Here is a 56,379-nt window from a genome sequence, read left to right on the forward strand (position 1 = left end):
AAGCAGTTCCAGGACGCGAAAGATGCGATCCCGAACGAGCTCAAGCCTAAAGACGAGAACGGCGACGTGATCGAAGAGCCAGAACCGGAATCCAGCGACACCGACCGCTCGTGGTTCAGCTACATGACCTTCGGCGTGTTCGACTGATCACACCGGCTGTACGAAAAAAGGGAGATCTGCGGATCTCCCTTTTTTATTGCCGCGCTTTAATAGGCTGTGCGCTGATCGGGTCCTTGGCTAAACTGCCGGATCATCAGTCGAAAAGCCGCTCATCATGCTTCGTTTATTGTTCTGGATTGCCCTGATCTTCGCCGCCATCTGGCTCTGGCGCAAATTCAAGGCCCCCGCCTCGTCCGCCCGATCGCCGCGCGAACAGGACGCGCCGCCGATGGTGCGTTGCGCCCACTGCGGCGTGCACCTGCCGCGCGACCGCGCGCTGGGCAACCAGCAACTGTGGTATTGCAGCCAGGCTCATCTCGAGCAAGGCCCGGGCGCCAGTGGTCGCTGAGGCCGTCAACGCCGACCAGAAACAGGCGCAGCGTCTGCTGCGCCTTTATCACCTGTACCGTTTAAGTGTCGGCATCACTCTGGTGTTGCTGATCTCCAGCAACATGGACAACCGCCTGCTGACGTCGGCCAACGACGATCTGCTGCGCGGTGGCAGCTGGCTGTACCTGATCATCAATATGCTGCTGGTGGTGTTTCTCGAAAACACCCGGCGCCCGGCGCAGTTGTTCACCCTGGCCCTCGTCGACGTGCTGCTGTTGTGCGGCCTGTTCTACGCGGCCGGCGGCGTGGCCAGTGCGCTGGGCAATCTGCTGGTGGTCTCGGTGGCAATCAGCAACACCCTGCTGCGCCGACGCATCGGCCTGCTGATTGCCGCCATCGCGGCGATCGGCATTGTCGGCCTGAGCTTTCTGCTGGGGCTCAGCCGCCCCTTGAGCGCCAACGCGTACCTGCAAGCCGGCACCCTCGGCGCGCTGTGCTTCGCCGCCTCATTGCTGGTGCAAGGGCTGATTCGTCGCCTCGAAGTCAGCGAGACCCTGGCCGAACAGCGCGCCAGCGAAGTGGTCAGCCTAGAGGCGCTGAACGCGTTGATCCTACAACGCATGCGCACGGGGATTCTGGTGCTCGACGAGCAACGTCGGGTGCAACTGGCCAATCACAGTGCGCAGAGTCTGCTCGGCCATAGTCACCTGCAAGGTCATTTGATCGACGAATATTCGCCAGCACTCGTCGAGCGCCTGCAACTGTGGCGCAACAACCCGACCTTGCGCCCGCAGAGCCTGAAAATCCCCGGCAATGGCCTTGAGCTGCAACCCAGCTTTATCGCTCTCGAGCAGAGTCCGAACCAGCAGACACTGGTGTTTCTCGAAGACCTGGCGCAAATCACCCAACAAGCCCAGCAACTCAAGCTCGCTGCGCTCGGGCGTTTGACCGCCGGCATCTCCCATGAAATTCGCAATCCACTGGGCGCGATCAGTCATGCCGCGCAGCTGTTGGCCGAGTCCGAGGAACTCGATAGCGCAGATCGACGTCTGACGCAGATTATTCAAGACCACTCCCAGCGCATGAACCGAGTCATCGAAAACGTCCTGCAACTGTCCCGCCGCCAGCAAAGCGCGCCGCAACGGCTGGACCTCAAGCCGTGGCTGGAAGACTTCGTCGGCGAAACCCGCGAGCAGGCCAACGAACGCCAGCACATTCATCTGCGAATCAATTCCGGCGATTTCACCACGCTGATGGACCCCAACCAGCTGCGGCAGATTCTCGACAATCTGATCCGCAACGCCTGGCGTCACAGTGCCCAACTGCACGAGCAGGCCGAAGTATGGCTGGCACTGTTCGTCGACCCCGACAGCCAATTGGCAGTGCTCGAAGTGCAGGACAACGGCCCCGGCGTGTCGGCCGATGAACAGGCGCATCTGTTTGAGCCGTTCTTCACTACGAGCAGCCAGGGCACCGGTCTTGGCCTTTATCTGTCCCGTGAGCTGTGCGAAAGCAACCAGGCACGCCTAGACTTCAAATCACGCCAAGGCGGCGGCTGCTTTTGCATCACTTTTGCTCACGGACGGAAACAAAGTTGAATACAAGCCCACGGCAAAAAATTCTAATCGTCGACGACGAACCGGATATCCGCGAGCTCCTGGAAATCACCCTGGGACGGATGAAACTCGAGACCTTCAGCGCACGCAATCTGGGCGAGGCTCAGGCGCTCTTGCAGCGCGAGCACTTTGACCTGTGCCTGACCGACATGCGCCTGCCCGACGGCACCGGTCTGGAGCTGGTGCAACACATTCAGCAACGCGATCCACACCTGCCGGTGGCGATGATCACTGCGTACGGAAGCCTGGAAACGGCCATCAATGCGTTGAAGGCCGGGGCGTTCGATTTCCTCACCAAACCGGTGGAGCTGCCGCGATTGCGCGAACTGGTCAGCTCGGCGCTGCGCCTGCCGACAGCGGGCGGCTTGAGCACGGCAATCGAGCGACGCTTGCTGGGCGATTCGCCGCCGATGGCCAATCTGCGCAAGCAGATCGACAAGCTCGCACGCAGTCAGGCGCCGGTGTACATCAGTGGTGAATCCGGCAGCGGCAAAGAACTGGTCGCGCGTCTGATTCACGAACAAGGCCCGCGCGCCAGCCAGCCGTTTGTGCCGGTGAACTGCGGGGCAATTCCGTCGGAACTGATGGAAAGCGAATTTTTCGGCCACCGCAAAGGCAGCTTCACCGGTGCCGTCGAAGACAAGCCGGGGCTATTCCAGGCGGCCCATGGCGGCACTCTGTTTCTCGATGAAGTCGCCGATCTGCCACTGTCGATGCAAGTGAAACTGCTGCGGGCAATTCAGGAAAAAGCCGTGCGCAGCGTCGGCGGCCAGCAGGAAACGGTGGTCGACGTGCGTATCCTTTGCGCCACGCACAAAGACCTTGAAGCCGAAGTTTCAGCCGAGCGTTTCCGCCAGGATCTGTATTACCGGCTCAACGTCATCGAACTGCGCGTGCCGTCCCTGCGCGAACGCCGCGACGACATCGAGGCGCTTGCCATGCACGTGCTCAAGCGCCTGGCCAAAGACACCGGACAACCCGAAGCGCGCCTGCACCCCCAAGCGCTGGAGGCGCTGAAGAACTATCGCTTTCCCGGCAACGTGCGCGAACTGGAGAATGTTCTGGAACGCGCGCACACCTTGTGTGAAAACCGCACGATCGAAGCGCAGGATCTGCGTTTGAGCGAAGGCAATTGCTCGGCGGACGGGGCGACGGCTGATCTGACGCAGATCGACAATCTTGAGGATTATCTGGAGAGCGTCGAACGCAAACTGATTTTGCAGGCGCTGGAGGAAACCCGCTGGAACCGCACGGCGGCGGCGCAGCGGTTGAGTCTGTCGTTCAGGTCGATGCGTTATCGGCTGAAGAAATTGGGACTGGATTGAAGGCCCCTTCGCGAGCAGGCTCGCTCCCACATTTGGAATGAGTATTCCTGTGGGAGCGAGCCTGCTCGCGAAGGCGGTCTACCAGCCTCTGACTAAATCCGGCCCTCAGGCGCATACGGCGCCGGATCAATAATCGGCGCTCGCCCCAACATCACATCGGCAAACAACTGACACGATGCCGGCGCCAGCACCAGCCCGTTGCGGTAATGCCCGCAGTTCAGCCACAACCCCTCGAACCCCGGCACCCGGCCAATAAAGGGAACCCCTTCCGGCGACCCCGGCCGCAGCCCGGCCCAGTGCCCGACCACCTCGGCATCCGCCAACGCCGGCAGCAATTCGATCGCCGAGGCCTTGAGGCTTTGCAGCGCTACATCGGTCGGGGTCTTGTCGTAACCTTCGTGCTCCAGCGTGCTGCCGATCAGAATGTGACCGTCGCGACGCGGGATCGCATAACGTCCCTTGGCCAGCACCATGCTCGGCAGGAAATCAGCCGCGCACTTGTAGAGAATCATCTGGCCTTTGACCGGTTCGACCGGCAGCGTCAGGTTCAGCGTCTTGAGCAGATCGCCGCTCCACGCCCCCGCCGTCAGCACAAACTCGTCGCCGCTCATCACCCCAGTGGAGGTTTGCACGCCAACCACGCGCTCGTCCTCGCGGACGAAACCACTGACTTCGCATTGCTCGTGAATCGTCACGTTCGGCAGCGCCAGCAGCGCGGCTTTCAGCGATTTGACCAGCCGTGGATTGCGCACGTTGGCGACATCGGCCATGTAGATCGCTCGGCTGAAACCGCTGCCAAGCACCGGCACCGCGTCATGTGCCGCCGAGATATCCACAGCCCGCAGCGGCCGATTTTCCCGCGCGGCCCAGGCCATGGCTGCGGCTTCATCGTCCAGATCCAACCAATACAGACCAGTGGTGTGCACTTCAGGATCAACGCCAGTGTCAGCAAACAAGCGCTCGCCGAGCTGTGGATAAAAATCCTGCGACCAATGCGCCAGCGCGGTGACTGCCGGACTGTAGCGCCACGGGTATAACGGCGAGACGATGCCGCCGCCAGCCCAGGACGATTCCTGGCCGACATTCGAGCGATCCAGCAGCACCACGCTGCGCACTTCGGAGGCGAGATTGTAGGCAGTGAGCAGGCCAATCACCCCGCCGCCGACAATCACTACTTGCTGTTGCCTGGTCATGTTTGATCCAACCGTAAAAAAGACAGTGGGCGCAAAAGGCGCCCGAAAAAGAATGCGTCAGCGGCCCCAGCAATCCTTGGCGGTCACACCGGTAGTCGCGTTGTTCATGCTTCGCACGCCGGTGTTGGTCAGAGTGAAATCCCCGCATTTGTCGGTGGCCATGGCCGAGCCGGTTTTACGAATCGCGGTGAGCACAAAGGTCTGGTCGGTCAGCGTCGGGGTGATGGTATAGAAATCATTGCCCGTGCTCAGTCCGGTGACGCCGGTGTAGACATTGTTGCGGGTGTAGAAGCGTTCGAGGGTCTGCGCCTGCTCCGAGAGCAGCGAGACCACTTCGGCGCGACGGCCCTTCTTCACGTATTCGTTGTAGCTGGGAATGCTGATGGTGAGGATGATCCCGATAATCGCGATGACGATCATGATCTCGATCAGGGTAAAACCTCGGCTGGATCTGCGCATGCCTCAAATTCTCGCTTACTGGATTTGTCGCCACATGATACGACGGCTGCCGCCGCCACCTTTTTCCACAATGACCGTGACCGCGCCGCTGGTGTCAGTCGTGCCCTTGCGCTCGCCGTTAGCCGAGATGAAGTTCAGGGTCGGAATGCCGCCGGTAAAAATCACGCCACTGGATATCGTATCGTTGCTGTCGACCAAACGGTCACCGGTGGTGTCGATCACGGCGTAGTTGAGCATCTTACCGTTGAACGCATCGAGTTCGACCAGTCGGCCCGTACCAAAACTCGAACAAGGGTCGGTGGTATCGACGCTGGCAGTGGTGAAAACAACTCGTCCCAACACAATACTGGCCTGATTGATCACGCGCTCGCCGGTCAGCACGTTGTTGTACACCAGCGGCAGATACCAGCCTTTCTCTGCCGGATACGTCGTTTCATTCTGGCTGGTGGTCAGAAACTGCCCGGAACTGCCGGAGAACGAGCCGGTAATCGCCTGTGCCTGCAAGCTGCTAACGGTGATTTGCCCTGAGCCTCCTTCCGCATCCCAGATCGAATAGAACGCCTGCAGATCCTTGTTGGTCTTGTCGGCAGTCTCGTTGAACTTGCCGGTGCCAAAGAACACTTGCTTGCCGCCCTGCGGATTATCCGCCAGCAGCGGTTGCGCGGTGATCGGCTGCGTTGCCCCGCCCGGGGCGGTGAACAATGGCTTGCCGGCAAACGCCACGCCCCAGCTTTCTGCCCCGGGTGCGCTCAAGTCGAATTTCCACATACGCCCCTTCAGGTCACCAGCGTAGGCAGCCTGCACTACGTTCGAGGAATTGACCCTGAGTTTTACCGAAGACAGACCGTTAGTGGTTTCCGTGCTGTCGATGACGATTTTCCTGATCAGCGAACCATCCAGCGCATCCAGCACATACAACGCTGCAACCCCCGAATTGCTGCCGTAACCATTGGCGATGAATGTCGCCCAGCGACCATTGGCCAAGCGTGCGACTTCCGGACGGGCGTAGGCGTAACCCAGATCATTGAAAGCATTCGCCGTGTTGGCCGTAGCCGGCGCACTGACTTCCCACAGTGCCTTGATCACGTTGCCTGCCGAGGCATCGAACAGTTGCAGTCCGTAGAAGGTTTTACCACCGGCCCCCGTTCCGCCAATGGCCAGCGTTCTCCAGGTGGTGCCGGCCTGCGCATCGAACACGCCGACCTGACCGTCCACGAGAAACTTGTGGCTGACGCCGTTGACGTAATTGGTATCCGCAATCAGCCGCAACGAAGGCAGCACGCTGGAGGGCATGTAGGCATAACGGCGGGTGCCGTTCGCCGAATTGATCACGTTGACGAAACCGTCGTTGGCGTTCACCACCAGACTGGTGTTCATGTTCGCAGCCTTGGTCGTCAGGTAGTTGGTGTAACTGCTGTCACCCGTCAGATCGGATGCGGTCTTGTCTGAAGGCGACGCGAGCACCAGCGGCGAATTGATGATGTCGCCCAGCAGCGCAGTGCGCACTTTGAGACCGGCCTTGTTGGTCCCTTTGCTCCACTCCACCAGATCATTACCGTTGATTCCGGCGGGCAACCCCTGATTCAGCGTAGTCTGCTGCGCCGGGGAAAAGTTGAGGAGTGCCAGGGCAATGGGCGTGTTGCTCAAGGTGTTCCATGACTGGAAATTTGGCGCTGTGGCAGAGGGCACGATGGTGGTGTCGGTCGACCATTGCGCCGCCGAGGTATTTACCGTGCCGGTCGAGGTAAAGCCGAACGACCTGATCGTGCCGCGCCAATCCTTGGGATCGTAGGTTGTCTGGTAAAAACTGCTGCCACTGGTCAACGTACTGCTGCTGGCAACACCGGCACCACCGGAGCCGGCCTTGGAAGTGATATCGCTCAATGCCGACGATAACGCCGCATTGAGCCCGGAGCTGTCGGTCGCCTGGTAGTACCTGCCCTGCCCGTAACTGGCGGCGTCGGACAACATGTCGTTATCCGCCGCGAAACCCACGGTGTAGGTGTTCATGTTCTGCCGGGGAAAATCCACCGCGTTCCAGCTCTTGCCTGCTGCGTCAGTACCGGTCGAACGCATGTCGATGTCGAAGGCGAATTTGGCGATGTCATCCAGATAAAGCGTGTCGCCTTCACCGTCACCGTTGAGGTTGTCGCCATCGTTATTCACGCCATCCCAGTTCGGTAGCCGGCTGCCTCCCAGCGGATCGTTGGTCGGGAAGGTACGGTCATAGGTTGGCAAGCCATCGGTAATCACCACGCCGTAGTTTTTCTGGCAGCGGTATTGAATCGGACTGGTATAGCTCGCCGGCGTGCCGTTGTAGTAAGGCGCCAACCCACGCATGTAGCGCGTGACTTCGTAATAGCTCTCGGCCAATGGCGTGTTGGCCACGGCGTTCAAGCCGTTGATCGATGAGATCAGCGCGTTGTAGTTGGTGTCTGCCTGGGCCTGGGTGACGCTGCCCGCGACGGGTGACAAATCGGTGATTGAGCGAGCGATGAAACCGCCGTTGCCCGGGTTGCTGCTGGTCGCCGGATTGAATGTCGACAGGCCCATGCGCAAGGTGCGGTTGCTGCTCACCAGTGCGGTGGAAACGTTGCGCGCCACGTTCATCCGGTAATCGTTGGGAATCGCCCCCGTAGTGAAGTCGCGGGTGCCGGTGCTGTTGGCGAGGCTGACTATGTAGGAAATGTAATCGGCGGAATACCGAGTGTTCTCGTTGCCTACGGGGTCGGGGAGCTTGAGGCACAACGGCGCCACGCTGTTGTTGTAGAACGCATAGGCGCCTCCCGAGCAACCGGAAGTCGGCAGGCTCGATAGAAACACTGTGTCGCCGGTAATCTGCGGCGCATTGAGTGCAGAGCACAATCCGAGGAAGGCATTGCACTGCCGGGCGGGAGTGCGGTTGACGTTCGGGTCGAATCCGGCGGCGTAGATGATGCTGTTCATACTGCCGGAGTCGTCGATCAGCAGCATCACGTTTGGCGCCACCGCAGCCGCGCTCAGCAATGGCGAATCGGAAGGCGTGAAAGCCCAGGCCGGTGCCGCCAGGTAGCAACTCAGCAGCATGCCGATCAGCAGCGACAGGCCGCGCTCAATACTTCGCATAGACACTCTCCACCACGCTACGCGAATTGCCGGCGATGCCGACCGCAGTGACTCGATACAACGTCGCCGAAGTGTTACTTGGTACGTTCACCGCCGTCAGGGTCGTGCCGATGTTCTGCACGCCATAAAAGCCATTACCGGCGGCGATCCAGGTCACCCCGGAGGTCGAATTGAAGCCGGCCGAGCTGACCACTGACGACTCCGCCGGCGGCAGACATTGGGTCGTGCCGCTGCACACCGCCAACGAGTAACTGTCCAGCTGCACCGCACTTTCGCCGATACGCAACGCCGCTTCCGCAGCCTGAAACGATTGATTGCGCAGGCTTACGCTGCCGGCCATTTTCTCTTGCAGGTTGGCGCTCTGCATCGAGGACAAACCGATCAATGTGAGCAACAGCAGAAACACCAGGCTCACCAACAGGACCATGCCGCGCTGGGCCTGACGTTGTTGCAAGGAAATCCTCATCGCCGCCCCCTCATGGCAAGCGGTTGCGCAATGCCGCAACCACGTTGAAGGTTTGATTGCGCACCCGATTGTTCGGGTCGGTGAGGGTCAGGCTCAGGCGCACGCTGCGGATGCGCGCCGGATCGCCGGGGTTGCTGCTGTACGTTGAAGCTGCGACGTCGGTCGCGGAGCTGGCCAGACCAAATGTGACGTTGAAGGCGCTGACGTTGTTCACCAGCACTTGCTGCGCCGGATTGCCGCTGCCAGTGCCCATGAGGATCTGGTTATTGCTGAAGCTGTAGATCAGGCGCCGGATCGGGAACGCGATCTGCCCCGTGGTCGGGCTGCGCAATCCGCTGTAGGCGACCGCGCTGTTGCGACAATCGGAAATCACCGTCCAGGTCGGCGTTCCCCCGCCGCTGCCAACATCGGCGGTGACCATGGTCAGCTTGAGACTGGCGTTATCCCAGTTGATCGGGATGAGTTGCGCGGTGTTGAAATCCCCTGCAGAACTGGAGTCGACGATGGTGCCGAGGCAGCCGAACATGCCGACCATACGAATTTCCTGAATCATTTTGCTGAGAACGAAGCGCGCATCTTCCTGCATCGCTGCGGCGCTGTTCTGACTGACGTAAGTGTTTTTTGCGGCGATGAAAATCTGTACCACGCCGAGCACGACGATCAGCCCCAAAGCCAGGGCAATCAGCAGCTCAATCAGGCCGAAACCACGGCTGGCGTACTTCATGGTGTGGCCACCGGATCGACCGCCGCCCGGCTGCTCAGCACGAAACTGCGCTGTGCACTGGCAGCGTTCGCCGCGCGCGCATCGCTCCAGGTAATGGTGATGGTGTAGACCCGCTGATTGAGGGTGATGCTGCCCGTCGCGGTCGGGCCGCCGAAGTTGGCGATGTTGGTGGTGAAATCGTAGAGATCCTGATCCCGCGCATTACTGAGATTGCCCGAGGTCGGTGGCGTGACGGTGTAGTTGGCGCCGGAATTGGCGCGGATGCGATCCATCATGTCATAGGCGATGAAACTGGCCTGACTGGTCATCCGCGAACTGTCGGTGTACTTCAGCGCATTGAGCTGCACCGCCGCTGCGCCCAACAGCCCGACGGTAAGAATCAGCAACGCGACCAGCACTTCGATCAGCGTCATGCCCTCCTGTGCGTTTTTGCTCCCTGCCCTCATCCGCAATTTCCACCCAATTGAATGCGTCCGTTCAAACACACGTTCAGCGTCCTGCTTTGCGTGCCCAGCGTGTAACCGATGACCACCGCCGTCGACGGTGCCGCCAGACCGCCGAGGTTGTTGAAATCCAGTGCGGTCACTCCTGAGGGTAGCGTCAGAGTCGCGCCACTGCTCATTGCTGGAACAACCCGCAACACATTGGCCGGATTGCCAGTACTGTCGTAGACCGCCAGCTCACCGGTCCACACACTGCCGCCGGCGGTCGGACGCAGACGCGTGGTCACGCCGCGATTGATTGCCTCGAGGCGAGCGAAATTGATTGCCCGCTGCAAGTCGCCGACTTCGGTATCTGCCTTGCTGCTCTGGATCGTACGGGTAAAGGCCGGCACCGCCAGCGTGATCAGTATCAGGAACACCGCAATGGCGACCAGCAACTCGACCAGCGTGAAACCTTTTGTACGAAGATCCATCGGTGCCCTCCGTTGCCGTCGGCTATACCTGCTTTTACACGCTAGAACATTCGCTCGGCACGCGCCGACTGATTTGCCCTGCGCGGCGCACGGATTGCGCTGCTCATACCATTCCACGGAGGGATTTTTCATGCCGCAACACGGTTTCAGCCTGATTGAACTGCTTATGGGACTGGCGATTGGCGCAATTGTTCTGCTGCTGGTCAGCCCGGCGTTCGCCGCGCTCAAGCAAGCGACTCAGCGCGACCACGCAGCGCAGTCGCTGCTCGAGGGCATCCGCCACGCTCGCACCCTGGCTATGACCCACAATCAAAGTGTGGTGATCCATGGCATTGACGGCGACTGGAGTCAGGGTTGGCGAATCATTCTGGATCTTAGCGGCAAGGGGCCGGAGGACAGCAGCAATCCGCTGCTGGTTGAACGCGCCAGTGAGGCGAAGGTGGCGATTGTCGGCAACTGGTGGGTGAGCCGCTACGTGCGGTTCAGTCATCTGGGACAGCCGCTGATGCCGGGACGGCGATTTCAGGCGGGGACAATACACGTCTGCTCGCCGCGCGAGCCGGTCAGCCAGCGGCAGATCGTGCTGGCGGCGACCGGTCGCGTGCGCCTGGGCAGTCAGGAGACCGAACAGGCGCTGTGCGACAAAGGCAGAAGCGTCAGATCGAACGGACGCGCAGCTCTTTCGGCATCGAGAACGTGATGTTCTCCTCACGGCCAGCCAGCTCGTCGGCACCGGTCGCGCCCCAGGCCTGCAATTGCTGGATCACGCCCCGGACCAGCACTTCCGGTGCGGACGCGCCAGCGGTAATGCCAATACGCTCGACGCCGTCGAACCAGCTCTGTTGCAGGTCCTCGGCACCGTCGATCAGGTACGCCGGAGTCGCCATGCGCTCAGCCAATTCGCGCAGGCGATTGGAGTTGGAGCTGTTCGGGCTGCCGACCACCAGTACCACGTCGCACTCGTCGGCCAGTTGCTTGACGGCGTCCTGGCGGTTTTGTGTGGCGTAGCAGATGTCGTCCTTGCGCGGACCACCGATGGCCGGGAAGCGCGTGCGCAGGGCATCGATCACACGGCTGGTATCGTCCATCGACAAGGTTGTCTGGGTGACGAAGGCGAGTCTTTCCGGATCGCGTACCTGCAATGCGGCCACGTCCTTTTCGTCTTCGACGAGGTAGATCGCGCCGCCGTTGCTGGCATCGTACTGGCCCATGGTGCCTTCAACTTCCGGGTGACCGGCGTGGCCGATCAGGATGCACTCGCGACCGTCGCGGCTGTATTTGGCGACTTCGATGTGCACCTTGGTCACCAGCGGGCAGGTTGCATCGAAGACTTTCAGGCCACGACCTGCAGCTTCGTTGCGCACGGCTTGGGAAACACCGTGGGCGCTGAAGATGACGATCACGTCATCGGGTACCTGATCGAGCTCTTCGACGAAAATCGCGCCACGGCTGCGCAGGTCTTCGACGACGAACTTGTTGTGCACCACTTCATGACGCACATAGATCGGCGGCCCGAAGACTTCCAGGGCGCGGTTGACGATTTCGATCGCCCGGTCCACACCGGCGCAGAAGCCACGGGGGTTGGCGAGTTTGATTTGCATGCTGTGCCTCGTGTCTTGCGCGCGAAAACAATGGAAAACAGACTGTGGAGACCTGCTTGTTGTGGCGAGGGGAATCATCCCCGCTCGGCTGCGTAGCAGTCGCAGACCTTCAACGGACTTATCTCAGAATCCGTTGACTGGTCTGGGGGCGCTTCGCACCCCAGCGGGGATGAATCCCCTCGCCACAGAAGCTCACTCCTGCATTTTTAGATCGCTTTGACGGAAATGATTTCCACGTCAAAGGTCAGCGTCTTGCCCGCCAGCGGGTGGTTGAAGTCGACGGTCACTTGCGTGTCATCGAATTCCTTCACCACTCCTGGCAATTCAGTATTGGCCGCATCGTTGAAGATCACCAGCAGACCCGGCGACAACTCCATGTCGTTGAACTGCGAACGCGGGATGGTCTGCACGTTCTGCGGGTTTGGCTGTCCGAAAGCGTTTTCCGGCTCAACGGTCACTGTGCGCCTGTCGCCGGCCTTGAAGCCAAACAGTGCGGCTTCGAAACCCGGCAGCAGGTTGCCATCGCCGACCTTGAAGGTCGCCGGGGCCTTGTCGAAGGTACTGTCGACGGTGTCACCGTTTTCCAGGCGCAAGGCAAAGTGCAGGGTGACTTCGGTGTTCTGGCCGATGCGTTGCTCAGTCGATTGCGGTTCAGTCATGAGCAGCCTCTTCGGTTTTCTTCGATTTGAACATGTCCAGTGCCAGCATGATCGCGCCAACGGTGATCGCGCTGTCGGCAATGTTGAACGCCGGGAAATACCAGCGGTTCTGCCAGTGCACCAGAATGAAGTCGATCACATGGCCCAGGGCAATGCGGTCATACAGGTTGCCCAGCGCGCCACCCAGCACCAGTGCCAGGGCGACGGCCAGCCAGGTGTCGTTGCGACCCAAACGCTTGAGCCAGACCACCAGCACCGCACTGACGACAATGGCGATCAGCGCAAACAGCCAGCGCTGCCAGCCGGAGCTGTCGGCGAGGAAGCTGAAGGCAGCGCCAGTGTTGTAGGCCAGGGTCCAGCTGAACAGATCGGGAATGATCACGATCTGCTGGAACATTTCGAGCTTGCTTTCGAAGTAGAACTTGCTGGCCTGGTCAATGACCAGGACCAGCAGGCTCAACCACAGCCAGCTCAGCCGTCCGAAACGGCCAATGGCATCAGGCATAGTGACGAACCTCGCCAGCACCGCTGATGTTGTCGACGCAACGCCCGCAGATTTCCGGATGTTCCGGGTTCACGCCGACGTCTTCGCGGCAATGCCAGCACCGCGCGCATTTCGGGAACGCCGATTTGACGATCTTCAGTTTCAGACCGCTGACTTCGGTGGCCACTGCATCGGCCGGAGCCTGAACGAATGGCGCGACGCTGGCAGTCGAGGTGATCAGGACAAAGCGCAGCTCGTTGCTCAGCTTGGCCAGATCGGCGCTCAGCGCCTCTTCGGCAAACAGCGTCACTTCGGCCTGCAGGTTGCCACCGACGGCTTTCGCCGCACGCTGGATTTCCATCTCTTTGTTGACCGCGACTTTCACTTCCATGATGCGATCCCAGTAGGCGCGACCCAGCTCGAAGCCTTCCGGCAGCTCGGTCAGGCCTTCGTACCAGGTGTTGAGCATGACCGACTCGTTACGCTCGCCCGGCAGGTATTGCCACAGCTCGTCGGCAGTGAAGGCGAGGATCGGCGCGATCCAGCGCACCAGCGCTTCAGAGATGTGGAACAGCGCGGTCTGGCACGAGCGACGGGCCTTGCTGTCGGCGCCGGTGGTGTACTGGCGGTCCTTGATGATGTCGAGGTAGAAACCGCCCAGCTCCTGCACGCAGAAGTTGTGGATCTTCGAGTACACGTTCCAGAAACGATATTCGCCGTAATGCTCTTGCAACTCGCGTTGCAGCAACAGCGTGCGATCCACCGCCCAGCGATCCAGCGCCAGCATGTCTTCTGCCGGCAGCAGATCGGTGGCCGGATTGAAACCGGTCAGGTTGGAAAGCAGGAAGCGCGCGGTGTTACGGATACGACGATAGGCATCGGCGCTGCGGGTCAGGATCTGATCCGACACAGCGATTTCGCCAGAGTAGTCGGTCGACGCGACCCAAAGACGCATGATGTCGGCGCCCAGCGTATCGTTGATCTTCTTCGGCTCAATCACGTTTTTCAGCGACTTGGACATCTTGCGGCCGGACTCGTCGACGGTGAAGCCGTGCGTCAGCAGTTCGCGGTACGGCGCGTGGTTGTCGATGGCGCAACCGGTCAGCAACGAGGAGTGGAACCAGCCACGGTGCTGGTCGGAACCTTCCAGGTAGAGGTCGGCACGCGGGCCGCTCTCGTGGCCCATCGGGTGCGAACCGCGCAGAACGTGCCAGTGCGTGGTGCCGGAGTCGAACCAGACGTCGAGGGTGTCGCTGATCTTGTCGTATTGCGGCGCTTCATCGCCCAGCAGTTCGGCGGCGTCGAGTTTGAACCAGGCTTCGATGCCTTCGACTTCAACGCGTTTGGCGACTTCTTCCATCAGCTCGACGGTACGCGGGTGCAGCTCGCCGCTTTCCTTGTTGAGGAAGAACGGGATCGGCACGCCCCAGTTGCGCTGACGCGAGATGCACCAGTCCGGACGGTTGGCGATCATCGAATGCAGACGCGCCTGGCCCCAGGCCGGAACGAACTTGGTGTCTTCGATGGCTTTGAGCGAGCGCACGCGCAGGGTGTCGCCGCTGGTTGGCTCCTTGTCCATGCCGATGAACCACTGCGCAGTAGCGCGGTAGATCAGCGGGGTCTTGTGGCGCCAGCAGTGCATGTAGCTGTGTTCGATGACGGTGGTGTGCATCAGCGCACCGACTTCGGTCAGTTTTTCGACGATAGCCGGGTTGGCCTTCCAGATGAACTGGCCGCCGAAGAATTCCAGCGACGGCACGTATACGCCGTTGCTCTGCACCGGGTTGAGGATGTCATCGTTGACCATGCCGTATTTCTTGCAGGTCACGAAGTCGTCCACGCCGTAAGCGGGGGCGGAGTGAACCACGCCGGTGCCTGCGCCCAGTTCGACGTAGTCAGCCAGGTACACCGGCGACAGACGATCGTAGAACGGGTGACGGAAGTTGATCAGCTCCAGCTCTTTACCGGTGGTGGTGGCGATGACCGAACCTTCCACGCCATAGCGCGCCAGGCAGGCTTCGACCAGCTCTTCAGCCAGCACCAGCAGCTTGTCGCCGATATCGACCAGGGCGTAGTTGAATTCAGGGTGCACGTTCAGCGCCTGGTTGGCCGGGATGGTCCACGGGGTGGTGGTCCAGATCACGATCGCAGCAGGTTTGCTCAGCGAGGCCAGACCGAACGCGGCAGCCAGTTTGGCTTCATCAGCGATCGGGAACGCAACGTCGATGGTCGAGGACTTCTTGTTCTCGTACTCGACTTCCGCTTCAGCCAGAGCCGAACCGCAATCGAAGCACCAGTTCACCGGCTTGAGGCCCTTGAAGACGAAACCGCCCTTGACGATTTCGGCGAGGGCGCGGATTTCACCGGCCTCGTTCTTGAAATCCATGGTCTTGTACGGGTTGGCGAAGTCGCCCAGCACGCCGAGACGGATGAACTCGGACTTCTGCCCTTCGATCTGCTCGGTGGCGTAGGCACGGCACAGCTCGCGGGTCTTATCCGCGCCGAGGTTCTTGCCGTGGGTCACTTCCACCTTGTGCTCGATCGGCAGGCCGTGGCAGTCCCAGCCCGGGACATACGGCGCGTCGAAACCCGACAGGGTTTTCGAGCGGATGATCATGTCCTTGAGAATCTTGTTCAGTGCGTGACCGATGTGGATCGTGCCGTTGGCGTACGGAGGGCCGTCGTGCAGGACGAACTTCGGACGATCCTTGCCAATCTCGCGCAACTTTCCGTACAGGCCAATACTGTCCCAGCGCTGCAGGATCTGCGGTTCGCGCTGTGGCAGGCCGGCCTTCATTGGGAAGGCGGTGTCCGGAAGGTTTAGCGTGGCTTTATAGTCGGTCATTTAAGGCTCTTCATTAGCGATGGGCGCTAGGTGCGGCTAGTGCACGGGCGGTGGCGACATCCGCATTGATCGCCGTTTTCAATGCCTCCAGAGAGGCGAAGCGCTGCTCTTCACGCAGCTTTTGGTGGAAAACCACCGTCAAACGCCGGTCATACAGATCGCCGGCAAAATCTAACAGATGGACCTCGAGGTGGGCTTTGCCATCCCCTTGCACCGTGGGGCGCACGCCGATATTGGCGACGCCGGGCCAGGTCTTGCCGTCGATATCGACATTCACCAGATACACCCCGGTGAACGGCACGCGACGACGCTTGAGTTGAATGTTGGCAGTGGGCGTGCCCAGTTGCCGGGCCAGTTTCTGCCCATGCAGCACGCGACCGGCGATGCGGTACGGACGGCCGAGCAAGCGTTCGGCCAAGGCAAAATCGGCCGCAGCCAAGGCGTTGCGCACCTGCGTGCTGCTGACGCGAATGCCGTCCAGCTCGACGGTTTGCGCCGCTTCGACGGTGAAACCGTGAACCTGCCCGGCCTGCATCAGAAAATCGAAATCGCCGAGGCGGTCGCAACCGAAACGGAAATCGTCACCGACCTCCAGATGCTGCACGCCAAGGCCATCGACCAGAATGGTATCGACGAATTCACTGGCGCTGAGCTTGCTCAGCCGCTGGTTGAAAGCCAGGCACAACACCCGGTCGACGCCTTCAGCGGCCAGCAATTGCAGCTTGTCGCGCAACCGCGCCAGACGTGCCGGTGCGGTGTCGGGGGCAAAGAACTCCCGTGGCTGCGGCTCGAAAATCACCACGCAGCTGGGTACGCCCAACTCAAGCGCACGCTCACGCAGCCGGGCCAGGATAGCCTGGTGACCACGGTGAACACCGTCAAAGTTGCCAATAGTGGCGACGCAGCCCCGATGCTGGGGGCGCAAGTTGTGGAGGCCTCGAACCAGCTGCATAACGCGCTTCTTGCTCATAAAGTGGTCGATTATAACCACACCCGACGGCCGACGACAGGCAACACCGTAACGCAAAGTGAACGAGCCGACAAAACCGCCGGCCCATGCCTGCTCATAAAGGCTGAAACCTCAGCTCAAGGCCTTGCGATTGAAGTCGCGCAGACGGAAACCCAGCAGCAGCAACATACCGAAATACGCCACCACACCGGCCACCACCAGCGCACCCAGGCGCAAGAAGCGCTCAAGCATATGGCCCTCATCCCAGGCGGGCATGAAATGCATGCCGGCCAGCAACACCGCCGACATCACGGTCACCGCAACGACCAGCTTGAAGCCGAATTTGCCCCAGCCCGGTTGCGGTTGATACATCTTTTGCTTGCGCAGTTGATAGAACAGCAGCCCGGCGTTCAGGCAAGCACCGGCACTGATCGCCAAGGCAAGGCCGGCGTGGGCTAGTGGGCCGATCAACGCCAGGTTGAACAACTGCGTGCAGACCAGCGTGAAAATTGCGATTTTCACCGGGGTGCGAATGTTCTGTTGCGCATAAAAGCCCGGCGCCAGCACTTTGATCACGATAATCCCGAGCAGGCCGACCGAATAGGCAATCAGCGCGCGCTGGGTCATCTCGGCATCAAAGCCACTGAACTGACCGTACTGGAACAACGAAACAGTCAGCGGCTCGGCAAGAATCCCCAGTGCCAGCGCGCACGGCAACACCAGCACAAAGCACAGGCGCAGCCCCCAATCGAGGATCCGCGAGTATTCGTGGCGATCCTTGCTGGCGTAGGTCTTGGCCAGCGTTGGCAGAAGAATCGTGCCGAGCGCCACGCCCAATACGCCCGACGGCAATTCCATCAAGCGGTCGGCGTAATACATCCACGACACCGAACCTGCGACCAGAAACGAGGCGAAGATGGTGTTGATGATCAGCGAAATCTGACTGACCGACACGCCGAGAATCGCCGGCAGCATCTGCTTCATCACCCGCCACACGCCGCTGTCGCGCAGGTTCAGGCGTGGTAGCACGAGCATGCCGATCTTTTTCAGGTGCGGCAGCTGATACAGCAACTGCGCCAGACCACCTACCAGCACCGCCCAGCCAAGAGCCATGACCGGCGGATCGAAATACGGCGTGAGGAACAGCGAAAACACGATCATGCTGACGTTGAGCAGAGTCGGTACGAAGGCCGGCACCGAGAAGCGGTTCCAGGTATTCAGAATCGCGCCGGCCAGCGACGACAGCGAGATCAGCAATATATAAGGAAAGGTCACCCGCAACAGATCGGAGGTGAGCTGGAATTTTTCCGGGGTATCGGTAAAACCGGGCGCCGTGGCCCAGATCACCCAGGGGGCGGCGATCATGCCCAGTGCAGTCACAACCGCCAACACCAGCGTCAACAGGCCCGATACATAGGCAATGAAGGTGCGCGTCGCCTCTTCGCCCTGCTGGCTTTTATATTCGGCCAGGATCGGCACGAACGCCTGGGAGAAAGCCCCTTCGGCAAAGATGCGCCGCAGCAGGTTGGGCAGTTTGAAAGCAATAAAGAAGGCATCCGTGGCCATCCCGGCGCCGAATGTCCGCGCGATCAGCGTGTCACGAACAAAACCCAGAATCCGGGAAAGCATCGTGATAGAGCTGACGGCGGCCAACGATTTGAGCAGATTCATTGAGAGAGTTTGTGCCTGTCGATAAACAGCAGGCGAACAATGCGCCTACTTGTGCGATACTCCGCGCCGCAACAGCACAGAGCCAAAGCTCGCGAGTTTACAGGTCAAGCGCCGGAAATAAATATCCCGCCTCTTTATACCTACCACTTAGCGGAACGATTCAAGTGCCCTTGACAAGACAAGTCTTCATCGGCATGATTCGCGGCCTATTTTGTTTGCTATTTCCTAAAAAGTCTTTCGAGGAGCTCGACGGTGGCCAACTCACCTTCCGCCAAAAAACGTGCAAAACAGGCTGAGAAGCGTCGCAGCCACAACGCCAGCCTGCGTTCCATGGTTCGTACCTACATCAAGAATGTAGTTAAGGCCATCGACGCAAAAGACGCTGAAAAAGCTCAAGCTGCATACGTTCTGGCTGTGCCAGTTATCGACCGTATGGCCGATAAAGGCATCATCCACAAGAACAAGGCTGCTCGTCATAAGAGCCGTCTGAATGGCCACGTCAAAGCGCTGAAAGAAGCCGCTTAATCGACGTAGTCATTAAAAAACCGACCTCAGGGTCGGTTTTTTATTGCCTGTGATTCAACAAGCTACAGGCAAAAAAACTGTGGGAGCGAGCCCGCTTGCGAATGCGATCTGCCAGTTGATATTTCTATCGACCGACATGACCTCTTCGCGAGCAGGCTCGCCCCCACAGTTCGGATTGGTGGCGCTTATTGCTGGACCGGCACCCACGGCAGGATCGGGATGGCCGTGACCGCATTCTGCGGACTACCCTCGATCAAGCGATCGCTGTAGACCAGATACACCAGCGTGTTGCGCTTCTTGTCGAGGAAACGCACCACCTGCATGGTCTTGAACACCAGCGAGGTGCGCTCCTTGAACACCTCGTCGCCGTCCTTCAACTCACCCTTGAACTTGATCGGCCCGACCTGACGACAGGCAATCGAGGCTTCGGCACGATCCTCGGCCAGACCCAGACCACCCTTCACTCCGCCGGTCTTGGCGCGAGACAGGTAGCAGGTCACGCCCTCGACTTTCGGATCGTCGAAGGCCTCGACCACGATCCGGTCATTCGGCCCGACAAACTTGAACACCGTCGACACCTGACCGATTTCCTCGGCCGAGACCAGCAATGGCATGGCCATCAGCAGGCCCAACAATCCTTTCGCTACACGCATCGAATTTTCCTTAGACCAGAATCAGGTTGTCACGGTGAACCAGTTCCGGCTCCGCCATGTAACCGAGCAAACCGACAATCGCATCCGACGACTGACCGATGATTTTTTGCGCTTCCAGAGCGCTGTAATTGGCCAGACCCCGAGCGATCTCCCGACCGTCCGGCGCCACACAGACGACCATCTCACCGCGACGGAAACTGCCCTGAACCAGTTTCACCCCCACCGGCAGCAGACTTTTGTTGCCCTTGGACAACGCCGACACCGCCCCCTCATCCAGCACCAGAGTGCCACGGGTTTGCAGATGACCGGCCAGCCACTGCTTGCGCGCCGCGAGCATGCCACGCTCCGGCGATAGCAGCGTGCCGATGCGCTCGCCCGCCTTGAGACGATCAAGCACGCGCTCAAGCCGCCCGCCAACGATGATGGTGTGCGCACCGGAACGCGCTGCCAGGCGTGCCGCACGCAACTTGGTCTGCATGCCGCCACGCCCCAGCGCACCGCCGGTACCACCTGCAACCGCATCGAGCGTCGGATCATCGGCGCGCGCTTCATAAATCAGCTGCGCATCGGGATTGTTGCGCGGATCGGCGTCGAACATGCCGTCGCGATCAGTGAGGATCACCAGCAGATCGGCCTCGACCAGATTGGCCACCAGCGCCGCCAGCGTGTCGTTGTCGCCGAAACGGATTTCATCGGTGACCACAGTGTCGTTTTCGTTGATCACCGGAATGACTTTCAGCTCGACCAGTGCACGCAAGGTGCTTCGGGCATTGAGGTAGCGCTTGCGGTCGGACAGGTCGTCGTGGGTCAGGAGAATCTGTGCAGTGTGCCGGCCATGCTCGGCGAAGCTCGACTCCCACGCCTGCACCAACCCCATCTGACCGATTGCAGCGGCCGCCTGGAGCTCGTGCATGGCACTGGGTCGTGCGGTCCAGCCCAAGCGACTCATGCCGGCCGCTACCGCCCCGGAGGACACCAGCACCAGCTCGACGCCCGCCTCATGCAGCGCCACCATCTGCTCGACCCAGACACTCATTGCCGCGCGATCCAGCCCTTTGCCGTCAGCTGTCAGCAAAGCGCTGCCGATCTTCACGACCCAACGCTGCGCACCTGTCACCTTGCTCCGCATCATCTTCAACCTTAGCTTGAGGGCAGCGCGACCTGGCACTGCCCGTGACGTTAATCGTGGCGATTGCTGACCAACGATCGATTTCCGGATACTAAAACGCCGCTCGATTGAGCGGCGTTCAAGTTTATCGCAACGGATCAGTCACGCACGTAAATGATTTCCGGACCGTCTTCGTCATCCACATCTTCTTCGTCCCAGTCATCGTCGCCGATGTCATGGACCGACTTCACGCCACTGCGACGCAGGGCACGCTTGTCATCCAGCGCCTGCAACTGCGCACGGGCTTCATCTTCGATGCGCTGATCGAGATCGGCCAGCTCTTCCTTGTACGCAGGGTCTGCGGCGAGGCGATCGGCACGGTCTTCCATGTAGCGCATGATGTCATGGCACAGACGCTCGGTACCGATCTTGGCGATGGCCGAGATCACGTACACCGGACCGGTCCACTCCAGACGATCGACGATTTCCTTGACCCGGGCATCGTGCTCTTCTTCAAGGATCTGGTCGCACTTGTTCAACACCAGCCAGCGATCACGCTCGGCCAGCGACGGGCTGAATTTGATCAGCTCGTTGACGATCACTTCAGCTGCGTCCGGAGCACTGGAATCATCCAGCGGCGCCATGTCGACGAGGTGCAGCAGCAAACGCGTACGCGCCAGGTGCTTGAGGAAGCGAATGCCCAGGCCGGCACCGTCGGAAGCGCCTTCGATCAGACCCGGAATGTCGGCAATGACGAAGCTTTTCCAGCGATCGACGCTGACCACACCCAGGTTCGGCACCAGTGTGGTGAACGGGTAGTCGGCGACTTTCGGCTTGGCGGCCGAGACCGAACGGATAAAGGTACTTTTACCGGCGTTCGGCAAGCCCAGCAGACCGACGTCGGCCAGCACTTTCATTTCCAGTTTCAGGTCGCGCTGCTCGCCCGGCTTGCCTGGCGTGGTCTGACGCGGTGCACGGTTAGTACTGGATTTGAAACGGGTGTTGCCCAGACCGTGCCAGCCGCCCTGCACTACCATCAGTTTCTGACCGGCCTTGGTCAGGTCGCCGATGACTTCCTGGGTGGCAGAGTCGATCACGGTGGTGCCGACCGGCACGCGCAGGATCAGGTCTTCGCCCTTCTTGCCGGTGCAGTCGGTGCTGCCGCCGTTGGAGCCACGCTCGGCATCGAAGTGACGGGTGTAACGGTAGTCGACCAGGGTGTTGAGGTTTTCGTCGGCCATCATGTAGATGGAACCGCCGTCACCGCCATCACCGCCGTTCGGGCCGCCGTTTTCAATGAATTTTTCTCGGCGGAAACTCATGGCACCGTTGCCACCGTCACCGGCCTTTACGCGAATCGATACTTCATCAACAAACTTCATAACCAACGCCTCTCGCCGTACGGACGAGCCGAAAAACAATCAAGACATAAGACTCTTGCAAAAATGAGCGCAGCGACCCCAAGACACGACCTGCATCGCACGCCGACAGCCCATACAAACAGCTTTGCAAGAGACTCACCCCACAAACGAAAAAGCCCCGTCGCAAGACAGGGCTTCTCCAGCGATCTCGCGATTAAGCCGCGATTACGCTCACGTAACGACGACCGAAGGCGCCCTTTACTTCGAACTTGATCACGCCTTCGATTTTAGCGAAGAGAGTGTGATCCTTGCCCATGCCAACGCCGTAGCCAGCGTGGAATTGGGTGCCGCGCTGACGCACGATGATGTTGCCGGCCTTGATGACCTGGCCGCCATACATCTTCACGCCAAGGCGTTTGGCTTCTGAGTCGCGACCGTTACGGGTACTACCACCAGCTTTTTTGTGTGCCATGAGTTCAATTCTCCTAGTGAGGAATTAGGCTGTAATTAAGCCTGAATACCGGTGATTTTGATCTCGGTGAACCACTGGCGGTGGCCCATACGCTTCATGTGGTGCTTACGGCGACGGAACTTGATGATGCGGACTTTATCGTGACGACCTTGGGAGATCACTTCAGCCTTGACGGTTGCGCCAGCAACAACTGGTGCGCCGATGTTCACGTCGTCGCCGTTGGCGACCAGCAGAACGCGATCAAAAGTCACGGATTCGCCAGTAGCGATTTCCAGTTTTTCGATCTTCAGGTATTCACCTTCAGCGACCTTGTATTGCTTACCGCCGGTAACGATTACTGCGTACATGGTATTTCTCCGATAATCCTGCTCACCCAGCTCTTTATAAGAAGAGGTATTGGCTGGCATGGCTGCATGGGGCTGGAACGGCCCAAGTGCAATTGCGTAAGGCAGGTGCTGCCCAGGAAGTTCAGGGTGCGCGATTGTACGCAAGCAATCCGCCTCGCGCAAGTGGCCGGTTATCGCGCCTTGACAGGTCTGGACGGGGGTCCTAGCATGCCGCGCAACCCTTCTGGAGCGACTCTCGCTGATGCAACCCCAAGCTTTCTACCGCGCGGTGGCGGACGATTTTAGCGCCGTCGACGGCATCATCAAGAAGCAGCTGACGTCTCGAGTGCCGCTGGTATCGAAAATCGGCGATTACATCACGTCGGCCGGCGGCAAACGCCTGCGTCCTTTATTAGTGTTGCTGTGTGGCAAGGCTCTGGGTCGCGAAGGCGACGACATGCGCCTGCTGGCCGCCACCATCGAATTCCTGCACACCGCGACCCTGCTGCATGACGACGTCGTCGACATGTCCGGCATGCGCCGTGGCCGCTCGACCGCCAACGCCATGTGGGGCAATGCCCCGAGCGTGCTGGTCGGCGACTTCCTGTATTCGCGCTCGTTCGAAATGATGGTCGAACTGGGCTCGATGCCGGTGATGAAGATTTTGTCTCAAGCCACACGCATCATCGCTGAAGGTGAAGTGTTGCAGCTGTCCAAGGTGCGTGACGCCAGCACCAGCGAAGAAACCTACATGGAAGTCATCCGCGGCAAGACCGCGATGCTCTTCGAAGCCTCGACCCACAGCGCCGCCGCCCTGGCTGGTGCGACCGCCGAGCAGAGTGAAGCCCTGCGCACGTTCGGCGATCACCTGGGTGTGGCGTTCCAGCTGGTTGATGACTTGCTCGACTATAAAGGCGACGCGGAAACCCTGGGCAAGAACGTCGGCGACGATCTGGCCGAAGGCAAACCGACCCTGCCGCTGATCTACACCATGCGCGAAGGCACGGCCGAACAGGCGGCACTGGTGCGTCAGGCGATCCAGAAAGGCGGGATCGAAGACCTGGAAAGCATCCGCATCGCCGTCGAAGCGTCCGGCTCGCTGGAGTACACCGCGCAACTGGCCCGCGATTACGTGGCCCGCGCGATCAAGTGCCTCGAGGCGCTGCCGGCCAGCGAATACCGCGATGCACTGGTGGAACTGAGCGAGTTCGCGGTCGCCCGCACGCACTGATTCATCCTCTGTGGGAGCGAGCCTGCTCGCGAAAGCAATCTGCCAATCGACTCAATGTTGACTGACACAGCGCTTTCGCGAGCAGGCTCGCTCCCACAGTTGTTTCTGCGCTATGCCCTCCTCCGCGTAAAACCCTATACAATGTGCGCCCTTTAGCCCTCCTGATACCCAAGGATCCTTAGTGAGCACGTTGCCACCCTGCCCGAAATGCAATTCCGAATACACCTACGAAGACGGCACCCAACTGGTCTGCCCCGAGTGCGCCCACGAGTGGTCTGCCAGCGGCGAAGCCGAAGTGGCGGTCGATGATGCCGTGAAGAAAGATTCGGTCGGCAACGTCCTGCAGGACGGCGACACCATCACCGTGATCAAGGACCTCAAGGTCAAGGGCACGTCGTTGGTGGTCAAGGTCGGCACCAAGGTCAAGAACATCCGCCTGTGCGATGGCGATCACGACATCGACTGCAAGATCGACGGCATCGGCCCGATGAAGCTCAAATCCGAGTTCGTCAGAAAAGTCTGAGCCGCGCGTCATCCATCCTGCGCCAGCCGTGGGATGGAGCTTTGCCCTCCCCGCTCCAGCTCAATGAATTCGCGCATGGCCATCAGCCAGCCATTTTGACCTGACACAACCTTTACCCGGAAAAATCCACGATCCGCCAATAGGCACTTGCTATTTAATGAATAAGAATTATTCTCATTGAAACCTTTCAAGGAGATGAGACCCATGACTTATTTGATCGACGCCTGGCTGGATCGCCCACACCCGTACCTCAGAATCCTCCATCGGGAAACCGGCGAAGTCTGTGCGGTGCTTGAAGAAGAAGCCTTGCATGAGCTGCAGGATCAAGGTGATCTGGACGTCAGCAGCCTCAATTCCAGCGAGCCGCTGGTACTCAAGGAGCTGGTGCGCAATCTGTTCCTGTTCTGCTATGCCCGGGCGTTGCGCCCGACCAATGAGCTGCACAACAAGATCGAAATATGAGCAGCATTAAAAAAACCTGTGGGAGCGAGCTTGCTCGCGAAAGCGATAAATCAGTCAACGAATGAGTCGACTGAAAAATCGCCTTCGCGAGCGAGCTCGCTCCCACATTTTTTAGCCCGCCATCTAGGCAGGCTCGGTATTACAGAACGTCCAGCAGCTCGACGTCGAATACTAGAACGCTGTGCGGCGGGATGCTGCCCACGCCTTGTGCGCCGTAAGCCAGTTCGCTCGGCACGTACAGGCGCCATTTGCTGCCGGCATTCATCAGTTGCAGGGCTTCGGTCCAACCAGCGATCACGCCGCCAACCGGGAATTCTGCAGGCTGGCCGCGCTCGTAGGAGCTGTCGAACACAGTGCCGTCGATCAGGGTGCCGTGGTAATGCGTACGTACCTGGTCTTCACGGGTCGGCTTGGCGCCTTCGCCCTGAGTCAGCACTTCGAATTGCAGGCCGGAAGCCAGGGTGGTGATGCCGTCACGCTTGGCGTTTTCGGCGAGGAAGGCCAGGCCTTCGCCAGCCGCGGCTTCAGCCTTGGCCGCTGCTTCGGCTTGCATGATCTCGCGGATCACCTTGAAGCTGGCGGACATTTCTTCCTGGCCAACACGGCTTGGCTTGCCGGCGAAAGCGTCGGTCAGACCGGCCAGGATCGCGTCCAGGCTGACACCCGGTGGCGGGTTGTCGCGCAGCTGGTCGCCGAGTTGACGGCCGATACCGTAGCTGACGCGGGTTTCGTCGGTGGACAGATTTACTTCGGACATGACACTGCTCCGCTGTGCGGACGGCCACAGGACTTGCCGTGCGTGCACAGCGCGTCCCGGCGCGCCCGGAACCAAAAGGGCGAGCAGACTAGCACAGATACCCCGGACTTGGGGCCGGGGCTACAGGGCCGAGCGCCAGGCGAGCGGCACTTTCAGGCTTTCATCGAGGTCACCGACCAGGCCACACATTTCGTCGTGGACCGAGGTGTGCACAAGATTGAAGGGCAGTACCGGAAAGGCATGCAGCAGATCCCGCGCGTGCTCCACTGAGCGCAGCGTCAGCATATTGCCCTTGAGATCGCTCAACGGATACGCCGCCCCATGCATCCTCGCTTCCAACAGGTAAATGCCACCCTCCATCGAGATCAGGTTCAACTCATCGACCTTCCTGGCAACAGCAAACGCGTTCAACTCTTGCAGGTTCATGGAAGCACCTCACACATGGCGAATCACACCGTTACAGGGATAGGCCGGTGCGCTTGAAAGCACAAGCCACAAACTAAACCGCCCGTCTGTTTCGCAACAGACGGGCGGCTCTTTTGCCTTGATCGGCTGATCAGTGCTTGGTGACCTTGTCCAGGTAACCCATGGCAAACGCGGACACCACAAAAGTCATGTGAATGATCACGTACCACATCAGATGCTCAGGATCGACGTTCTTGGCATCCATGAAGATGCGCAGCAGGTGGATCGAAGAAATCGCCACGATCGACGCCGCAACTTTCATCTTCAGCGACGACGAGTCCATGGTGCCCAGCCAGCTGAGCTTCTCTTTGCCTTCGTCGATGTCCAGTTGCGAGACGAAGTTCTCGTAACCGGAAATCATCACCATCACCAGCAGACCGCCCACCAGCGCCATGTCGATCAGCGACAGCAGCACCAGAATCAGATCCGATTCAGCCATGGCGAAGACGTTGGGCAGGATATGGATGATTTCCTGGAAGAACTTCAATGCCAGCGCCAGCAGACCGAGGGACAGGCCGATGTAGATCGGCGCCAGCAGCCAGCGGGTGGCGTACATTGCATTTTCGATAAAGCGTTCCATTGACTCTCACACAAGGGGCTGGAAATGGCGGCGAGTATAACAGCCCGCTGTGACAGCCAGAAACCGCCGGAAAATCCGCCACCTGCGTGTGTGTGACAAAGTTTTTCTGCTAGTGTCCAAAGCATTGACAGCCCAATGACAGTGGACAGGACGCGTGGAAATGGATGTGCGATCAGCCTTGACGACTGCCGGAATCTGCCTCGCCTTGCTCATCGGCGGTTGCTCGCCCGGCGATGAAAAACCAAGTCGCCAACCTTGACGAAAAGACCGCCACCTTCGAACAGTCCCTGGACACGATCAGCGATCCGAAGCTCAAGGACGCCATCACCGAACTCGGCGGTTCGCTGCTGTTGCTCGAACGCGCCCGACTCAAGCTCGACGACATCACCCCGCATACCGAATACGGCGCAGACGCCCTCGCCGTGCTCAAGCACTACCTTACCCCGCAGGCGCTGGTCGATACCTTCATCAATGGCCTGTTCGTGCTGCACAAGGACGCCAGCTCGGATTACCTGACCGATCTGCAACCGGTATTCCCGTTCAACCTGAACATTCCCGGCGGTTTTCTGTTCCCGCACGGCATCGAATGGCATTCGGTCACGTTGAGCAACAAACGGGTGATCGCCTGGCAGCCGGAGTGGTCGGAGACCGACCCCGGCATTCAGCTCAGCCCGTCCAGCTCCAACGTGACCAACCCCGATGACCTGACGGTGACCTACCCGTTCATCGATGGCCTCAACGTCGACAAAAAAAGCCTGCCGCAACCGGTCAGCCTGCAAGGCCAGGTCGAGGTCATTGCGCCCCGTCGCTTGTACAGTTTCGACCTGACGCAGAAAGACGTCGGCCAGACCCGCAGCAACGACAATCTCAGCGTCAAACTGCTCAAGCTGGAAAAAAACTACGCCGAGGTCGAAGTCAGCAACAGCCTGCCGCTCGCGGCAGAAGTCGCCGAAACCCGGATCAATCCGCTGATCGTCCAGGCCCGCGACGCCAGTGGCCAATACCTGGTGCGCGCCGGTTCGATCAACGAAAGCCCGGAGCAGGTCGAGTTTTACCAGAAGCAACTGACGCAGTTACAGAAGCAGAAGAGCTGGAGCGACACCCTGGAAAAACAGCTCAGCGACGAACAGCAAGCCTTCGAGAAAGAACACCCGCGCCGCTACAACAAGGTGTATTTCCACGGCCCGATCGACACACTGGAAGTCAGCGTGCTCGACTTCTCCTCGGCAACGGTGACGCGCAAATCCCTGGATCTGCCGGTGCGCACCTTCAATCCGCACACCACGGCCAAAGCCGTGCAGCCGCTGGATCTGCCAGTTGTGGTGTATGACGATCTGGCCGCCAACTGGCTCAAAGGCGCGGACCTGACCGAGGAACAATTGAAGGCCGGCGTGCGCATTCATCAATCGGTGGAAGAGCCGAGCGCGGCGCGTATCGAGTTTTCCCACCGCCGCACCTTCAATGACGAATTGCTTGGCGACCAACTCAATCCCGGCGTCAGCCCGGTGACTTTCTTCACGGAAAAGCGCGGCGGCAAACTCGACGAGCCGATCGAACTGCCGCCCGAGGCATATCAGATCGATCCGCTGCAAGCGACGATTACATATGATCTGAACCTGTTTCCGGAAACCCCGGCGATTGCCGTGGGCTCGATGCCGTTGTTCCTGGCCACGGTGGCCAAGCAATCCTACGACGCGCAGTCATTGCCCAAAGGCCTGGCGATTAAGGACAACACGCTGGTGGTCGACCTGAAAACCTTCCCGGCCAACGAGTGGCGTTTCTTCGTCAAGGACGACAGTGGCCACTACCTCAAGCAGATTCTTTCGGTCAGCCACGACGCCAGCACCGAAGGCCCGGCGCTGCTTGGCGTGCACTACTTTTATGGTCGCCCGACTCGCGTGGAGACCTATCAGCGCACCGACCTCGCCACCGTGCAATACGGTTTTGAGGTCAAGCTCGACAAGGCGCAGGTCGACCAGTCAGCACCTTAACCGTTGAGGCTGCGCCCACGGCCGCCGTTGATCTGCCGCAACTGGGCTTGCAGATGCAGGCTCCAGATCTGCGGATCATCGGCCAGTTCGTAACCATGCAAGGTCAGGCTTTCAACGATGGTGTCGAGAATCGACTCGGCCGCGACCGGGCCGTGAAAAGGGCCTTGGGCTTTGATCGCGGAAGGTTGTTCGCCGGCCATGCCGGCCGCGAAGAGCAGCGTCCACATGCCGTTGTCGCCGGCCAGCGGCTTGACGGCGCATTCGATCCGGGTCACCAGACCCAGGCATTGACGGGTGAGACAGAGGTTGCGCGACATGGCGGCGACCCTCGGTAAAGCCGGTATTCAGCCCCCATGGGAGGACTGGCTCGATCCAGTGATACTGTCGATATCCTTGACCTGAGAATAGAAGAAAAGTGTCCCGCGCAAGCCAAATGGAACCAGAAGGCGCCGAATGGTCATTGTGTGAATATTGGCGCCAGACTCGTGACACATTCCCCGAAGATCCCCGCAGAGATCAATCTGGAAAAGCACTGTGGGAGCGAGCCTGCTCGCGAAGACGATGGATCAGCCAACTCATTCGTCAACTGAAACACCGCTTTCGCGAGCAGGCTCGCTCCCACAGGGTTTATTGCAAGCCTGTCAGGCGGGTTTGGCTTCGGCGAGAGCCTCCTGCGCCAGCTCCTTCTCGGCCTCTTTCAAGTCCTCTTCGCTGATCATCTCGGCGATATCGCGCAGGCGCTCGACCACTCGGGCATTGATGCTGCCTTCGGGGAATTCGCCATCGGCGTTCGGCTCTCCGGCCGGCTCGCCCACCAGCAGGCTCAGCGCCTCATCGGCCTGACGCACCGCATACACGTGGAACTGGCCGGCGCGCACGGCGGCGAGGACTTTCTCATCGAGCATCAGCGTGGCGACGTTGGCCTGGGGAATGATCGCGCCCTGCTCGCCGGTCAGACCGCGTGCTTCGCAGAGGCGGAAGAAGCCTTCGATCTTCTCGTTGACCCCGCCGACCGCCTGCACTTCGCCAAACTGGTTGATCGAACCGGTGATGGCAAAACATTGCTTGAGCGGGGTTTTCGACAGTGCCGAAATCAGCGTGCACGCCTCGCCCAGCGATGCACTGTCGCCGTCGACGTAACCGTACGACTGCTCGAGCGCAATGCTTGCCGAAATCGCCAGCGGGAATTCCTGGGCGTAACGGCTGCCCAGATAACCGGTGAGGATCATCACGCCTTTGGAGTGAATCGGCTGGCCGAGGTTGACCTCACGTTCGATGTCGACGATACCGCTGCCGCCCGGATAGACCGTGGCGGAAATCCGCGCCGGCACGCCGAACGCCGAATCACCGACCTCCAGCACCGTCAGCCCGTTGCACTTGCCGACTGCTGCACCGTCAGTGTCGATGAGGATGATTCCGGCGAGCATGTCGTCGAGAATCCGCGCCGAGACCCGCCCGGTGCGGGTGGCCTTGGCTTTCAGGGCGCGTTCGATATGGCCGGCGTCGGTCATTTCATCGCCGGCCAGATGGCGAATGAAATCCGCCTCGCTGACCAGTTGGAACAGATCACCAATGCGCGCCGACAAGCGCCCCTGATGCTCGGCTAGCCGCGCGCTGTAGGTCGCCAGCCGCGCCACCGCATCGGCGGTCAGCGGCGCCATGCCTTCTTCCGAAGTGCGGGTTTTCAGGAGCTGGGCGAACTGCTCGAGGCTTTCGTCGACCATCGGGATGTCTTCGTCGAAGTCGACCAGAACGCGAAACATCTCCTGGAAGTCCGGATCGAGATCCTGCAGCGTGTAATACAGCTGCCGCGCACCAATGATGATGACTTTGACCTGCAGCGGGATGTGCTGCGGATTCAGGGTCATGGTGGCGAAGCGGCCCATCTCGCCCAGCGGCGATTCCATTTTCAGTTTGCGCGATTGCAGGGCGCGTTTGAGCGCATCCCACACGAACGGCTCGCTGAGCATTTTTTCCGCTTCAAGAATCAGGAAACCGCCGTTGGCGCGGTGCAGCGCACCCGGACGCAACTGCCGGTAAGTGGTGTAGAGCGCGCCTTGATCAGTGGTGTACTCGATGCGGCCGAACAGGTTTTCGTAGGTCGGATGTGGCTCGAATACCACCGGTGCACCGCCGCTGGCCGGATGCCCGACCACCAGGCTTGGTGCGTATTGTTCTTCCAGCAACTTGCGCGCGACGGCGTCGGTCTTGCTGTCGTCGACCAGTTGTTCGACCACGGTTTTCAGCAGGTAGACCTGCATCGCTTGCAGGTAACCGCAGACCCCGGCGTTCTCCGCGTACTTCTCCGACAGCGGCGCCAGCAACGGCTGCAAGGCCAGGGTGATGGTTTCTTCATTGAGGTGGCGCAGTTGATTGTTCGACTCGCGCTTCCACTGCGGCAGGCTGGCGAGTTCTTCGTTCAGGCGCTCTTCGAGGCCGGAAATGTCATCGTGAAAACGCTCGCGCTCGGCTTCCGGCAACTGCGCGAATTCGGCTTCGTCCAGGGCCTTGCCGTCGAGCATCGGCGTGAAGGCGATATTGCTGCTGTCGCGGTACAGGGCGACGTCTTTTTCCAGGGCCAGGCGCTCGATGATGTCCAGCGCCTTGTCGTAGCGCTGGTTGAAGGCGCGGTCGATGGCGCTTTTTTTCTGCTGGTAGGACGGGTGTTCGAAAACCGCCGGAAAAGTCGCCAGCAGGTTGTCGATCAGGCCGTTGATGTCAGCGATGAACGAGGCCGCCGTGCCCGATGGCAGCTCCAGTGCACGCGGTTCGCGCGGCTCATCGAAGTTGTTGACGTAGACCCAGTCCGCCGGGGTCTGCAGGCGCTTGCCTTCGGCTTTCAGGTAGCGTTTGACGAACGAAAAACGGCCAGTGCCGGGCTCGCCCATGACGAATACGTTGTAACCGGGGCGTGGCATCGCCACACCGAACTGCAAGGCTTCGACCGCGCGTTCCTGGCCGAGCACACCGCGAAAGGGCTCCAGATCATTGGTGCTAGTGAAGCTGAACTGTTCAGCGGAAAACGGACGAGTCAGCGCTTCGGGCGCAAGACGCAGGCTGGCAGCAACAGGATCAGGCATCGGGCTTCCTTAACAATCAGGCGGGGCAGGTAGCGGCATTCTGGCGCTGCCCGTGCCCCACTGGCAAGGCGCGCCACATGACAAAGCATAGACAAGCGCGCGGCCGGCCGACGCATCCCGATAAATCAGAGGTTTATTCCAAATATTTTGCAAAAAGTCACGGAACCGCTGGAACGTGCCTAAACTCCAAACTGCGCGGCTGGAACTAATACCGGCCCACTGACACTTTCGGTTCTGTCCTCGGGCAGAGCGCGAAGGGCCAGAACCCTGTCCATTGGTATGCACATAAAGAGAACAAAGCTATGAAACGGATTCTTCTCGGTACTCTCTTCACCGCTGTATCCATCAACGCAATGGCGCAAGCCCCGGGCGGCCCGGATTGCGGTTGGGGCAACATGCTGTTCGAAGGTCAGCGTGGCACCCCGGCGCACTTCCTTGCTTCCACCACCAACGGCACTTCCGGTAACGCCACGTTCGGTATGACTTCCGGCACCAACGGTTGCTCGACCAACGCATCGCTGACCTACGGCGGCAAATCCTGGTTCGCCATGAATGGCATGATGAACGAGCTGTCCGAAGACATGGCCAAAGGCAATGGCGAAGCGCTGACCACTTATGCCGTGGTCCTGGGCGTAGCACCGGAAGATCGCGCGCACTTCGCGCAAGTGACCCACGAGCACTTCCAGCAGATCTTCAGCAAGGCTGACGTGACCGCTGAAGACGTGCATACCAACACCCTGGCGGTACTGAAATCGGACCCACGTCTGGCCAAGTACGCAACTCAGGCTTAAGCTCGACCCCGCCCGCTTCCTTCGGGAAGCGGGTTTTGTTTTTTTGGCCCGCCCCTCTTTGGGTCTTTTATTTCTTTTCCTGTTCAAGTTGCCGACTATGCTCAAACGCCTTGCCTGGCTGGCGCTCTGTGTCTGCTCCCCGCTGTCCGCCGCGCCTCACATCGATCCTCAACGTTTGCAGCAACTGGCCAACGACCGCTTCTGGATTTCCCTCGGTCATTACGAAACCGCCAAACTCGGCGGCTGGCGCAGCTATGTCAGCGACAAGAAGTTCTTTCTCGCGCCCGACGGCAACGAGCATCCGGACCGCGAACTGGCCGCCACCGTGCAGGCGCTGTACGCCCCGGCCAGCCTCGGCGAGCAACACGCACAATGCGTCTACCCGGCGCGTACACGCTGGCTGAAAGCGCAGCTCAATCTCGCCGACCTGCCAGCGCCCGAATGCGCCGAATACAAGCAATGGTTCAAGGACGTCTCGCCGCACAGCGCGGTGATGATCTTCCCGGCGGCGTATCTCAACAGCCCTTCGTCGATGTTCGGCCACACCCTGCTGCGCATCGATCAGGCGGATGTGCAGGCCGACAAGACTTCGCTGCTCAGCTACGCGATCAACTTCGGTGCCTACATCGAAGGCTCGGACAACAGCATTCTGTATGCCTGGAAAGGCTTGATGGGCGGCTACCCGGGGCTGTTTGCGCTGGTGCCGTATCAGGAAAAACTCTCGGAATACCGCAGCCTGGAAAACCGCGACCTGTGGGAATACCGCCTCAACCTGACTCAGGAAGAAACCGCACGCATGGTCGAACATGTGTGGGAGCTCAAGCAGATCCAGTTCGACTACTTCTTCTTCGACGAAAACTGCTCGTATCGTTTGCTGGAACTGCTGCAAGTGGCGCGACCGAGCCTGCGCCTGACCGAACAATTCCCGCTGACCGCGATCCCGACCGACACTGTCAAAGCGGTGAAAGAGGCCGGGCTGGTCGAACACATCGAATATCGCCCGTCCCGCGAACGTGAACTGCTCAGCCGCGCCGAACCGTTGAGCGATGAAGAACAGCAATGGGTGCTGAAAGTCAGCGCCGATCAAAAAGTCCTGCAAGAGCCAAAGTTCAAAGCCCTGCCGCGCGCACGTCAGGCGTTGATCGTCGACGCCGCCTATCGTCTGGAGCGCTACCGCGCCAACGGTCAGGAGCGCGACCCGCAACGAGCGCAGCGCAGTTTTGAACTGCTGCGGGCGATCAACAAGAACCTGGCGCCGGAGTTGGAAATTCCGCAACCCGGTCTGCCCGAAGATGGCCACGAGTCCCGCACCTGGCAGGCCGGCCTAGGTACGCGAGGCGATCGCGCCTTTGGCGAATATGGCCTACGCATGGCTTATCACGACCTCAATGACAACGCCGAAAGCTTTCCTCTCGGCGCGCAGATCGAGATCCTGCAACTGAAGCTGCGCCAATACGAAAGCAATGACTGGCAGTTGCAGCAACTGGACCTGGCGACCATTCGTTCGCTGACACCGCGCAACGAGCTGCTGCAACCGCTGTCGTGGCAAGTCACCGGTGGCCTTGAGCGCGTGCCGGGCAAGCATGATGACGAGACGCTGGTCAGCCATGTCAACGGTGGCGGCGGCGGCACGTGGCAGTTGGGCGAAGACGTGCTCGGCTTCGCGCTGGGCACGGTACGCGTGGAACACAACAATGACTTCGCCGAGTTTGTTTCCCCGGCTGGTGGCTTCAATACCGGCGTGCTATGGAAAAACCCGCTGGGCAATCTGAGCCTGGAGGCCAAGGGCGACTACTTCTTCAACGGCGAAGTGCGCCGTAGCCTGAGCCTGAATCAGCAGTGGGAGCTGTCGCGCAACCTCGGTTTGCGCCTGAGCGCTCAGCGTGAATTCAGCCAGCTCGCCAGCCCGGAAACGGAAGTCATGCTTGAAGTGAAGTGGTATCACTACTGATCCCGAGCCTGTGTAAATCTCCCTGTGGGAGCGAGCCTGCTCGCGAAAGCGGTGGGTCAGTCAATAGCAGTGTTGCCTGACAAGACGCCTTCGCGAGCAGGCTCGCTCCCACAGGGGCCTTGTGGTGTGCAATGGATTTTTCACAGGCCTTCGACAGCCGCCTCATGAATCCCCTTCTAGACTTTCCTTATGAGCCGAGTATCGGCGCGGGAGAGTGCAATGTGGCGGTGCGTGGGGTTGTTGGGCGTTGTATTGGCGCTGGGCGGTTGCCAGACCACCCATGAAGACTTGATCGCCAAAGGCTATCCACCGGCCTTCGCCGACGGTTTCGATGACGGTTGCGTCAGCGGCCGGCAAGCGGCGGGCTCGATCAGCGGTGAATTTCGCAAGAATGTGCCGCGCTATCTCAAGGACCAGCAATACGCCGACGGCTGGGTCGACGGCTTCCGCCAATGTCAGGCGATGCTGGAAAACAGGGATCGCGAGCAATATCGCAACGAACATTGGGATGAACGCGAACGCGCCTGGCAGCAGCAGAAGGACCAGGACGTCGGGCGGGCTTATCGCTCGCAATAGGTCGTTTGCAGACATCCGTTGAAACCAAATGCCGGCAACCATGGCCCAAATCCTTTAACAGGAGGACTTCATGAGTCGCGCATTCGTCAACGAAGACAACGCCGCCGCGCAGGCCGATCAGCCGGTCGAACGTCAGGTCAGCACGCAGCCCAATTACGTCACACCGCAAGGTCTGGCGCAGTTGCAGGGGAAAGTCGCCGAGCTGCAAAGCCTGCACGCCGAGCAAACGGCCAAGGGCGAGCAGGCCGACAAGCAACGTCTGGCCGATCTGCAACGGGATCTGCGCTATTTCACTCAACGCCTGAGCAGCGCCCAAGTCGCAGTCGCTGCGACCTCCACCGACAAGGTCCAAATCGGTAGCTGGGTGACCTTCGCCGACGAACACGACACTGAACACCGCGTGCAACTGGTCGGCGAGGATCAGGCCGACGCCAGTCAGGGCCTGATCAACTGGGCCTCACCGCTGGGCCGGGCCTTGCTCGGCGCCCGGATCAACGATGAGGTGCTGTGGCAGCGGCCTGCCGGCGATCAACTGATCGAAGTGATCAGCATCGAACCGGCTTAAACCACGCCTTGCGCCAACATCGCATCGGCGACTTTGACGAAGCCGGCGATGTTCGCGCCCTTGACGTAATTGACCTGACCGTTGTCTTCGCCGTAATGCACGCAGGCGTGGTGGATCGATTGCATGATCGCGTGCAGCTTGCTGTCCACCTCGCCCGCCGTCCACAGCAGGCGCATGGCGTTCTGCGACATTTCCAGACCGCTGACGGCAACACCGCCCGCATTCGACGCCTTGCCCGGTGCGAACAGAATACCGGCCTCGATAAAGATATCCACAGCCTCCAGCGTGGTCGGCATGTTCGCGCCTTCAGCCACACAGACGCAGCCATTGCGCAGCAGCGTGCGCGCGGCCTCGGCATCAAGTTCGTTCTGTGTCGCGCAGGGCAGCGCGATATCGCACGGCAGCGACCACGGATGTTGGCCGGCGCGGAATTCCAGACCATGGGCGTTCGCCAGTTCGCTGATGCGCCCGCGTTTGATGTTCTTCAGCTCCAGCAGCGCCAGCCACTGTGCTTCGCTCAAGCCTGCCTCGCAGTACAGCGTGCCTTCGGAGTCGGACAGGGAAATCACTTTGCCGCCCAGGTCCATCACTTTGCGCGCCGCGTACTGAGCAACGTTGCCGGAACCGGAAATCGCCACGCGCTTGCCTTCCACGCCCTGCCCGCGGCGCTTGAGCATCTCCTCGGCGAAGTACACGCAGCCGAAACCGGTGGCTTCCGGGCGAATCAGGCTGCCGCCGTAGGTCATGCCCTTGCCGGTGAGGACGCTGGTGAACTGGTTGCTCAGGCGCTTGTACTGGCCAAAGAGGAAACCGATCTCCCGCGCACCGACACCGATATCACCGGCCGGCACGTCAACGTCGGCGCCGATGTGGCGATACAACTCGCTCATGAACGCTTGGCAGAAACGCATGACCTCGGCGTCGCTCTTGCCCTTCGGATCGAAGTCGGAACCGCCCTTGCCGCCGCCCATGGGCAGGGAGGTCAGCGAGTTCTTGAAGGTCTGCTCGAAGGCGAGGAATTTCAGCACGCCGAGGTTCACCGATGGATGGAAGCGCAGGCCGCCCTTGTAAGGGCCGATGGCGCTGTTCATCTGGATACGGAAGCCGCGATTGACCTGGACCTTGCCCTGATCGTCGACCCACGACACGCGAAACACCACCGCGCGCTCGGGCTCGCAGATGCGCTCGAGAATGCCTGAAGTCAGGTAATGCGGATTGGCTTCAAGGAACGGCCACAGACTGCGCAGGACTTCTTCGACAGCCTGGTGGAATTCAGGTTGATCCGGGTCGCGTTTTTTCAGGCGCGCAAGGAAGGATTCGACGGATTCGATCATGGGCAAAGTCTCGGCAAATTTATTGTCGTTGGAGGAGATTGGGCCGGACTGTAACAAACGAATTGCGCACAGGAACAGAGCAAAATGTCGCAGTTATGAAATTAAATGGTGCACAGGATATAAATCCGAGGGGTATTTGATCCGTTTTTGCACCTGAGTGGGGAGCACAGATCCAAGACTTGCACCAACAGTTACACCGTATTCGCGAGCAGGCTCGCTCCCACATTTGGAATGCGTTACCCCTGTGGGAGCGAGCCTGCTCGCGAAAGCCGCAACTCGGTTTATCAGGAAAAACCCAGGGCAAAAAAAACGGAGCCCGAAGGCTCCGCTCTTGTGCAACCAACCCGAATCAGGCCAGTTTCTTGTGACGTACCCGGTGAGGCTGGGCCGCTGCTTCGCCGAGGCGTTTTTTGCGGTCGGCTTCGTACTCGGTGTAGTTGCCTTCGAAGAACACCGCTTGCGAGTCGTCTTCATACGCCAGGATGTGCGTGGCGACACGGTCAAGGAACCACCGATCGTGGGAGATCACAATGGCGGCGCCCGGGAAGTCCAGCAGGGCTTCTTCCAGCGAACGCAGGGTTTCCACGTCGAGGTCGTTGGACGGTTCGTCGAGCAGCAGGACGTTGCCGCCCTCCTTCAGGGTCAGCGCCAGGTGCAGACGACCGCGCTCACCGCCGGACAGATCCTTGACGAACTTCTGCTGATCGCCGCCCTTGAAGTTGAAGCGGCCGACGTAAGTGCGCGACGGGATCTCGTAGTTGCCGATGCGGATCTGGTCGGAACCGTCGGAAATCTGCTGGAACACGGTCTTGCTGCCGTCGAGGTCTTCGCGGCTCTGGTCGACGCAGGCCAATTGCACGGTTTCGCCGATTTCGATGCTGCCCGAATCCGGGGTTTCCTTGCCCATCAGCATGCGGAACAGCGTCGACTTACCGGCACCGTTACCACCGATCACGCCGACAATGGCGCCTTTCGGCATGGAGAACGACAGGTTGTCGATCAGCACGCGATCGCCGTAGCCCTTGGTGACGTTCTTGAACTCGATGACCTTGTCGCCCAGGCGTGGACCGGCCGGGATGTAGATCTCGTTGGTCTCGCTGCGCTTCTGGAATTCCTGCGATTGCATTTCTTCGAAGCGTTGCAGACGTGCCTTGGATTTCGACTGGCGGGCCTTGGCGCCTTTGCGCACCCACTCCAGTTCTTCTTTCATGGCTTTTTCGTGAGCCGACTGCTGCTTGGATTCCTGAGCCAGACGATCGGACTTGGCTTCGAGCCAGCCCGAATAGTTGCCCTCGTAAGGAATGCCCGCGCCGCGGTCGAGTTCCAGAATCCAGCCGGCGACGTTGTCGAGGAAGTAACGGTCGTGCGTGATCGCGACCACGGTGCCCGGGAAGTCGTGGAGGAAATGCTCCAGCCACGCCACCGAATCGGCATCCAGGTGGTTGGTCGGTTCGTCGAGCAGCAGCATGTCCGGCGCGGACAGCAGCAGACGGCACAGGGCGACACGGCGCTTTTCACCACCGGACAGGTGTTCGACTTTCGCGTCCCAGGCCGGCAGACGCAGTGCATCGGCAGCAACTTCCAGCTGGCGCTCGAGGTTGTGGCCGTCGCTGGCCTGCAGAATCGCTTCGAGCTTGGCCTGTTCAGCAGCAAGCTTGTCGAAGTCGGCATCCGGGTCGGCGTAGGCCGCGTAGACCTCGTCCAGACGCGCTTGCGCATCCTTGATCACGCTGACCGCTTCCTCGACCACTTCACGTACGGTCTTGGCTGGGTCGAGCTGCGGCTCTTGCGGCAGGTAACCGATGTTCAGGTCCGGCATCGGGCGGGCTTCGCCTTCGAACTCGGTGTCGACGCCGGCCATGATTTTCAGCAGCGTGGATTTACCCGAACCGTTGAGCCCGAGCACGCCGATCTTGGCGCCGGGGAAGAAGGACAGCGAAATGTTCTTGAGAATTTCCCGCTTCGGCGGAACAACTTTGCCCAGCCGATGCATGGTGAAGACGTATTGAGCCATGGAGAACCTTGGGTCAGTGACAGATGAATGATTGGAGCGCAGGCGATGCCTGGCCAGACCGGTGCGCGTCGTTCACTTGAGGATCATCAATGCGTGCGCGCGGAAAAAGTCTGATTCTAGGAGCTGGAACGCCCCCGCGTAACCGGCAAAGCTACCTTAATGACCGATGGCAGTCCAGCCGAGAGGGGGCTGGCACTTCGCCACGAGTCAAGGCATGCTAGCCGCCCTTCGGGCGTCCGGCTTATAGTGCACGTCGCGCCAGTCCAGCCAAATCGCAGGATCACAGCTTGACCAATGTCACTCCGCCAGCCTCTGTGAGCAGCACCCCACCGGCGCCCGGCTCGCCCCTGCGCGGGACATTAAAGGGTGCGCTGGCCACCCTCGTGCTGTTATTGCTCGCGTTGCTGTTCTGGCAACTGCTCGATCAATTGCGTGAAACCCAGAAGAATCAGCGCCAGTACACCATCGACTACACCGCCGACCTCGCCGCCCAGGTCAGCCTGAACATGGCGCTGAATGCGCAAATCGCCCTCAATCTGCTACCGATCGTCGAACAACCGCAAACCGCCGACGAACAGCAGATGCTCCTGCGCAAGTTGCAGCGTTCGCTGCCGGATCTGCGCAGCATGGCCCTGCTTTCTCCCTCCGGCCGCATCATCAGCGACAGCGCCACCGACAGTTCCGACGCCGATTACCTGACCGAACTGGTGCGTCGCAGTCGCGCTCAGGCGCATTATTTCAGCAATGCCGATGACGGCTCGGTGGTGCACCTGCTGTTGCATCAGGCCAGCGGCAGCAGTCGCGGTTACTGGGCCTTGCGCCTGACGCCAACCTTCTTCGACTCGCTGACCAAACAGGACGCCACCGCCCTGCGCCCGTTGTGGCTGGTGGAAAACCGCCTCAATCACCAGATCATCAGCCGCGAAGCAGGGCTGCCCTCGGTCAAGGCTGGCGGGCTGACGCCTGACGATGTCGCCAACACCGTACTGACCGTGCCGCTGAGCAGCAGCGACTGGCAACTGCGCGGGCTGTTCGACCGCCAGCGCGTACTGGAAGAATTGCTGCCGGCGTTCATCGGCAAATGCCTGCTCGGCCTGGCGTTCTCGATGTTGCCGGTGATTGCACTGCTAAACATGCGTCGGCGCCAGCGCCAGGTGCATGAAGGCCGGCGGCGTTACCAGGATATTTTCGAAGGCACCGGCGTGGCCTTGTGCGTGCTTGACCTGTCCGGCCTCAAGCAGATGTTCGACAAGGCGCAGATCCAGACCAGCGACCAGCTCAAGGCCTGGCTCGACCAACCGCAGCAGCGCCAGCAACTTCTCCAGGAAATGCGCGTCACCGAGGTCAACCAGGTCGCCCTGCAACTGCTCGATGTGCATTCCTGCGACGATGCCTGGCAACTGCTGATCGATGGCCAGCGCCATCCGCAGTGCGCGATCGGTCAGCAGATCCTCGACGCCGTCCTGCAGCAGCAGAAACAGCTGGAACTGGAAATCAAACTGCCCAACAGCAATGGTCGCGACCAGCACCTGTGGATGGTCCTGCGCCTGCCGAGCGAGCAGCACGACTATAAAGCGGTGATCCTCAGCATCAACGACATCACCAGCCGCAAGCTGATCGAGCTGTCGTTGCTGGAGCGCGAAGGCTTCTGGTCGGACGTGGTTCGCACCGTGCCGGATCATCTGTATGTGCAGGACGTGATCAGCCAGCGGATGATTTTCAGCAACCACCACCTCGGCCAGACCCTGGGGTACAACCGCACTGAACTGCATCAGATGGGCGAATACTTCTGGGAAATCCTTCTGCATCCGGAAGACGCCGACTATTACCATCGCTCGCGGCAGTTGCAGCGTCACGCCGGTTACAGCCAGTTGTTGCAATGCCAATTGCGCTTCCGCCATCGCGACGGCAAGTGGCGGCGCTTCGACATCCGTGAACAGGCGCTGGCGCGGGACAAGCATGATCAGGTCACGCGGATCATCGGCGTGGCCAAGGACATCACCGAACAGATCGAGGCCAGCGAATCGCTGCGTGACAGCGAGCAGCGTTACCGCATGCTCGCCGAAAGCATCAGCGACGTGATTTTCTCCACCGACAGCAAGCTCTCGCTGAACTACGTCAGCCCGTCGGTGCAGGCGGTGCTCGGTTACAACGCCGAATGGATCTTCCAGAACGGCTGGCAATCGATCATCGCCAATCCCGGGCAACTGAACGGCATTCATGTGCTGATGGACCGCGTCAGCAAGGCGCTGGACAAGCCCGAGCAACTGGCATTGCTGCGCAGTCAGGTGCAAACGCAGCTGTTCCTCTTCGATTGCCTGCGTGCCGATGGCCGCAAGATTCCGATCGAACTGCGCCTGGTGCTGGTGTGGGACGAGCACGGCGCGTTCGAAGGCGTGCTCGGCGTGGGCCGCGATATCAGCCAGCAGCGCCGTGCCGAAAAAGACCTGCGCATGGCCGCTACGGTATTCGAGCACTCGACTTCGGCAATCCTGATCACCGACCCGGCCGGCTACATCGTCCAGGCCAACGAAGCGTTCAGTCGGGTCAGCGGCTACAGCGTCGGCGAAGTGCTCGACCAGTTGCCGAACATGCTCACCGTCGACGAGCAGCAGGATGCGCACCTGCGCTACGTGCTCAAGCAGTTGCACGAGCACAGCACCTGGGAAGGCGAAGTGTGGATGAAGCGCCGTAACGGCGAGCATTACCCGGCGTGGGTCGGCATCACTGCCGTGCTCGACGACGAGGGCGATCTGGCCAGCTACGTGTGTTTCTTCAGCGACATCAGCGAGCGCAAGGCCAGCGAGCAGCGCATTCACCGCCTCGCCTATTACGACGCCCTCACCCACCTGCCCAACCGCACGCTGTTCCAGGATCGTCTGCACACCGCGCTGCAAGCGGCCGAACGGCAGAAGTCGTGGGTGGTGCTGATGTTCCTCGACCTCGACCGTTTCAAACCGATCAACGACTCCTTGGGCCACGCCGCCGGCGACCGCATGCTCAAGGACATGGCCACGCGCCTGCTGGCCTGCGTCGATGACGACGACACCGTGGCGCGCATGGGCGGCGACGAATTCACCTTGCTGCTGCAGCATCGCTCCAATCGCGAACTGGCGCTGAACCGGGCGATTCATGTCGCCGAGCAGATTCTCGCCAGCCTGGTGCGGCCGTTCGTGCTCGAGGGCCGCGAGTTCTTCGTCACCGCCAGTATCGGCATCGCCCTGAGTCCGCAGGACGGCAACGAACTCAGCCAGTTGATGAAGAACGCCGACACGGCGATGTACCACGCCAAGGAACGCGGCAAGAACAACTTCCAGTTCTATCAGGCCGACATGAACGCCAGTGCGCTGGAGCGTCTGGAACTGGAAAGCGATCTGCGCCATGCGCTGGAGCAGAACGAATTCGTCCTGTATTACCAGCCGCAGTTCAGTGGCGACGGCAAGCGCCTGACCGGCGCCGAAGCGCTGCTGCGCTGGCGCCATCCGCGTCGCGGGCTGGTGCCGCCGGGTGATTTCATTCCGGTGCTGGAAGAGCTCGGCCTGGTGGTGGACGTTGGCGACTGGGTCATCAGCGAGGCCTGTCGACAGCTGAAAACCTGGCACCAGCAACGGGTGCGGGTGCCGAAGGTCTCGGTGAACATTTCCGCACGGCAGTTCTCCGATGGCCAGTTGGGCACGCGAATCGCGACGATCCTGCGCGAAACCGGCCTGCCACCGGCGTGTCTGGAGCTGGAACTGACCGAAAGTATCCTGATGCGCGAAGTCAGCGAGGCGATGCAGATTCTTGCCGGGCTGAAGAACCTCGGCCTGAGCATCGCAGTCGATGACTTCGGCACCGGTTATTCATCGCTCAACTACCTCAAGCAATTCCCGATCGACGTGCTGAAGATCGACCGTACTTTCGTCGACGGCCTGCCGTCCGGCGAACAGGACGCGCAGATCGCCCGGGCGATCATCGCCATGGCCCACAGCCTGAACCTGGCGGTGATCGCCGAGGGCGTGGAAACCCACGAGCAACTGGACTTCCTGCGTGAGCATGGTTGCGATGAGGTGCAGGGCTATCTGTTCGGCCGGCCGATGCCGGCGGGACGGTTTGAAGCGCAGTTCTGTAACGATGCGCTGTTCATGTTCGACTGAACATCTGCGGCGCGCCCTTCGCGAGCAGGCTCGCTCCCACAGGGGAATGCATTGCAGCAGGGGAATGCATCTCAAATGTGGGAGCGAGCCTGCTCGCGAAGGGGCCGGCAAAAGCACCGCACATCTGTCATGAACGCCACTTGTCTGCGACATGACGTCGTTTCATATGTCATCCAAAAGCGGTTGGGTTAGAATGCCCCCCTTTTCTGCCCCCGATCCTTGAGGACCGCCATGTTCAGCCGTGATTTGACTATTGCCAAGTACGACGCCGACCTTTTTGCCGCCATGGAGCAAGAAGCTCAGCGTCAGGAAGAACACATTGAGCTGATCGCTTCGGAAAACTACACCAGCCCAGCGGTGATGGAAGCTCAAGGCTCGGTCCTGACCAACAAGTACGCCGAAGGCTATCCGGGCAAGCGTTACTACGGTGGTTGCGAATACGTTGACGTGGTTGAACAACTGGCCATCGACCGTGCCAAGGAACTGTTCGGTGCTGATTACGCCAACGTTCAGCCGCACGCCGGTTCCCAAGCCAACGCCGCTGTTTACCTGGCTCTGCTGCAAGGTGGCGACACCATTCTGGGCATGAGCCTGGCCCATGGCGGTCACCTGACCCACGGCGCCAGCGTTTCCTCCTCGGGCAAGCTGTACAACGCCGTTCAATACGGTATCGATGCCAACGGCCTGATCGACTACGACGAAGTCGAGCGTCTGGCGGTCGAGCACAAGCCGAAAATGATCGTTGCCGGTTTCTCTGCCTACTCGCAGATCCTCGACTTCCCGCGCTTCCGCGAGATCGCTGACAAGGTTGGCGCCTACCTGTTCGTCGACATGGCTCACGTCGCCGGTCTGGTTGCCGCTGGTGTGTACCCGAACCCGGTGCCGTTCGCCGACGTCGTGACCACCACCACGCACAAGACCCTGCGCGGTCCACGTGGCGGTCTGATCCTGGCCAAAGCGAACGCCGAGATCGAGAAGAAGCTCAACTCCGCAGTATTCCCGGGCGCCCAGGGTGGCCCGCTGGAGCACGTGATCGCGGCCAAGGCGATCTGCTTCAAGGAAGCGCTGCAGCCTGAGTTCAAGGCTTACCAGCAACAAGTGGTGAAGAACGCCAAGGCCATGGCCGAAGTGTTCATCGCGCGCGGTTTCGACGTGGTATCGGGCGGTACTGAAAACCACCTGTTCCTGCTGTCGCTGATCAAGCAGGACATCTCCGGCAAAGACGCTGACGCCGCTCTGGGCAAAGCGTTCATCACCGTGAACAAGAACTCCGTGCCGAACGATCCACGCTCGCCGTTCGTGACTTCCGGCCTGCGCTTCGGTACTCCGGCTGTGACCACTCGCGGTTTCAAAGAGGCTGAGTGCAAAGAGCTGGCCGGCTGGATCTGCGACATCCTGGCTGACCTGAACAACGAAGCGGTGATCGACGCCGTTCGCGAGAAAGTCAAAGCCATCTGCAAGAAACTGCCGGTGTACGGCGCTTAAATGCGACGTTAAACCCGCAGTATGGAAAACCGGCCAAGTGATTGGCCGGTTTTTTTTTCGCCTGCAATTCACCTGTAGGAGCTGCCGAAGGCTGCGATCTTTTGATCTGGATTTTATAAACAAGATCAAAAGATCGCAGCCTTCGGCAGCTCCTACGCGGCTTTGGCCGCTGGTCAGACCGGTCATGCCAATTTCATGCTTTCCCCTTGTAATCAGGAAAAAACCAAGCCTAGACTGCGCCTGCACTGGACATACCGGTAAGACCACAATAATTAAGTCCTGCATCCGATGCGCAACGCGTGCGGCAGCCAGGACACCGACCCAGGATTCCTCCCATGCTCAGATGGTGCTCGCGTTCAATCTTCCTTCAAGTGGTTCTCGGACTGATGCTCGGCATCGTCTGCGGGCTGACCCTTCCTGAATACTCCGCTCAGCTCAAACCGCTCGGCGATGGCTTCATCAAACTGATCAAGATGCTGATTGGCCTGATCGTGTTCTGCGTGGTGGTCAGCGGCATCAGCGGCGCGGGCGATCTGAAGAAGGTCGGGCGCATCGGCCTGAAGTCGGTGATCTACTTCGAAGTGCTGACCACCATCGCCTTGGTGATTGGTCTGGTGTTCGCCTTCAGCACCGGCATTGGCAGCGGCGCGAACATTCATCTGGAGCAGCTCTCCAGCGCCGACATGGGCGACCTCGCCGAGCGCAGCCAGCACATGCACACCACCACGCAATTTCTGATGGACCTGATCCCGACCTCGGTGATCGGTGCCTTCGCTGACAACAATATTCTGCAAGTGCTGCTGTTCTCGGTGCTGTTCGGCAGTGCACTGAATCTGGTTGGCGAAGCGGCTTCCGGGATTTCGCGACTGATCAACGAACTCAGCCACGTGATCTTCCGCATCATGGGCATGATCGTCCGGCTGGCGCCGATCGGCGTATTCGGCGCCATCGCCTTCACCACCAGCAAATACGGCCTCGATTCGTTGCAGCACCTGGGCAGTCTGGTCGGTCTGTTCTACCTGACCTGCGTCGCCTTCGTCGCGCTGATCCTCGGTCTGGTGATGCGCGTCTCCGGCCTGCGCATGTGGCCGCTGCTCAAGTACCTGCGGGAAGAACTGCTCATCGTGATGGGCACCGCCTCTTCCGACGCCGTACTGCCGCAGATCATGCGCAAGCTCGAACACCTCGGTATTGGCAGCTCGACGGTCGGTCTGGTGATCCCGACCGGGTACTCGTTCAACCTCGACGGCTTCTCGATTTACCTGACCCTGGCCATCGTATTCATCGCCAACGCCACCGGCACGCCATTGGCGATGACCGACTTGCTGACCATTCTGCTGGTGTCGCTGATCACCTCCAAAGGCGCCCACGGCATTCCCGGTTCGGCACTGGTGATCCTGGCGGCAACGCTGACGGCGATCCCGGCGATTCCCGTGGTCGGCCTGGTGCTGGTGTTGGCCGTGGACTGGTTCATGGGCATCGGCCGCGCGCTGACCAATCTGATCGGCAACTGCGTCGCCACCGTGGCCATCGCCCGCTGGGAAAAGGACATCGATGTACAGCGAGCGAACAAGGTGCTCAATGGCGAACAGGGCTATAACTTTCAACCGCGAAAAACCGTCGCTCCGGCGGCGGCGAAAGAATTCTGAATGAGTGCCGTGCCTGCCAATGCGCAGGCACGGCGCAGGGAGCCAATACGTGATTACAACTTCAACCGTCGTCAATTCAGTGGTGGAAAAACTCCGCGCCGCGTTGGCCCGAGGCCAGTGGCGCTCCGGCGACATGCTGCCGGGCCAGCGTGAACTGGCCGAACAGCTGGGCATCAGCCGGCCGAGCCTGCGCGAAGCGGTGATCGTGCTGGAAACACTCGGCCTGGTGCGCTCGATGCCGGGCAAAGGCGTGGTCGTCCTCGATGCGCAACTCAGCGACAGCCAGAGCCACGACAGCGCAGTCGCCGGGGCGAGCCTGGAAGATGTGCTGCAGCTGCGCTACACCCTGGAACCGTTCATTGTCGGGCTGGTTGCGCAATCGATCAGCGGCAAGGAAGTCGGCCAGTTGCGCCTGACCCTGATGGACATGCGCGAAGCCCTCGAGGCCGGTGACAGTGAAGCCGGGGTCAGCGCCTACATCGCTTTCCACGAAGAACTGTTCACGCTGACTTCGAACCCGATTTTCCAGAGCGTGGTGCAGCAGACCAGCAATGCCCTCAAGCAAAGCGCCGAAGTGTTGCGCAATTCCCCGGAACATCTGGCCGAACGTCTGGAAGAAAACGAAGCGGTGGTCCGCGCGATCCGCAGCAAGAACAGCGCTCAGGCCAGCGCCGAAATGCGTCGGCACATTCTGCGCGAAGGCCAGCGCATGGGCGTTGAGCTGAACATCCCGGACGACAACCTGCCCACCTGATTTGCCAGGAGAACGGCCATGAACAGTTTTGCTTCAGCCTCGCATGCCGATTCGACCGCCCTGCCCGTCTCTCGCCTGCGCATGCCGGTGGAGGAGTTGTATCCGCGACTGTTCGACGCGATTCTCGAGCAGCGTATCGATGAAGACAGCCGGTTCACCGAGGACAGTCTGCAAGCGATGTTCGGCGCCGGCCGCGCCGATGTACGACGGGTGCTGACGCAGTTGTCCCATGAGCAGATCGTGGTATTACGCGCCAATCATCGACCACGAGTGGCTGCGCCTGATCGGGAGCTGATCCGGCAGACCTTGCATGCGCGACGGTTGGCTGAGAACACGTTGGTGCGGTTGGCGTGTCAGCGTCCGCAGCCAGACGATTTGAAATGCTTGCGCACGTTGATAGAGCGCGAGAAGCGCGCCGTCGAGCAGGATCGGCGCGGGGCGGCGATTCGGTTGTCGGGGGAGTTTCATTTGCAGTTGGCACGGATGGCGGGAAATCTGCCGTTGGCGCATTTTCTGCGCAGTCTGGTGCCGCTGACGTCGTTGGCGATTGCGCGGAGTCAGTGTTCGACGCAAAGCTGTTGCGCATGGCAGGAACATTTGGCGTTGGTTGAGGTTGTGGAGCGAGGTGATGCTGCCAAGGCAGAGGGGCTGATGAATCGGCATCTGGATCATCTTGAGCAGACACTGCTCGCTCCAGACCTTGAGCATTGTGCTGTCGGTTAGACCGCCTTCGCGAGCAGGCTCGCTCCCACAGTGGATTGCATTCCTTCTGACAGAATGCGTTCTACTGTGGGAGCGAGCCTGCTCGCGAAGAGGCCCGTTGAGCTATTGAAATTATCAGGCTTGTTGCGCTGCAACCCTGGCAAACCCCGCCCGAATCTTCTCTTCCGGCAAGTCATCGGCGATAAACACGATCACACTTTCCCGCGTCTCGCCCTCGGCCCATTCGGTGTCCCAGTCGAAACCATAGAGTTTCAGCACACCCTGAAAAACCAGGCGCCGATCTTCCCCGGCAATATTCAGCACGCCTTTGTAGCGCAGCAATTGCCTGCCGTGTTCTTCCAGCAGTTCGTTCATGAATTCGCTGAGCTGATCGATATCCAGCGCCTGATCGGTGCGCAGCACCAGGCTGGAGATGCGATCGATCGACGGCGCCTTGCTCACCGGACGCAAGCTCAAACCGCCGCCCAGGTCAGCATTGAGGTTGAAACCACGCACATCCAGCAGTTCAGCCAGATCGATGTTGCCATGCTCGACCACGCGGATCGGCGCGCGGCGGTTGATCCGCGTAAGGCGCTCGCTCAGCGCGGTGAACGTCGCCTCATCGACCAGATCGGTCTTGCTCACCAGCAAGCGATCGGCGAAACCGATCTGCGCCTGGGCGATGGTCTGGGTCAGGTGCACGTCGGCGTGGGCGGCGTCGACCAGGGTGATGATGCCGTCGAGCAGGTAACGCTCGCGCAGCTCTTCGTCGATGAAAAAGGTCTGCGCCACCGGTGCCGGATCGGCGAGACCGGTGCACTCGATCACCAGACGATCGAAGGCGATCTCGCCGCTGTCCAGGCGCTCGAGCAGCAAGTACAGCGCCTTGGTCAGATCGGTGTGAATGGTGCAGCAGACGCAGCCGTTGGCCAGGGTCATGACCTGCACCGGCTCGTCACCCAGCAGTTGGGTGTCGATGCCGGCGTCGCTGAATTCGTTTTCAATCACGGCGATTTTCAGGCCGTGCTCGGCTTTCAATAAATGACGCAGCAAAGTGGTCTTGCCGGCGCCGAGGAAACCGCTGAGGACCGTTACCGGAATGGGAGAAGACAAAACCCGATCTCCTGAAAAGAACACAAAAACAAATGTGGGAGCGAGCCTGCTCGCGAAAGCGGTGTGTCAGTCAAATCCTTCATCAACTGACACTCCGTATTCGCGAGCAGGCCCGCTCCCACAGGGGATTACCTCAACCGCAGGCTGTCAGCTCAACAGCACTTCGGCCCACCCTTGCCACCGTAACGGGCTTCCTGACGTTCGCGAAAGAACATCTCGTAGCTCATCACCGGTTTGTCCGGGTGTTTGGTTTGCATATGCTCGACGTAGGTGTCGTAGTCGGGCATGCCGACCATCAGGCGCGCGGCCTGACCGAGGTATTTACCGAGGCGACTCAGGTCATTGAACATGCTGCAATCCTCTGGTTACGCATCCGGCAGGGCCTGGAATGGCGATTCTTTATCCGTACGCTCTTTCTTGCCCCAGGCGGCGATGCCGACCTTGAGCGCATAGAACAGGATGCTGAACACCACGAAGAGGAACAGCGCGGTGAGTGTGGCGTTGGTGTAGGCGTTGAAGATCACGTGCTGCATCTGCTCGACGCTTTTCGCCGGCGCCAGCACCTGACCGTTGGCCAGCGCATCGCTGTACTTCTTGGCCAGGGACAGGAAGCCGATCGCCGGGTTGGCGTCGAACAGCTTGATGAAGCCAGCAGTGGTGGTGCAGATCAACAGCCAGGTGGCCGGCAACAGGGTGACCCAGATGTAGCGCTGGCGCTTCATCTTGATCAGGACCACGGTGCCGAGCATCAGCGCGATACCGGCGAGCATCTGGTTGGAGATGCCGAACAATGGCCACAGGGTGTTGATGCCGCCCAGTGGATCGATCACGCCCTGATACAGCAACCAGCCCCACATCGCCACACAACCGGCGGTGGCGATCAGGTTGGCGGTCCACGATTCGGTGCGTTTCAGCGCCGGTACGAAGGAGCCGAGCAGATCCTGCAGCATGAAACGCCCGGCACGGGTACCGGCGTCCACAGCGGTGAGGATGAACAGCGCTTCGAACAGGATCGCGAAGTGGTACCAGAACGCCATGGTGTTTTCACCCGGCAGGACACTGTGCAGGATCTGCGCGATACCGACCGCCAGGGTCGGCGCACCGCCAGCACGGGCCAGAATGGTGGTTTCACCGATGTCGTGGGCCACGGCTTGCAGCGCTTCCGGCGTGATCGCGAAGCCCCAGCTGGTGACCATTTGCGCCACTGACGCGGCATCACTGCCGACCACGGCGGCCGGGCTGTTCATGGCGAAGTACACGCCTGGCTCGATCACCGAAGCGGCAACCATGGCCATGATCGCCACGAACGATTCCATCAGCATGCCGCCGTAACCGATGTAGCGGGCGTTGGTTTCGTTATCCAAAAGCTTCGGCGTGGTGCCCGACGAGATCAACGCGTGGAAACCGGAAACCGCACCGCAGGCGATGGTGATGAACAGGAACGGGAACAGACCGCCCTTCCACACCGGGCCGGTGCCGTCGACGAACTGGGTCAGTGCCGGCATTTTCAGCTCGGGCATGGTCACCAGAATACCGATCGCCAGGGCGACGATGGTGCCGATCTTGAGGAAGGTCGACAGATAGTCACGCGGTGCCAGAATCAGCCACACTGGCAGCGACGCGGCGACAAAACCGTAACCGACCAGCATCCAGGTAATTTGCACACCGGTGAAGGTGAAGGCTTTGGCCCATACCGGATCGGCAGCAATCTGCCCGCCCAGCCAGATCGAACCGAGCAGCAGCAACACACCGACCACGGAGATCTCGCCGATGCGGCCCGGGCGGATGTAGCGCATGTAAATGCCCATGAACATCGCGATCGGGATGGTCGCCATCACGGTGAAGATGCCCCACGGGCTCTCGGCGAGGGCCTTGACCACGATCAGCGCCAGCACCGCGAGGATGATGATCATGATCAGGAAGCAGCCGAACAGTGCGATGGTCCCGGGAATCCGGCCCATCTCTTCACGCACCATGTCGCCCAGGGAACGGCCGTTGCGTCGGGTCGACATGAACAGGACCATGAAGTCCTGCACCGCGCCCGCCAGCACCACACCGGCAATCAGCCAGAGTGTGCCGGGCAGATACCCCATCTGCGCCGCCAGCACCGGACCGACCAGCGGCCCCGCGCCAGCGATGGCCGCGAAGTGGTGACCGAAAAGAATGTGTTTGTTGGTCGGCACGTAGTCCAGACCATCGTTGTTGAGCACGGCGGGGGTGGCCCGACGCGGATCCAGTTGCATCACGTTGTTGGCGATGAACAGACTGTAGTAACGGTACGCAACCAGATAAATGGCCACGGCAGCGACCACAATCCACAAGGCGTTGATCGCCTCGCCGCGGCGCAATGCCACTACGCCCAGGGCGCACGCTCCTACGATTGCCAGCACGAGCCAGGGTAAGTGGCGCAGCAGGCTATTATTATTTTTCATTTTATTATTCCAGCCAGGGTGGACAAGAAAGACAGCCACCCCGAGTTTAGCGCTTACGGCGCCAAAGGCCATACCCCGACATAGGTCTAGACGCTTGAGCGATTGGCTGGCGCCCGCATTCGCGGTCTATAGTCAGCGAACCTTCATGAGGATTGCGCCATGAGCGAGCACCCCGCCAATCGACGTCGTTTCAAACGTATTGCGTTCGATGCCCGAACCGAGCTGAAACAGGGCGAGTACATCTGGCCGGTCAAGTTGATCGACCTGTCGCTCAAGGGCCTGCTGATCGAGCGACCGGAGCCGTGGCTTGGGGATAAAGAGCAGGACTTCCTAGTCGACATTCATTTGAGCGAAGACGTCGATATCGAAATGGACGTGCATCTGGCCCACGAGGAAAACGGCCACTTGGGGTTCATCTGCCGGCACATCAGCCTGGAATCGATCCAGCGCCTGCGCCGCTTGATCGAACTGAATCTGGCGGATGAGGCCGAGCTGGAGCGCGAACTGGGTGCGCTGATCGAAATCTAGCGCCACCCCCAACCCCGAATTGGAATGCCCTGTGGTGAGGGGGATCTATGTGGTGAAGGGACTTATGTGGCGAGGGGATTTATCCCCGTTGGGCTGCGCAGCAGACCCGTTTTTTTCAGGGCCGCTACGCGCCCCAACGGGGATAAATCCCCTCACCACAGAGGTTCGGCGTTCACTCAAACAGTGCGTCAAGTGCTTGTTCAAGGCGGGTCACGGCAATGATCTGCAACCCCGCCGGCGATTCCTTCGGAGCATTACCCTTCGGCACGATGGCGCGTTTGAAACCGTGCTTGGCCGCTTCTTTCAGCCGCTCCTGCCCGCTTGGCACCGGGCGCACCTCGCCGGACAGGCCGACTTCGCCGAACACCAGCAGATCATGCGGTAACGGCCGATTGCGCAAACTCGACATCACCGCCGCCATCAACGCCAGATCCGACGCTGTCTCCAGCACCTTCACGCCACCGACCACGTTGAGGAAGACGTCCTGATCGTGGGTCGGAATCCCGCCGTGGCGGTGCAACACCGCGAGTAACATAGCCAATCGGTTCTGATCCAGGCCCAGCGTCACCCGACGCGGGTTGGCCAGATGGCTGTCGTCGACCAGCGCCTGCACTTCCACCAGCATCGGTCGGGTGCCTTCCCACGTCGCCATGACCACACTGCCCGGGACTTCTTCCTGAGCGCGGGTAAGAAAAATCGCCGATGGGTTGGAGACTTCTTTCAGGCCCTTGTCGGTCATGCCGAACACGCCCAATTCGTTGACCGCGCCAAAACGGTTCTTCACCGCACGCAGCAGACGCAGACGACCATCGGATTCACCTTCGAAATACAGCACGGTATCGACCATGTGTTCCAGAACACGCGGACCGGCCAAGGCGCCCTCTTTGGTGACGTGGCCGACGAGGAAGATCGCCGTGCCGCTCTGCTTGGCGTAACGCACCAGCAGCGCCGCACTTTCACGCACCTGCGACACGCCGCCCGGCGCCGATTGCAGCTGTTCGGTGAAGATGGTCTGGATCGAGTCGATCACCATGACCTTGGGCTTTTCCTGGCGAGCGGTGGCGATGATGGTTTCGATGCAGGTTTCGGTCATCACCCGCAGTTGATCCTGCGGCAGGCCGAGACGGCGGGCGCGCATCGCCACCTGCTGCTGGGATTCCTCACCAGTGACGTACAGCGCCGGCATGCTTTTGGCCAGATTGCACAGGGTTTGCAACAGAATGGTCGATTTGCCGATCCCCGGATCACCGCCGATCAGCACAACCGAGCCATCGACCAGACCACCGCCGAGCACGCGATCGAGCTCACCGGAGGCGGTGGAAAAACGTGGAATCTCTTCGATGCTGACTTCGGCGAGCGTCTTGATCTGTGCCTGCTGCCCTGCCCAACCGGTGCGCCCGGTGGGTGCCGTGGCGCCGCCGCTTTCGATCATGGTTTCAGTCAGAGTGTTCCAGGCACCGCACTCGCCGCACTGCCCGGCCCACTTGGGAAAGGTTGCGCCGCACTCGGTGCAGCCGTACATGCGCTTGGCCTTGGCCATCAGAACCCCCGGAACAAAAGACGCGATGATAACGCAGCCACCGCCGATCAGCGCGGCGCAGCAGTACGGATTTCGCCGCTGGCCAGACGTGCGGCGCTGTTGCCCAGCGGATCCTCGGCATTGAGGTCGGCGCCTCTGGCTTTCAACGCATCAAGCAATTCCAGACGCTTGAACAGCCCGGCGTACATCGCTGCTGTCTGGCCGGCGCCGTTACGCTGGTCGGGGCTGCAATCGCTGGCCATCAGGCGTCGGGCGATCTGTAATTCGCCTTTGAATATCGCGCCCATCAGCGCCGTGTTACCGCGTTGATCCTGAGCGCAGGCATCTGCGCCAGCGGCGAGCAGGCGTTCAACCGCCGGCGCCTGACCGTGATAGGCCGCCAGAATCAGCGCGGTGTAACCCTTGCTGTCGCGGGTATCGAGGGAATAGCCAGATTCGATAAAGGTCTCGAGCATCGGCACATCACCCCGGCGGGCGGCGTCGAAGTAGTAATCCTGCAACTGCGCCTTGATCGCCTCGGGGCTCTGCTCGACCGGTGCCGCCCACGCGGTGAAAGACAGCGACGCAGTCAACCAAAAAAGAAAAATACGCATCAGGCTCTCTCCTTCAACGCACGCGAGGCCGCACTGGCCCTCGCGTGCGCCGCATCGCTATCAGTCGGTCAGTTTCGCCGCCAATGCTTTCACGCGGTTGAGGTCGCCCTTGGCCACTTCGGTCACACCGCTGCCGTACTCAGGGTCGGCCTTGTACAGGAACGACAGGATGATGTGCTTGCTCTCGTCATCAGTGGTGGCCAGCGAGCCGCCGAAGCTGTCGATCAGGTCGCGGCGTTCCTGCTTGCTGTACGAGCGATACAGATCACCGGCCTGCTTGAAGTTCTGCTCACGCTGGATCTTCGCCTGCTGCGTGCTGCCCGACAGCGCCGACTGGCTGTAACGCGCCGCTGGCGTTTCTTCACGCGGTTGCAGGCGGCTTGGCTGGTAGTTGACGCCGGACTGGCTGGCGCCGAAATTCATCGCACCATCCTGATTGCCATTGTTCACTGCGGTTTTCGGTGCGTTGATCGGCAATTGCAAAGCGTTGGCGCCGAGGCGATACATCTGCGTATCGGCATAAGAGAACACTCGCCCCTGCAACAAGCGGTCTTCCGAAGGTTCGATACCCGGAACTACGTTGGCTGGAGCCATGGCAACTTGTTCGGTTTCCTGGAAGACATTGGCCGGATTACGGTTCAGGACCATTTGTCCAACTTTGCGCTCGGCAATACCCGGCCAGATCTTGGTTGCATCCAGTGGATCGAAATCAAACTTGGACAAATCCTGTGGCTTGAGAACCTGCACGTACAAGTCCCACTTCGGAAAGTTGCCCTTGTTGATATTACTGACCAAGTCGTTGGTCATATGACTGTAATCCTGACCCTGAACTTCGCTGACTTGTTTTGGCGTGAGATTCTTGATGCCTTGAAGACTTTTCCAGTGAAACTTCACATAGTGAACTTCATTCTTCGCATTGATCAGCTTATAGGCATGAACACCATTGCCATCCATCTCCCGATAACTGGCCGGAGTGCCGTAGTTGGAATACAACTCGGTCAGCGTGCGGGTGGCTTCCGGTACATGGGAGAAGAAATCGAACCGGCGCGAATCGTCATCGAGGTTGGTGCGCGGATCGGGCTTGAAGGCGTGCACCATGTCCGGGAATTTGATCGCATCGCGGATGAAGAAGGTCGGGAAATTGTTGCCGACCAGATCCCAATTGCCGTCAGCAGTGTAGAACTTGGTGGCGAAACCCCGCGGGTCGCGCAGGGTTTCCGGGGAATGGTTGCCATGCACCACCGCCGAGAAACGCACGAATACCGGCGTGCTCTGGCCTGCGGCGAACACCTTGGCCTTGCTCAGGTCGCTGAGGTCATCGGTCACGGTGAAGGTGCCGTGAGCGCCGGTGCCGCGTGCGTGTACGACGCGCTCGGGGATGCGTTCACGATCGAAGCGCTGCAGCTTCTGGATCAGTTGCACATCCTGCAGCAGCACCGGGCCGTTGGCGCCGGCAGTTTGCGAGTTCTGATTGTCACCGACTGCCGCGCCGTTATCGCGGGTCAGCGGAGCGGCGTTGACCGAGAAGGTCAGCAGCCCGGCAGTCAGTACGCCGAAGGTGCGGCGGAAGGGAAAAGCCCCCAGTCCAGGAGTGGATGTCATATCAGGTTCCTCTGGTTTTATTGGGCGCATCCAGGTGCGCCACACCAAGGCTAGAGGCCTGTGCCGCAGAACATAAATAGAAAGAACGTAACACCATGATTGAAGAAATTGGCTTTCCCGTCAGCGGGTTAGCGCGTATTCCGCGCGCGATTGCTGGCAATTTGCAAACTAATCGTCAATCGATGTGTCGATAAAAACGGGCATTGTAAGAAGGTGTTTCGCGCAGGAGGCGTTTCGCTGATTTACACTGCCAACACCAAACTCATCTGTAACAAGGAAATAACTATGGGCGTGCTTAGCGAGTTCAAGGCCTTCGCGGTCAAAGGCAATGTGGTCGACATGGCCGTCGGTATCATCATCGGCGCGGCGTTTGGCAAAATCGTTTCGTCGTTTGTCGGCGACGTGATCATGCCGCCGATTGGCCTGTTGATCGGTGGAGTGGACTTCAGTGATCTGGCTGTCACGCTCAAAGCAGCCCAGGGCGATGCGCCCGCAGTGGTGCTGGCTTACGGCAAATTCCTGCAGACGGTGCTGGATTTCGTGATTGTCGCTTTCGCGATTTTCATGGGTGTCAAAGC

The 56,379-nt window shown here is 60.1% G+C and carries 52 protein-coding genes and 1 pseudogene (2 of these 53 cut by a window edge); 21 read left to right on the forward strand and 32 right to left on the reverse strand.

Annotated features, from left to right (window positions below; genetic code table 11):
• The 4 genes from ACZ9BE_RS20240 to ACZ9BE_RS20255 form a co-directional block, all read left to right on the forward strand.
• A protein-coding gene (locus ACZ9BE_RS20240) for an outer membrane protein assembly factor BamD (RefSeq protein ID WP_056790462.1) crosses the window boundary here: on the forward strand, window positions 1-147 show its final stretch. 870 nt of this gene lie to the left of the window's left edge; the window shows 147 of its 1,017 coding nt (coding positions 871-1,017); its start codon lies off the left edge, out of view; it ends in the stop codon at window positions 145-147.
• A 127-nt stretch (window positions 148-274) separates the two neighbouring features.
• The gene (locus tag ACZ9BE_RS20245) at window positions 275-508 is read left to right on the forward strand and encodes a PP0621 family protein (RefSeq protein ID WP_056790465.1); all 234 of its coding nucleotides are present in this window, start codon (window positions 275-277) and stop codon (window positions 506-508) included.
• Entirely contained in the window at window positions 498-2,087 is a 1,590-nt protein-coding gene (locus tag ACZ9BE_RS20250; RefSeq protein WP_150742245.1) for a sensor histidine kinase, read from the forward strand. The genes ACZ9BE_RS20245 and ACZ9BE_RS20250 overlap by 11 nt, the downstream gene beginning before the upstream one ends.
• Window positions 2,084-3,430 carry a sigma-54-dependent transcriptional regulator gene (locus tag ACZ9BE_RS20255; protein WP_056790472.1) on the forward strand — a complete coding sequence of 449 codons (1,347 nt, stop codon included), beginning with the start codon at window positions 2,084-2,086 and terminating at the stop codon, window positions 3,428-3,430. The genes ACZ9BE_RS20250 and ACZ9BE_RS20255 overlap by 4 nt, the downstream gene beginning before the upstream one ends.
• A 92-nt stretch (window positions 3,431-3,522) precedes the next feature.
• Here ACZ9BE_RS20255 and thiO read toward each other — a convergent pair whose 3' ends face one another.
• Genes thiO through ACZ9BE_RS20290 form a run of 7 tightly spaced genes read right to left on the reverse strand, consistent with a single transcriptional unit; the run spans window position 3,523 to window position 10,293 of the window.
• Entirely contained in the window at window positions 3,523-4,623 is a 1,101-nt protein-coding gene (thiO, locus tag ACZ9BE_RS20260) for a glycine oxidase ThiO (RefSeq protein ID WP_252868304.1), read from the reverse strand.
• 57 nt (window positions 4,624-4,680) lie between these two features.
• A complete protein-coding gene (locus tag ACZ9BE_RS20265; RefSeq protein WP_252868305.1) occupies window positions 4,681-5,082 on the reverse strand; it encodes a type IV pilin protein in 402 nt (133 codons plus the stop codon).
• 15 nt (window positions 5,083-5,097) lie between these two features.
• Window positions 5,098-8,187, reverse strand: a complete 3,090-nt coding sequence (locus ACZ9BE_RS20270) for a pilus assembly protein (RefSeq protein WP_476249852.1) — start codon at window positions 8,185-8,187, stop codon at window positions 5,098-5,100.
• Window positions 8,174-8,653, reverse strand: coding sequence for a pilus assembly PilX family protein (locus ACZ9BE_RS20275; RefSeq protein WP_095181844.1), 480 nt, complete (start codon window positions 8,651-8,653; stop codon window positions 8,174-8,176). Before ACZ9BE_RS20275 ends, ACZ9BE_RS20270 begins: the two co-directional genes overlap by 14 nt.
• Before the next feature lie 10 nt (window positions 8,654-8,663).
• Window positions 8,664-9,377, reverse strand: coding sequence for a PilW family protein (locus ACZ9BE_RS20280; RefSeq protein WP_056790483.1), 714 nt, complete (start codon window positions 9,375-9,377; stop codon window positions 8,664-8,666).
• A complete protein-coding gene (gene pilV, locus ACZ9BE_RS20285) occupies window positions 9,374-9,823 on the reverse strand; it encodes a type IV pilus modification protein PilV (RefSeq protein ID WP_071173641.1) in 450 nt (149 codons plus the stop codon). Before pilV ends, ACZ9BE_RS20280 begins: the two co-directional genes overlap by 4 nt.
• The gene (locus ACZ9BE_RS20290; RefSeq protein ID WP_041477800.1) at window positions 9,820-10,293 is read right to left on the reverse strand and encodes a GspH/FimT family pseudopilin; all 474 of its coding nucleotides are present in this window, start codon (window positions 10,291-10,293) and stop codon (window positions 9,820-9,822) included. The genes pilV and ACZ9BE_RS20290 overlap by 4 nt, the downstream gene beginning before the upstream one ends.
• 130 nt (window positions 10,294-10,423) lie before the next feature.
• Between ACZ9BE_RS20290 and ACZ9BE_RS20295 the strand changes: the two genes are divergently transcribed.
• Entirely contained in the window at window positions 10,424-10,993 is a 570-nt protein-coding gene (locus tag ACZ9BE_RS20295) for a GspH/FimT family pseudopilin (protein ID WP_095181845.1), read from the forward strand.
• Here ACZ9BE_RS20295 and ispH read toward each other — a convergent pair.
• From ispH to murJ, 6 genes are all read right to left on the reverse strand, one after another.
• Window positions 10,950-11,894, reverse strand: a complete 945-nt coding sequence (ispH, locus tag ACZ9BE_RS20300; RefSeq protein WP_016773129.1) for a 4-hydroxy-3-methylbut-2-enyl diphosphate reductase — start codon at window positions 11,892-11,894, stop codon at window positions 10,950-10,952. The genes ACZ9BE_RS20295 and ispH overlap by 44 nt on opposite strands.
• A 206-nt stretch (window positions 11,895-12,100) precedes the next feature.
• Entirely contained in the window at window positions 12,101-12,553 is a 453-nt protein-coding gene (fkpB, locus tag ACZ9BE_RS20305) for an FKBP-type peptidyl-prolyl cis-trans isomerase (protein WP_056790492.1), read from the reverse strand.
• On the reverse strand, window positions 12,546-13,058 hold the full coding sequence (gene lspA, locus ACZ9BE_RS20310; RefSeq protein ID WP_151551936.1) for a signal peptidase II: 513 nt from the start codon (window positions 13,056-13,058) through the stop codon (window positions 12,546-12,548). The genes fkpB and lspA overlap by 8 nt, the downstream gene beginning before the upstream one ends.
• Entirely contained in the window at window positions 13,051-15,882 is a 2,832-nt protein-coding gene (ileS, locus tag ACZ9BE_RS20315; RefSeq protein ID WP_056790497.1) for an isoleucine--tRNA ligase, read from the reverse strand. Before ileS ends, lspA begins: the two co-directional genes overlap by 8 nt.
• 13 nt (window positions 15,883-15,895) lie before the next feature.
• The gene (gene ribF / locus ACZ9BE_RS20320) at window positions 15,896-16,834 is read right to left on the reverse strand and encodes a bifunctional riboflavin kinase/FAD synthetase (RefSeq protein ID WP_016773125.1); all 939 of its coding nucleotides are present in this window, start codon (window positions 16,832-16,834) and stop codon (window positions 15,896-15,898) included.
• A 129-nt stretch (window positions 16,835-16,963) separates the two neighbouring features.
• Window positions 16,964-18,502: a murein biosynthesis integral membrane protein MurJ gene (murJ, locus tag ACZ9BE_RS20325; protein WP_016773124.1), complete on the reverse strand. Its 1,539-nt coding sequence runs from the start codon at window positions 18,500-18,502 to the stop codon at window positions 16,964-16,966.
• 252 nt (window positions 18,503-18,754) lie between these two features.
• Here murJ and rpsT point away from each other — a divergent pair, with 252 nt between their 5' ends.
• On the forward strand, window positions 18,755-19,027 hold the full coding sequence (gene rpsT / locus ACZ9BE_RS20330; RefSeq protein ID WP_003228351.1) for a 30S ribosomal protein S20: 273 nt from the start codon (window positions 18,755-18,757) through the stop codon (window positions 19,025-19,027).
• A gap of 185 nt (window positions 19,028-19,212) precedes the next feature.
• On the opposite strand, the gene ACZ9BE_RS20335 is transcribed toward rpsT, so the two are convergent.
• The 5 genes from ACZ9BE_RS20335 to rplU all read right to left on the reverse strand — a co-directional run bounded on the left by ACZ9BE_RS20335 (window position 19,213) and on the right by rplU (window position 22,968).
• Window positions 19,213-19,680, reverse strand: a complete 468-nt coding sequence (locus ACZ9BE_RS20335) for a CreA family protein (RefSeq protein WP_041477794.1) — start codon at window positions 19,678-19,680, stop codon at window positions 19,213-19,215.
• Between the two features lie 10 nt (window positions 19,681-19,690).
• Window positions 19,691-20,809 (reverse strand): glutamate 5-kinase, encoded by a 1,119-nt coding sequence (gene proB, locus ACZ9BE_RS20340; RefSeq protein WP_039761700.1) that lies wholly within the window; start codon window positions 20,807-20,809, stop codon window positions 19,691-19,693.
• Window positions 20,810-20,946: 137 nt separating this feature from the next.
• Entirely contained in the window at window positions 20,947-22,170 is a 1,224-nt protein-coding gene (gene cgtA / locus ACZ9BE_RS20345; protein ID WP_016773122.1) for an Obg family GTPase CgtA, read from the reverse strand.
• A 193-nt stretch (window positions 22,171-22,363) separates the two neighbouring features.
• Window positions 22,364-22,621 carry a 50S ribosomal protein L27 gene (rpmA, locus tag ACZ9BE_RS20350; RefSeq protein WP_016773121.1) on the reverse strand — a complete coding sequence of 86 codons (258 nt, stop codon included), beginning with the start codon at window positions 22,619-22,621 and terminating at the stop codon, window positions 22,364-22,366.
• Window positions 22,622-22,656: 35 nt separating this feature from the next.
• Window positions 22,657-22,968: a 50S ribosomal protein L21 gene (gene rplU / locus ACZ9BE_RS20355; protein ID WP_007924746.1), complete on the reverse strand. Its 312-nt coding sequence runs from the start codon at window positions 22,966-22,968 to the stop codon at window positions 22,657-22,659.
• 241 nt (window positions 22,969-23,209) lie between these two features.
• Between rplU and ACZ9BE_RS20360 the strand changes: the two genes are divergently transcribed.
• Window positions 23,210-24,178 (forward strand): polyprenyl synthetase family protein, encoded by a 969-nt coding sequence (locus ACZ9BE_RS20360; RefSeq protein WP_016773120.1) that lies wholly within the window; start codon window positions 23,210-23,212, stop codon window positions 24,176-24,178.
• Window positions 24,179-24,359: 181 nt separating this feature from the next.
• Window positions 24,360-24,701: a zinc ribbon domain-containing protein YjdM gene (locus ACZ9BE_RS20365; protein ID WP_476249853.1), complete on the forward strand. Its 342-nt coding sequence runs from the start codon at window positions 24,360-24,362 to the stop codon at window positions 24,699-24,701.
• A gap of 8 nt (window positions 24,702-24,709) precedes the next feature.
• Here the strand turns inward: ACZ9BE_RS20365 and ACZ9BE_RS20370 are convergent, their stop codons facing one another.
• On the reverse strand, window positions 24,710-24,907 hold the full coding sequence (locus tag ACZ9BE_RS20370) for a hypothetical protein (RefSeq protein ID WP_476249854.1): 198 nt from the start codon (window positions 24,905-24,907) through the stop codon (window positions 24,710-24,712).
• Between ACZ9BE_RS20370 and ACZ9BE_RS20375 the strand changes: the two genes are divergently transcribed.
• Window positions 24,906-25,163, forward strand: coding sequence for a PA4570 family protein (locus tag ACZ9BE_RS20375; protein WP_016773118.1), 258 nt, complete (start codon window positions 24,906-24,908; stop codon window positions 25,161-25,163). The genes ACZ9BE_RS20370 and ACZ9BE_RS20375 overlap by 2 nt on opposite strands.
• A 139-nt stretch (window positions 25,164-25,302) precedes the next feature.
• Here the strand turns inward: ACZ9BE_RS20375 and ACZ9BE_RS20380 are convergent, their stop codons facing one another.
• The 3 genes from ACZ9BE_RS20380 to ACZ9BE_RS20390 all read right to left on the reverse strand — a co-directional run bounded on the left by ACZ9BE_RS20380 (window position 25,303) and on the right by ACZ9BE_RS20390 (window position 26,965).
• A complete protein-coding gene (locus tag ACZ9BE_RS20380) occupies window positions 25,303-25,920 on the reverse strand; it encodes an FKBP-type peptidyl-prolyl cis-trans isomerase (RefSeq protein WP_039761705.1) in 618 nt (205 codons plus the stop codon).
• 120 nt (window positions 25,921-26,040) lie between these two features.
• On the reverse strand, window positions 26,041-26,346 hold the full coding sequence (locus ACZ9BE_RS20385; protein ID WP_150638478.1) for a DUF6482 family protein: 306 nt from the start codon (window positions 26,344-26,346) through the stop codon (window positions 26,041-26,043).
• Window positions 26,347-26,476: 130 nt separating this feature from the next.
• Window positions 26,477-26,965: a TIGR00645 family protein gene (locus ACZ9BE_RS20390; RefSeq protein ID WP_016773116.1), complete on the reverse strand. Its 489-nt coding sequence runs from the start codon at window positions 26,963-26,965 to the stop codon at window positions 26,477-26,479.
• A 160-nt stretch (window positions 26,966-27,125) separates the two neighbouring features.
• Here ACZ9BE_RS20390 and ACZ9BE_RS20395 point away from each other — a divergent pair.
• Window positions 27,126-28,956 (forward strand): annotated as a pseudogene (locus ACZ9BE_RS20395) (hypothetical protein).
• On the opposite strand, the gene ACZ9BE_RS20400 reads toward ACZ9BE_RS20395, so the two are convergent.
• Entirely contained in the window at window positions 28,953-29,273 is a 321-nt protein-coding gene (locus ACZ9BE_RS20400; protein ID WP_016773114.1) for a PA4575 family protein, read from the reverse strand. The pseudogene ACZ9BE_RS20395 and the gene ACZ9BE_RS20400 sit on opposite strands and share 4 nt — an antisense overlap.
• 324 nt (window positions 29,274-29,597) lie before the next feature.
• Window positions 29,598-32,036: a Lon protease family protein gene (locus tag ACZ9BE_RS20405; RefSeq protein ID WP_056790505.1), complete on the reverse strand. Its 2,439-nt coding sequence runs from the start codon at window positions 32,034-32,036 to the stop codon at window positions 29,598-29,600.
• Window positions 32,037-32,338: 302 nt separating this feature from the next.
• Here ACZ9BE_RS20405 and ACZ9BE_RS20410 point away from each other — a divergent pair, with 302 nt between their 5' ends.
• The 4 genes from ACZ9BE_RS20410 to ACZ9BE_RS20425 all read left to right on the forward strand — a co-directional run bounded on the left by ACZ9BE_RS20410 (window position 32,339) and on the right by ACZ9BE_RS20425 (window position 35,919).
• Entirely contained in the window at window positions 32,339-32,827 is a 489-nt protein-coding gene (locus ACZ9BE_RS20410) for a DUF3015 domain-containing protein (RefSeq protein ID WP_016773112.1), read from the forward strand.
• Between the two features lie 97 nt (window positions 32,828-32,924).
• Window positions 32,925-34,778 (forward strand): Lnb N-terminal periplasmic domain-containing protein, encoded by a 1,854-nt coding sequence (locus tag ACZ9BE_RS20415; RefSeq protein WP_476249855.1) that lies wholly within the window; start codon window positions 32,925-32,927, stop codon window positions 34,776-34,778.
• 219 nt (window positions 34,779-34,997) lie between these two features.
• A complete protein-coding gene (locus tag ACZ9BE_RS20420; RefSeq protein ID WP_095181853.1) occupies window positions 34,998-35,354 on the forward strand; it encodes a hypothetical protein in 357 nt (118 codons plus the stop codon).
• Window positions 35,355-35,424: 70 nt separating this feature from the next.
• Window positions 35,425-35,919, forward strand: coding sequence for a GreA/GreB family elongation factor (locus tag ACZ9BE_RS20425; RefSeq protein WP_476249856.1), 495 nt, complete (start codon window positions 35,425-35,427; stop codon window positions 35,917-35,919).
• Here the strand turns inward: ACZ9BE_RS20425 and gdhA are convergent.
• Both gdhA and ettA read right to left on the reverse strand, forming a co-directional pair.
• Window positions 35,916-37,253 (reverse strand): NADP-specific glutamate dehydrogenase, encoded by a 1,338-nt coding sequence (gdhA, locus tag ACZ9BE_RS20430; protein ID WP_476249857.1) that lies wholly within the window; start codon window positions 37,251-37,253, stop codon window positions 35,916-35,918. The two genes, ACZ9BE_RS20425 and gdhA, sit on opposite strands and share 4 nt — an antisense overlap.
• Before the next feature lie 349 nt (window positions 37,254-37,602).
• Window positions 37,603-39,267, reverse strand: coding sequence for an energy-dependent translational throttle protein EttA (gene ettA / locus ACZ9BE_RS20435; RefSeq protein WP_016773108.1), 1,665 nt, complete (start codon window positions 39,265-39,267; stop codon window positions 37,603-37,605).
• Between the two features lie 287 nt (window positions 39,268-39,554).
• On the opposite strand from ettA, the gene morA reads away from it, so the two are divergent.
• From morA to ACZ9BE_RS20460, 5 genes are all read left to right on the forward strand, one after another.
• Window positions 39,555-43,403 carry a cyclic di-GMP receptor MorA gene (gene morA / locus ACZ9BE_RS20440; RefSeq protein ID WP_353188926.1) on the forward strand — a complete coding sequence of 1,283 codons (3,849 nt, stop codon included), beginning with the start codon at window positions 39,555-39,557 and terminating at the stop codon, window positions 43,401-43,403.
• Between the two features lie 231 nt (window positions 43,404-43,634).
• On the forward strand, window positions 43,635-44,888 hold the full coding sequence (glyA, locus tag ACZ9BE_RS20445) for a serine hydroxymethyltransferase (protein WP_041477786.1): 1,254 nt from the start codon (window positions 43,635-43,637) through the stop codon (window positions 44,886-44,888).
• A 335-nt stretch (window positions 44,889-45,223) separates the two neighbouring features.
• Window positions 45,224-46,537 carry a C4-dicarboxylate transporter DctA gene (locus tag ACZ9BE_RS20450; RefSeq protein ID WP_041477785.1) on the forward strand — a complete coding sequence of 438 codons (1,314 nt, stop codon included), beginning with the start codon at window positions 45,224-45,226 and terminating at the stop codon, window positions 46,535-46,537.
• Window positions 46,538-46,586: 49 nt separating this feature from the next.
• A complete protein-coding gene (locus tag ACZ9BE_RS20455; protein WP_476249858.1) occupies window positions 46,587-47,291 on the forward strand; it encodes a FadR/GntR family transcriptional regulator in 705 nt (234 codons plus the stop codon).
• Window positions 47,292-47,309: 18 nt separating this feature from the next.
• Window positions 47,310-48,014 carry a GntR family transcriptional regulator gene (locus ACZ9BE_RS20460; protein ID WP_476249859.1) on the forward strand — a complete coding sequence of 235 codons (705 nt, stop codon included), beginning with the start codon at window positions 47,310-47,312 and terminating at the stop codon, window positions 48,012-48,014.
• A gap of 114 nt (window positions 48,015-48,128) precedes the next feature.
• Here the strand turns inward: ACZ9BE_RS20460 and yjiA are convergent, their stop codons facing one another.
• The 3 genes from yjiA to ACZ9BE_RS20475 all read right to left on the reverse strand — a co-directional run bounded on the left by yjiA (window position 48,129) and on the right by ACZ9BE_RS20475 (window position 51,538).
• Window positions 48,129-49,106 (reverse strand): GTPase, encoded by a 978-nt coding sequence (gene yjiA / locus ACZ9BE_RS20465; RefSeq protein ID WP_476249860.1) that lies wholly within the window; start codon window positions 49,104-49,106, stop codon window positions 48,129-48,131.
• A 152-nt stretch (window positions 49,107-49,258) separates the two neighbouring features.
• Window positions 49,259-49,456 carry a YbdD/YjiX family protein gene (locus tag ACZ9BE_RS20470; RefSeq protein WP_003228401.1) on the reverse strand — a complete coding sequence of 66 codons (198 nt, stop codon included), beginning with the start codon at window positions 49,454-49,456 and terminating at the stop codon, window positions 49,259-49,261.
• A gap of 15 nt (window positions 49,457-49,471) precedes the next feature.
• Window positions 49,472-51,538 (reverse strand): carbon starvation CstA family protein, encoded by a 2,067-nt coding sequence (locus ACZ9BE_RS20475; RefSeq protein WP_041477781.1) that lies wholly within the window; start codon window positions 51,536-51,538, stop codon window positions 49,472-49,474.
• 159 nt (window positions 51,539-51,697) lie between these two features.
• Here ACZ9BE_RS20475 and ACZ9BE_RS20480 point away from each other — a divergent pair, with 159 nt between their 5' ends.
• Window positions 51,698-52,066 carry a PilZ domain-containing protein gene (locus ACZ9BE_RS20480; protein WP_041477779.1) on the forward strand — a complete coding sequence of 123 codons (369 nt, stop codon included), beginning with the start codon at window positions 51,698-51,700 and terminating at the stop codon, window positions 52,064-52,066.
• Window positions 52,067-52,238: 172 nt separating this feature from the next.
• Here the strand turns inward: ACZ9BE_RS20480 and radA are convergent, their stop codons facing one another.
• The 3 genes from radA to katB are packed head-to-tail and all read right to left on the reverse strand — an operon-like array spanning window position 52,239 to window position 55,801.
• Complete coding sequence (radA, locus tag ACZ9BE_RS20485) at window positions 52,239-53,606, reverse strand: DNA repair protein RadA (RefSeq protein WP_095181861.1); 1,368 nt, start codon at window positions 53,604-53,606, stop codon at window positions 52,239-52,241.
• Between the two features lie 47 nt (window positions 53,607-53,653).
• Entirely contained in the window at window positions 53,654-54,199 is a 546-nt protein-coding gene (locus tag ACZ9BE_RS20490; RefSeq protein WP_150638460.1) for an ankyrin repeat domain-containing protein, read from the reverse strand.
• A 60-nt stretch (window positions 54,200-54,259) separates the two neighbouring features.
• Window positions 54,260-55,801, reverse strand: a complete 1,542-nt coding sequence (gene katB / locus ACZ9BE_RS20495; protein WP_476249861.1) for a catalase KatB — start codon at window positions 55,799-55,801, stop codon at window positions 54,260-54,262.
• 285 nt (window positions 55,802-56,086) lie between these two features.
• Between katB and mscL the strand changes: the two genes are divergently transcribed.
• A protein-coding gene (mscL, locus tag ACZ9BE_RS20500; protein WP_024014404.1) for a large-conductance mechanosensitive channel protein MscL crosses the window boundary here: on the forward strand, window positions 56,087-56,379 show its 5' portion. The gene runs 121 nt beyond the window's last position; the window shows 293 of its 414 coding nt (coding positions 1-293); its start codon is at window positions 56,087-56,089; its stop codon lies beyond the right edge, outside the window.

Source organism: Pseudomonas sp. TE9122, from assembly GCF_056278925.1.

Excerpts from the sequence above, each read along its gene's own strand:
- ACZ9BE_RS20245 (WP_056790465.1), top strand. The coding sequence starts at position 275 with ATGCTTCGTTTATTGTTCTGGATTGCCCTGATCTTCGCCGCCATCTGG.
- thiO (WP_252868304.1), bottom strand. The coding sequence starts at position 4,623 with ATGACCAGGCAACAGCAAGTAGTGATTGTCGGCGGCGGGGTGATTGGC.
- ACZ9BE_RS20265 (WP_252868305.1), bottom strand. The coding sequence starts at position 5,082 with ATGCGCAGATCCAGCCGAGGTTTTACCCTGATCGAGATCATGATCGTC.
- ACZ9BE_RS20270 (WP_476249852.1), bottom strand. The coding sequence starts at position 8,187 with ATGCGAAGTATTGAGCGCGGCCTGTCGCTGCTGATCGGCATGCTGCTG.
- ACZ9BE_RS20275 (WP_095181844.1), bottom strand. The coding sequence starts at position 8,653 with ATGAGGATTTCCTTGCAACAACGTCAGGCCCAGCGCGGCATGGTCCTG.
- ACZ9BE_RS20280 (WP_056790483.1), bottom strand. The coding sequence starts at position 9,377 with ATGAAGTACGCCAGCCGTGGTTTCGGCCTGATTGAGCTGCTGATTGCC.
- pilV (WP_071173641.1), bottom strand. The coding sequence starts at position 9,823 with ATGAGGGCAGGGAGCAAAAACGCACAGGAGGGCATGACGCTGATCGAA.
- ACZ9BE_RS20290 (WP_041477800.1), bottom strand. The coding sequence starts at position 10,293 with ATGGATCTTCGTACAAAAGGTTTCACGCTGGTCGAGTTGCTGGTCGCC.
- ACZ9BE_RS20295 (WP_095181845.1), top strand. The coding sequence starts at position 10,424 with ATGCCGCAACACGGTTTCAGCCTGATTGAACTGCTTATGGGACTGGCG.
- ispH (WP_016773129.1), bottom strand. The coding sequence starts at position 11,894 with ATGCAAATCAAACTCGCCAACCCCCGTGGCTTCTGCGCCGGTGTGGAC.
- fkpB (WP_056790492.1), bottom strand. The coding sequence starts at position 12,553 with ATGACTGAACCGCAATCGACTGAGCAACGCATCGGCCAGAACACCGAA.
- lspA (WP_151551936.1), bottom strand. The coding sequence starts at position 13,058 with ATGCCTGATGCCATTGGCCGTTTCGGACGGCTGAGCTGGCTGTGGTTG.
- ileS (WP_056790497.1), bottom strand. The coding sequence starts at position 15,882 with ATGACCGACTATAAAGCCACGCTAAACCTTCCGGACACCGCCTTCCCA.
- ribF (WP_016773125.1), bottom strand. The coding sequence starts at position 16,834 with ATGCAGCTGGTTCGAGGCCTCCACAACTTGCGCCCCCAGCATCGGGGC.
- murJ (WP_016773124.1), bottom strand. The coding sequence starts at position 18,502 with ATGAATCTGCTCAAATCGTTGGCCGCCGTCAGCTCTATCACGATGCTT.
- ACZ9BE_RS20335 (WP_041477794.1), bottom strand. The coding sequence starts at position 19,680 with ATGCGTGTAGCGAAAGGATTGTTGGGCCTGCTGATGGCCATGCCATTG.
- proB (WP_039761700.1), bottom strand. The coding sequence starts at position 20,809 with ATGCGGAGCAAGGTGACAGGTGCGCAGCGTTGGGTCGTGAAGATCGGC.
- cgtA (WP_016773122.1), bottom strand. The coding sequence starts at position 22,170 with ATGAAGTTTGTTGATGAAGTATCGATTCGCGTAAAGGCCGGTGACGGT.
- rpmA (WP_016773121.1), bottom strand. The coding sequence starts at position 22,621 with ATGGCACACAAAAAAGCTGGTGGTAGTACCCGTAACGGTCGCGACTCA.
- rplU (WP_007924746.1), bottom strand. The coding sequence starts at position 22,968 with ATGTACGCAGTAATCGTTACCGGCGGTAAGCAATACAAGGTCGCTGAA.
- ACZ9BE_RS20360 (WP_016773120.1), top strand. The coding sequence starts at position 23,210 with ATGCAACCCCAAGCTTTCTACCGCGCGGTGGCGGACGATTTTAGCGCC.
- ACZ9BE_RS20375 (WP_016773118.1), top strand. The coding sequence starts at position 24,906 with ATGACTTATTTGATCGACGCCTGGCTGGATCGCCCACACCCGTACCTC.
- ACZ9BE_RS20370 (WP_476249854.1), bottom strand. The coding sequence starts at position 24,907 with ATGGGTCTCATCTCCTTGAAAGGTTTCAATGAGAATAATTCTTATTCA.
- ACZ9BE_RS20380 (WP_039761705.1), bottom strand. The coding sequence starts at position 25,920 with ATGTCCGAAGTAAATCTGTCCACCGACGAAACCCGCGTCAGCTACGGT.
- ACZ9BE_RS20385 (WP_150638478.1), bottom strand. The coding sequence starts at position 26,346 with ATGAACCTGCAAGAGTTGAACGCGTTTGCTGTTGCCAGGAAGGTCGAT.
- ACZ9BE_RS20390 (WP_016773116.1), bottom strand. The coding sequence starts at position 26,965 with ATGGAACGCTTTATCGAAAATGCAATGTACGCCACCCGCTGGCTGCTG.
- ACZ9BE_RS20400 (WP_016773114.1), bottom strand. The coding sequence starts at position 29,273 with ATGTCGCGCAACCTCTGTCTCACCCGTCAATGCCTGGGTCTGGTGACC.
- ACZ9BE_RS20405 (WP_056790505.1), bottom strand. The coding sequence starts at position 32,036 with ATGCCTGATCCTGTTGCTGCCAGCCTGCGTCTTGCGCCCGAAGCGCTG.
- ACZ9BE_RS20410 (WP_016773112.1), top strand. The coding sequence starts at position 32,339 with ATGAAACGGATTCTTCTCGGTACTCTCTTCACCGCTGTATCCATCAAC.
- ACZ9BE_RS20415 (WP_476249855.1), top strand. The coding sequence starts at position 32,925 with ATGCTCAAACGCCTTGCCTGGCTGGCGCTCTGTGTCTGCTCCCCGCTG.
- ACZ9BE_RS20420 (WP_095181853.1), top strand. The coding sequence starts at position 34,998 with ATGTGGCGGTGCGTGGGGTTGTTGGGCGTTGTATTGGCGCTGGGCGGT.
- ACZ9BE_RS20425 (WP_476249856.1), top strand. The coding sequence starts at position 35,425 with ATGAGTCGCGCATTCGTCAACGAAGACAACGCCGCCGCGCAGGCCGAT.
- gdhA (WP_476249857.1), bottom strand. The coding sequence starts at position 37,253 with ATGATCGAATCCGTCGAATCCTTCCTTGCGCGCCTGAAAAAACGCGAC.
- ettA (WP_016773108.1), bottom strand. The coding sequence starts at position 39,267 with ATGGCTCAATACGTCTTCACCATGCATCGGCTGGGCAAAGTTGTTCCG.
- glyA (WP_041477786.1), top strand. The coding sequence starts at position 43,635 with ATGTTCAGCCGTGATTTGACTATTGCCAAGTACGACGCCGACCTTTTT.
- ACZ9BE_RS20450 (WP_041477785.1), top strand. The coding sequence starts at position 45,224 with ATGCTCAGATGGTGCTCGCGTTCAATCTTCCTTCAAGTGGTTCTCGGA.
- ACZ9BE_RS20460 (WP_476249859.1), top strand. The coding sequence starts at position 47,310 with ATGAACAGTTTTGCTTCAGCCTCGCATGCCGATTCGACCGCCCTGCCC.
- ACZ9BE_RS20470 (WP_003228401.1), bottom strand. The coding sequence starts at position 49,456 with ATGTTCAATGACCTGAGTCGCCTCGGTAAATACCTCGGTCAGGCCGCG.
- ACZ9BE_RS20475 (WP_041477781.1), bottom strand. The coding sequence starts at position 51,538 with ATGAAAAATAATAATAGCCTGCTGCGCCACTTACCCTGGCTCGTGCTG.
- ACZ9BE_RS20480 (WP_041477779.1), top strand. The coding sequence starts at position 51,698 with ATGAGCGAGCACCCCGCCAATCGACGTCGTTTCAAACGTATTGCGTTC.
- radA (WP_095181861.1), bottom strand. The coding sequence starts at position 53,606 with ATGGCCAAGGCCAAGCGCATGTACGGCTGCACCGAGTGCGGCGCAACC.
- ACZ9BE_RS20490 (WP_150638460.1), bottom strand. The coding sequence starts at position 54,199 with ATGCGTATTTTTCTTTTTTGGTTGACTGCGTCGCTGTCTTTCACCGCG.
- katB (WP_476249861.1), bottom strand. The coding sequence starts at position 55,801 with ATGACATCCACTCCTGGACTGGGGGCTTTTCCCTTCCGCCGCACCTTC.